Origin of the sequence: Alkaliflexus imshenetskii DSM 15055, assembly GCF_000517065.1 — a bacterium.
GTDB classification, from domain to species: Bacteria; Bacteroidota; Bacteroidia; order Bacteroidales; family Marinilabiliaceae; genus Alkaliflexus; species Alkaliflexus imshenetskii.
In genome coordinates, this window is record NZ_KI912105.1 from 983,334 (window position 1) to 1,041,004 (window position 57,671).

The following is a 57,671-nucleotide window of genomic DNA, read 5'->3' on the forward strand; positions in this document are numbered from 1 at the left end:
TTATGAGTCAGTTAGCTGTTGCTGATTGGTATGATGTGATGCTCTCAAACACAACCGCTGCTGATGCCATACTCGACAGAATGGTGCATACGGCTTATAGGTTTGAATTAAAAAGGGGATACAATGAGAAAACCTAAAAACTAATTTAATTTTGTATTTTCATGGCTAACTTATAAAAAAGTGAACGGATATGGCCGTTTTCCCTGGGTGGGTATGAACCGTTTTTTGCACGAGTTGGCACTAAAGTACGGTTCTGCAATTTTCTCTAGTTCCTGACGGATGACCTCCTGTGCTACACGGTCTAAAACAGTGGGGATACCCAATGCTCGTTTACGCCCGTCTTCTTTGTTGATAAGTACCTCACGAACTGGTACAGGCATATAACTGCCGCTCGACATACGGTTCCATAAGGGATACAGATATTTCCCCGGATGCCGTTCGATTTCGATAATATCAATATCATCGACACCGGCGCTGCCGCCATTGCTCTTTACCGCCTTAAAGGCGTCCCATACCTGTCGCTTACTTATCGGTTGCGACTTTTGTTTCTCCTTGAAAATCATTCTAAATAATCATTTCGATTATAAGTTGTAATACAATTTGAAACCGGACAGGTGGAGACCTTCGCTCCACTCCCATTACAGAAGCTTCAACGCTACTACGCTCCATCCGCCACTAGCTCTGCTGCATTGGTACTCGCGGCCTTTTCCTTCGCGTGGATTGTTGGCCTTCTCCCTTAACATCAGCTGAGTAGCTTCTCCTGTTCCGTAATCAAGCCCAGACTAAAGTTCACGCCATCTTTATGCCGATTGGCCAGACATCCTATAATGCAGGTAATTTGATATCCTTGTCGCAAGCACACGTCCGAACACCTGCTTTTGACCAATAGTGTAGTTATTCACGACACCTCTACGATGGTTCAATCGCTACTCATTCGTCTCCAGTAGTCTATACCTGATAAAGTCGGTCGTACAACTGACCCCTTTACCGTTTCCATGACGCTCAGTACCGTCCTCTTGAAAAGGCAGCACCTCATGGTGGTTTGGCAAATCCTCCTGCAAGGCCTTTGCCGAGAGACCATATCGAAGTAAAAACTCCAATACCCTCTCATCTTGATTGCAGTTATGTTACTCAAATTCAAAGAACATTTCTTAAATTGTATCCCTGAGTAACGACAGGACACACGCACGAACACACAACATCGTGTATAAGTAATGGCGGGGGTTGTAGCGTATTCAAGCGTTCTACCTCGCATCAAGTTCATCGTAGCTTGATAGGAAAGTGCCCCGTAATCCGCCACTACTCATACACGTAACCGTTGTGTGTAATGTAAGACATAGTCCCAAACATCTAATATTGAAAACTGAATGATACCAAAATTAAAATTAGTATTAGAATACAAACACTTTTTCGATTCTGAGCCACCTGAAAATAGACTGGATTTAATTAAACATATTCCCAAGTTGCAATTGCTATATGAAATTGCAGGATTAAATTATCGCTTAAAACCATACAATCAACTTAAATATGATTTCTCATTAGAAACACAAACTAAAGAGCTGGAATATTTCTGTCCAATAGATAAAGATTTGTATAAAAAATATGTGCAAATCGCATCAAAGTATACAAAGAGCAAGGACGAATATCCATTAATATTTAATCGAGCAGCAAATCTGTTTGCACTTGAAGAAATTCTAAACAATGATGGTTTTCTTCAAGAAGAAAAGTTCGATATGAAAAAGGTTGAAGTTTGGGATGGTATTTTTAAGTACCTTTTGGCTGTTAATGCAGAAGTTGTTAAAGTAAAACAACTGCCTCCTGAGGACACAACAATTGAGAATATTAGTGCATCTGCAATTGCCTTAAACGAATTGATGATTGAAGACAATCCTGTTTATATCCCATATAAAGGAATATGTCTTATTGAGTATTTATCCAAGCATCCTGTATATGGGAATGAATTGCAAAGGTATTTTAATGAAACCCTAAAAATTGACAAGGACAGATTTATATACAATTTGCTTTCTCTTTCAATGGCAAACAGTCAAAAGAAGAGTTTTACTGAATTTGTCTATAACACAAATGAACCTGATGCATTTTTAGATTTCTTGAGTAGTAATCAATTTAACAATAGGGATTTCATCAAACTACTAACCGTAAAGAAAACACCATTTTATAAAGATAGGGATACACGATATATTGTTCTGGATATTAATTTTTTAATTAATAAAAGTTATAATTTTTTCATTAATGATTTTTGGTTTGACTATTTGAAACCTCAAAAAGACGAAAAAGGAAAAGATAAATTCAGTTTTAAGCATTATCGAGCTGCTTTCGGATTGTTTTTTGAAGAATATGTTGGAGAAATAATAGAGAATAGTTTTCATCACCTAAAATATCCAAAACCTCTGCTATTTGATAACTTGAAGATTAAAGTTCCTGCTGGGCAAATAGAGGTTGCAGATATTTATGTTAGGCAGAATAAGAAAATCCTTGTTGGTCAAGTAAAATCAAGCTCAATTTATGACAATGAAAAGTATAGTGGCGAAATAAATACTTTGTACCGAAATAATAGAGAACAGTTTTATAAAGATTTTGGCGTAAACCAAACATATGATTCGATTAAAACAATTTTAGAAAATTCAGATTCTTTTGATTCAAAATTACCAGTAAACAAAAGGTTAGAATTTTATCCAATTATAGTTGTTAATGACAAAGTTTTTCAAACACCTCTAATTCCAAATCTACTACATCAAAGGTTTCAAGAACTCCTTGCAAATGATGATTATAAACCTCATAAAATACATCCATTAGTTGTTGCCCAAATATCAGATTTAGAATATCTAGAGAACACTTTGGCAAAAAAGAAAAAGACAATATGGGACATACTTAAATCTCATTATAAAAAAATTGACAAAACTTTAATGCCGCCACTTATACAGACAACTGACAGATTTATTAATCCTGGAATAGTAGCAGAAAGGTTAATGATAAAAATGAAAGAAATAATTAATACATATTCTGAAAGAAACCAATAAAACACTACACACAATATATAGGAATATGAGCGGTCGGCACGACCCAGCGATTATTCCAGGTTGAACGACATCCCGTCAGGACTACAACTGGTAGCTATGGACTTTTTGTCGGTTTTTGATGTTTTTGGCAAGAACGCCTATGCTGCGATCGTGCTGTTTTTAACCTTATCGGTTTAAGAGAAGAGTGGTCTTTGTGTTTCAAATGTTGAAAACCAGCTTCTTTTGGGCTTAAAACCCACCGTCAAGGCAATACGATGCCGAACCTCATGTGAATGAAGTTTTTAAAGGGAATGTTATGTTGGTTACTGCAACTTATCAAAAAGCATAGAAGGCAGATGCCCTGTGGGTGACCGAATCCTGGACAAGGTTCTGATGACAATCAGACGACCCGTTTTGCAATGCGGACATTTGGTTATGTCAAATCCTGTCAATCTTAAAATGCGCTCTGGAGCCGTTTCGGGCTTTTGTTTAGCTGTCATCTGGTCAATGTCAGGCTTTTCATCGGGCACAAATTGCAAATCCAGATGGAGTTTTGTGGTGTGATGATAAATACCGAACCGACGGATACGCACGTAACCATCTGGCATAACATGCAAAGAGAATCGACGCAGAAACTCTTCTCCTTTCAGGGATACCGGTTTTATTTGTGCGCGGTCGCGGTAGTCTTTAGCTACGAAAGTGACGTTTGTTGAGTCAACATTCAATATCCGCTGGTTGCTGATGGCAATGCGATGGGTGTATTGCCCCAGATACCTGATGACATGTTCGGCGCCAGCCATTGAGGGTTCGCAATAAACGACAGGTTTTTCTGATTGCGCTTACAGTAAACAATATTGGATTTCTCCTGCTTGAAACAATATTGGATTTCTCCTGCTTGATTTTCAGCTTGCACCTTTGCATCAGCTGTTTTACACCCAAAGAAGTTGTTCAACGCTGAATAATGTTGTGAAATACTTTGAGCTGCTAAGGCACCAATAGCTTTTGAGCATTACAACAACATCTTTAAAGGTAAATAGAGGACTTATAAAACTTTTGAGACAGCTCCTTAAACATGAACGCAACACAATAAAAGATTACATGTATCTTTAGGCTACAAAACACCTAATTATGTATTTAAAAATGCAGCTTAAATAATGCTTTAACTTGTAAACTTATTTTAGAACGAGACAGTTTATTGTGAGCGTTACCAAAATCAGCATTACCAATTGTTATAACGAAATTCAACAATGAGCATAAACAGAGACATACCTGAACTACTGAAAGCCGGAGTAATCACACCTGATTTGGCAGAAAGCATCCAGAGCTACTACAAAACAAAAAACAGAACATCTAATAACCGACTGTTTGTGGTTTTTGGGATTTTTGGTGCAATTTTGGTTGGACTCGGTATTATTTTGATTGTTGCGCATAACTGGGATGAACTTTCACGTACAACAAAAACACTCCTCTCATTTTTTCCTCTCATACTTGGACAGGCAATCTGTGGATTCTCAATTATATATAAACATGAAAAAGTTGCATGGAGGGAAAGTGGAGCCACATTTCTATTCTTTTCAGTTGGGGCAAGTATTTCACTTATAAGTCAGGTATACAATATCCCTGGCAGCCTTGGTTCGTTCTTGCTTACTTGGATGCTCCTGTCTCTTCCATTAATCTACGTGATGAAATCATCTTTCACCTCATTACTGTATTTGGTAGGAATTACATATTATGCGGCCGAAATAGGTTATTGGACTTATCCCTCATCCGAATCATACTTGTATTGGTTCTTACTTTTGCTTGCATTGCCTCATTATTTCCATCTGTACAATTTGAGGCCTAAAAGCAACTTTATGATTTTCCATAACTGGCTGATTCCTTTATCAGTAGCAATCATTCTGGGAACTGTGGCATATAGGACAACGGAACTGATGTTTATCGCCTACTTCAGTCTTTTTGGGTTATTTTATTCAATTGGTGAATCAGACATCTTCTCACAGCAAAAAACCAGAAACAATGGATTTAAAGTTATTGGCTCAATTGGGACAATAACACTGTTATTGTCAATGAGCTTTAGATGGTTTTGGGAAAGCCTCAGTAGTAAAGTTTTTCAATTTGAGGGGTTAATTATGGCACCTGAATTTCTCGCATCAACGCTCATAACATTAATGGCCGTTGGACTTCTTTTTATGAATGTAAAAAAGAGAACTCAGAAAAAAATAAGACCTTTGGCATTGGTTTTTATACTATACATCGCAATATTTATGATAGGTATACAATTCCCCATTGCAGATTTACTTATTAACATCACCATCTTTATTCTTGGGATGATGATTATGATGGAGGGTTCAAAAGAAGATCATATAGGAAAACTAAACTTCGGGCTACTTATAATTGCTGCATTAATAATTAGTCGTTTTTTTGACACAGATTTAAGCTTTATTTTCAGAGGGCTACTATTTATGTTAGTTGGTGCTGGATTCTTTACAGCTAATTATTTGATGCTAAAAAAAAGAAAGACAAATGAATAACAAAAAAATAGTGATATCTGTATTTTTATTGATTGCGCTAATACAACTATATGTGCCCTCTAGAATGATCTGGAGTAGAGAGGCAATTCTTAAAAGAGGGACAGAATATCGATTTAGAACGGCTCCTATAGACCCGACTGACCCATTCAGAGGGAAATACATAATCCTTAACTTTGAAGATAATACAACTCAAATTGAGAGCGGAAAAAACTGGGCTTCTGGAGAGCAAATTTATGTTTACTTGACGACAAACAATAACGGGTTTGCTGTAATAAAATCTGTATCTAAAGAGAAGCCAATAGATAATCAGCCATTTGTTAAAGCAAAAGTGAGTTTTGTTACAGGAAATGATTCTGGCAATTTGGTGATTGACTATCCATTTAACAGATTTTACATGGAAGAGTCAAAAGCTTACGAAGCTGAACTGCTTCATGCTGAATCACAACAAGATTCAAGCAAGATAACCTATGCCTTGGTTAGCATAAAAAATGGGAATGCCGTTTTAAAAGATGTCTTGATTGATGGGGTCTCTATAAGTGAGGCAGTCATAAAAAGCAGAGAAGAAATAAAAAAATAGGGGCATTTGCCAATAGCGATTACATAACATTGCTAAAATCGTCCCATAAACAATGGCTAAATTCAAAACAAACCAATTAAACTAAACTTCTTTTCTAACAACAAAAAAACGCAAACAAAATTTACTGGAAAAGAATGCGTTAGTTACACCGATAGCCTTCAGAGACTCAACGTTAAAGAAAAAAACCGGGTGCTGAAAATCAGTCACCCAGCATAATCTAAGATTTGGTTTGATTAACTTAATGTCACAATTATTCTCTATTTAGAAGCCACATCATCAGAAACGCTCTTCTCAGTGGTAGATTCGCGCAATCTGGCCATTTGTCGCTCAGCCTCTCTTAATCCCTTTTCGGCTTCGCGACGATATTCCCTACCCCTGGCATAACTTATTGTACCAGATTCAGATTCACGAATAGCGCGTCTCATTAAATCATCATAAGCACGCAGAGCATCACGATACTCAGCATCCAAGTCGCGGATGGCAAGACGCATTTGTGAAGCCTCTTCTCGTGACACTTCATTTAAGCTCTTTTCAAGCTCTTTGCGTTTAGCAGTATATGTTTTCTGATGCTCACGCATAACATCAGTGGCCTGACGAATTTCCTCAGTAGTACGTGCCATCAATGTATCACCAACAGCAATTAATGAATCGGCCACATTTAATCTGGCCTGATATCTTTGTTGAAGCTTAGCAGTATTCTCCAACTGATGAGCTAATCTTTTTTCGTTTGAATTTTTGTTGCTTTTTCCACTTCCCAAAACAACAGATGGTAAAATCAGGAATACGGAAACCAAAATAAAAGCAGACAATCCTTTAAAAGTAAGGATGTTTAGATAATTCTCAGGCTTAGATGTTTTTTTCATGACAATGGGAACATTTGTTAACGGATTTAAAAATAGTTAACAGGTTACACTTTTTAGCAACTTAATTCAGCCTATATGATAAACGCTATTTTTAATTTGACGAACAATGCAAAAATCCGGATAAAAGCAATCCGAACGCGCACCTTAAAAATGTAAATATCAACCAACTCCATAACCTAAGAATTGGAAAAGATGATGTAAAAACCATCGCACAAGCGGAAAAAATGAGAGAAATACTAACTTTATAGAAACTTAAACTCACTAAACAATGAAACATCTACTTTTACCGCTGATTTTAATTGTGCTCACTACTCAGAGCGCATGTAGCCAGGATATTCGTCTGCCAGAACCAGACAAAAAAGGAGGTATACCTTTGATGCAGGCACTAAATGAGCGACAAACAAGCCGCGAGTTTACAGATAAGGAACTCTCACTTCAGGATATTGCAGATTTATGTTGGGCTGCATGGGGATATAACCGTGATGACAAACGCACAGCTCCATCATCTATGAACAAACAAGAGATGGATCTTTATGTTTTCCTTAAAAGTGGAGCTTATCTTTACAATGCAAAAACGCACACATTAGAACTTGTAAAGAAAGGTGATTTGCGAGCACATTGTGGCAGTCAGGATTTTGTAGCTGGTGCGCCGCTCAATTTTATATATGTTGCAGATTTATCCAAAGCCGGGTTAAGTTCGCCTAACGAAATCACTGCCGAAAAACTCATCCCATCACATGCCAACAGCGGATTTATGGCACAAAATGTATATCTCACAGCTGCAAGTAAGGGTCTTGCTTGTGTCATAAGAGCCTGGATTGATGCAGATGAATTGCATCAGGTACTGGAGCTGAATGCCATGCAGAAGGCGCTGTACGGACAAACTGTAGGACATAAAAAATAGCCCATATTCTCAAACATACTCTCCCATAAGCTATAACCGGCCTCATAGCTTATGGGAGTTTGTGACTCATCCTTTTTGGGCAGCGTCAAAAGCTTTTAATAGGTCATCAATTAAATCCTTTGGGTTCTCCAATCCGATGCTAAGCCTTATTAACCGTTCGTTGATACCAAACGCGGCTCTATCCTCAGATGACACATCCACATGTGTCATTGTAGCCGGATGCTCAGCTAAACTCTCGGTTGAACCAAGACTCACAGCAAGCTTAAAATGCTGCAGGTTATCCAAAAACCGAAACGCCATTTTCTCATCACCATCAATCTCAAAAGAAAATACAGAGCCTGGCGAACCACACTGCCGCTTAAACAATTCATAATCCGACTGCTCCTTGCTCAAAAAACCTAGATAATGAATACACCTCACCATTGGATGATGCTTAATAAATGAGGCCACTACAAGGGCACTTTCAGCCTGATGCGCCATCCGTATTTTTAGGGTTTCGAGACTGCGAAGAATGAGCCACGACGAATTCGGATCGAGCATGGAACCTAAAAATGTGCGCATGGTTTTGAGCTGACCTATCAACTTGGAATTGCCAAGACATGCACCGGCTAAAAGATCTGAGTGACCACCAATAAATTTCGTGGCAGAATAGACCGAGATGTCAGCACCATGACTAAGAGGCTTTTGAAAAACTGGACCCAGAAATGTATTGTCGACAGCAAGAATTGGGCGCTCCCCTCCTACAGAAAAATGTTCAGCCAGTTGGCGGCACATCTGAATATCAATTAAAGAATTGGTAGGATTTCCGGGAATTTCTGTAAAAATCAGTCCCGGCAATGTTCCTGAGCTATGTTCGTTTACCATATTAACAATGTCATAAAACCCATCCGAAGATGAGAATCTCAACACCTGAATATTAAAACATGGCAAAACATGATTGAAAAAATGGTCGGTTCCACCATAAACAGGTGCACCATACAGAAGAAGACCTCCAGGTTTTAAAAAGGTGAAAACCAGAGAAGAGATAGCTGCCATACCGCTGGAAAACAATGCAGCATCATCGGCATTCTCCCAGGCAGCAAGTCGCTTTTCAGCCAGATCCAGATTGGGATTATTCACCCTACTGTATATCATTCCAAATTGCTCGTCTGGTCGCTTATCTCTAAGTCCATACGCAAGCTGAAAAAAAGCTTTCCCCTCCTCAGCTGTTCTAAAAGAGAAGGTAGATGTTTGGAAAATTGGACATTTTACAGCTCCCTGATGCGCTTCAGCATTATAGCCAAGAGACAGCATGAGAGTTTCAGGAGAAATTCGATTTTTAGTCATGGCAGCGGTTTTTATTAAAGTTAAAAAACCACTACCACATTATCCAGAAAATCAGCGATAGTTATCTATTTTCGCTTACTGTTGGGACTATCTGCCAACTCACCAGTGGTTTCAGCCCGTACGCTCTCCAATTCACGCTGGGCTATTTCAAGATTTTTTTCAGCATCTTTAAGTCTTCGTGATGCATCTTTGCGCATCGATCGGCCTTTATTCCAATCTTTTGATGCCTTATTGGCTTCACGAATATGCGCTTTTAGTTGTGCATCATCCTTTCGGAATGCATCTTTGAATTTAGAATCAAAGAGCTTTAATTCAGCCTTGGCGGCATTTACCTCCTCTTTTGACCTGGATTTTAACTTACGTTCAATCGACTTACGTTCCGATTTATACTCCTTTGCTTTAGCTTTCATTTCAGATGTAAGCGATTTTATCTGAGTTGAATGCTCGTCCCAGCCTTCAGAGCCTAGCGTATATAAAGAATCCGCAATGGCCAGACGGTCATTTAAACGTGTGACAACAAGCTGTGCCCGTTCCACATTCATTTCACTGCGATTGATTCGGGCAAGCTGCTTCTCTGTGAGATCCTGTGCATTTGCATTCATGAAAGAAAACGCAGCAAAAACAGAAAGCACTAAACCCTGAGAAAATCGATTACAACAAAGAAACTTAAGCGTAGAATTCAGGTTCATAGACAAAGGTTTTAATTTAGGATACTGAGTTCAAATAAAGTAAATTTTTCTTCATTAATTTACTATTTCTCTAATTTTTAGACATCTGGTTCATTGCATTCATCAAAAACATCTCACACTCTTTAAGTATGCGACTGATTTTCAAAACCTTACATTTTTTTTTGGCAAATTCTGCTAATACACTCAGAATCATTCACTACCATAAATAGTCAAACAATTATTTTGATAAACAAAAAAATAATTGAACGTCTATAACTAATCAATATGCGTAATCCGGGAAAACGACAGAATGAAAAACAGATAAGCATCTATTCATAACTTCAACTTGCTAAGGTGGAATTTCATCAGAACCCTTCTGTCGCTAGCATCAAAAAACATCAATTTTAATAAGCCACCAACAATCCGGCTAATTTGCCAATGAAATAGGATACACCTCTATCTACTGTAAATTGTTAGTTTATTTCATCTAAAACCTGTATGAGCCACTGAAATGTTAAAAAACACGTAAAAAAAATCCTACCTCTAGATGAAATTGATGAATAATCACTTAATTTTAGAGGGGAAACTAAATCAATAAACAACCGAGACTAATTTACTTTTGGCAGAGATAAATAAAAATACAATAGATTAGGAGTTCATTTAGAGTGAGAGACTTAATTTGAAAAAGATCAGCCCAAAATACAAATCAGTTTCACAGAATATTACATTTGAGAATACGAGGTTAACAGATACGAAGCAGTAATTTATGAAATTTAGAACAATGCGCTACAAATTCAGAATGGCACATTTGGAGGCAGCCTTTTGGTTTGTGGCTATTGTTGCACTTGCATTAACAAACCCGGTGAATGACCATGCATCCCTTTGTCCCGCAAAGGCTCTAAACATAGGGTTTTGTCCGGGCTGTGGTTTGGGCACATCTATTTCATGGCTGTTTCGTGGGCAGATATCAGAATCGTTTGCCAGTCATCCAATGGGTATTTTAGCTGTAATCATTCTCTCATTTCGCGTATTTAAACTACTTCAAAAAGATATCACTTTCAAACCTAAAAATTATGAACAGAATACTACAACAACTACCGGAAGCTGAGATGGACGAGGCCCAATTTCTCAGTGTATTGTTAAAAGACAAAAGCGAAAGCGAAGTCACAAATTTCATCAATATTTATCGCAGCCGCCGACGCGATCCACAAGTAATACTTCTTACTGCACTGGTTGGATTTTTGGGAGTTGCAGGCGTACATCGTTTCCTGATAAACCACATTGGCATGGGGGTTCTCTACTTTTTCACAGCTGGACTTTGTTTCATTGGAACCATTGTGGATCTGATAAATCACAAAAATCTGGCATTGGAATACAATCAGAAAGTAGCGTTGCAAGTTAAATCACTTTTTGAGTAATCAGAAAATAGCCGGTTCGATTACCGAGATGGTCTTTTCTCGATAATCATCATCTTAATTTTCAAAACAAACAACTCCGTAAAACCCATTCATAATGTTGGATTTTACGGAGTTTTTATCATTTGGGTTGATACATCTAATCCATGTAGCGCTCAATAGGTTCACATGCACATACCAAATTACGATCGCCATACGCATCATCTACGCGGGCAACGGTGAGCCAAAACTTGTTTTCACGCACCCAAGGCAGCGGGAAAGCAGCCTTTTCGCGGCCATACGGGTGATTCCATTCATCGGCAACCACCACATATTCGGGATGCGGCGCATTTTTAAGTACGTTATCCTCATTGTGAGCCAGCCCCTGCTCTACTTCGCGGATTTCAACCAGAATGGCGCGCATGGCATCCAAAAAGCGGTTAAGCTCAGATAGAGATTCGCTCTCAGTGGGCTCAATCATCAGCGTACCGTACACCGGAAACGAGAGAGTTGGAGCATGAAAACCATAATCCATTAGTCTCTTGGCGATATCGGCTTCTGTGATTCCTGTGGCCGCTTTAAGATGTCTGCATTCAACTATCAACTCATGCCCTACCCTGCCATTCTCACCACTATATAATATGCCATAACCCTCTTTAAGTTCATTAGCCAGATAGTTGGCATTAAGAATTGCGATTTTTGAAGCATACGTGAGTCCTTCACCGCCCATCATTTTAATGTAACCAAAAGTGATTGGTAAAACCCCGGCACTTCCCCAGGGCGCAGCAGCAACAGTCATTACAGCCGCACGCTTATTGTCGATTACCGGATGGCCTGGCAGAAAATCAACCAGATGAGAAGCCACGCCAATAGGCCCCACACCGGGACCACCGCCACCATGCGGAATGGCAAAAGTTTTATGAAGATTTAAGTGACAGACATCGGCACCTATAATTCCCGGGCTGGTTAATCCCACCTGTGCATTCATATTTGCACCATCCATATAAACTTGCCCGCCAAATTCGTGAATTATCTGGCACACTTCTTTAATCGAAGCCTCAAACACGCCGTGTGTGGAAGGGTAAGTAACCATGAGACATGCCAGATTATCAGCATGCAAAGAGGCTTTAGCGCGAAGATCATCTACATCGATATTCCCTCTGTCGTCACACTTAATAACAACTACTGATAAACCAGCCATTACAGCACTGGCAGGATTGGTGCCATGCGCCGAAGAAGGTATAAGTGCGATTTTGCGGTGTCCCTGATTACGACTTTCATGATAGGCACGAATCACCATCAGACCGGCATACTCGCCAGATGCGCCGGAATTAGGCTGCAGGCTCACATCAGCGAAACCCGTAATTTCAGCCAAATCGGCACGTAACTCCTTCATCATTTCATGATATCCGGCTGCCTGATCAAGCGGCACAAATGGGTGTAACCCGGCAAACTCAGGCCATGTTATGGGAAACATCTCCGTTGCAGCATTCAATTTCATGGTGCAGGAACCAAGCGAAATCATTGAATGGGCCAAGGAGATATCCTTTCGCTCGAGGCGCTTTATATAGCGCATCATCTCTGTTTCGGAATGATACATACGAAACACCTCCTGCTGCATAAAGTCAGACTGTCGCTTTAAACTATCGGGCACAACCGATAGTACATCAAAGTTCAGCTTCGGTGCATCTTTACCCACGCAATCAGCAATGAGTGCAACCAAATCTTGTAAATCAGAAATTTCTGTTGTTTCATCCAAACTAATACCAAACTCCGAAATGCCATGATATAAGAGATTTATCCCTCTGGCCAGAGCCAACTCGCGCAGTTTAACAGATGACACCCCCGAAGGCAGCTTAAACCTTAGAGTATCAAAATAGACGTTATTTTCAAGACTCATGCCCATGCCGGTGATGGCATTGGCCAGACATGCAGTATAACGATGAACTCTTTGTGCTATATTTTTAAGACCTTCCGAACCATGATAAATGGCATAGAACCCAGCCATTGTAGCCAGTAAGGCCTGAGCAGTACAAATATTTGAAGTAGCTTTTTCCCTTTTAATGTGCTGCTCACGCGTTTGGAGAGCCATACGCAGCGCACGACGACCATTTACATCCCTTGTAACCCCAATGATGCGCCCAGGAACATGGCGTTTAAATTCATCACGAGTAGCAAAAAATGCAGCATGAGGCCCTCCATAGGCCAGAGGTACGCCAAACCGCTGACTGGTACCAAACACAATGTCAGCGCCCCACTCACCGGGTGGCTTAAGGAGCGTAAGTGCCAGCAAGTCGGCAGCTACAGCGAGTTTACCTTCACCCTCGTGAATTTGATGAGCCAGTTTAATATAATCACACACCTCCCCTTTGGCATTTGGATATTGCAGTATTGCGCCAAAGTGCGTCTCAGGATTAAAAACCATCTGTTCGGCAGCAACATACTGTAGAGTTATGCCTAATCCACCGGCCCGTGTCTCAATTACAGCACGAGTTTGTGGCCAAATGGCTTCATCAACCAGACAAACAGAAACATTCTCTTTTATCTGCCTGCGATTACGCGTATTGAACATCAAAATGAGGGCTTCAGCAGCCGCAGAGGCTTCATCAAGCAGCGATGCATTGGCAATTTCCATGGCTGTAAGCTCAGTTACCACGGTCTGATAATTAAGCAAAGCCTCAAGTCTGCCTTGTGAAATCTCAGCCTGATAAGGAGTATAAGATGTGTACCAAACCGGGTTTTCCAACACATTCCGAATAATCACCGACGGTGTGTGCGTGTTGTAATACCCCAATCCGATGTAAGTTTTGTATATCTTATTTTTTGCTGCTATCTCCCTTATTCGTTTTAAAAAACCAGCCTCAGACAAGCCCTCGGAAATATTCAGCTTCCGATTCATGTAAATGCCATCGGGAATGGTCTGTGCAACAAGCTCATCGAGAGAACCAACGCCCAGCTTGCTGAGCATGTAACCGACCTCTTCATCGGATGGGCCAATATGGCGGCTAACAAACTGACTACCAGTCATCTTAATCCATGTTAAATTTAAAACTACCAGTTTATTTTATCCACATCAAGATAAAATAAATAGGTGAAACAACAGCCATTTGCCAAATGATTAATATCAGAATCCGAAACCAAACAACGACTTAAAGAAATGGGTTAGAGTTGCGCTCATTTCCGATTGTTGTTTGAGGACCATGCCCGGGAAAAACAGTCACATCATCAGGCAATACCATAAGTTTCTCATTTATGGTATCGATGAGCAAATGGTGGTTTCCACCTGGCAAGTCGCTGCGGCCCACACTCCCTTGAAACAGCACATCACCTGCAACAAGAATTTTGTGTTCGGCATTGTAAAAGAGAATGCCTCCAGGTGAATGGCCCGGAACGTGTATCACAGAGAGTGTTGTATTTCCGAATTTCACCAAATCACCCTCATTGAGGATTGTTTCGGGCATTGGCGGATTTGCATCCATATTCACACCAAACTGACGCGCGTAATCTTTTGTTTGAGAAATAAGAAACAGATCATCGGCATGCGCTTCCGGCTTTAATCCATAAGTATCAACCGCGTATTGCAAGCCAAACACATGGTCGAGGTGAAGGTGTGTTTGCAGAATTTTAACAGGCTTCAATCCCATGGTCTCGATGGCTTGCGACAACTGCTGTTTTTCGGCGTCGAAAAGCATGCCTGGATCCACAATGGCACATTCGCCGGTCTCATCGTATAGTAAATAAGTATTTTCCTGAAACGGATTAAAAACAAATGTTTTTACCTGAAGCATAATATATTACAGTTTAGTTATCTATTACATGACACATGACGGGTTAAAGAAAAGGTGGTTAAGTAAGCCAGTGAATTTAAGACTAACAGCATTTAAAACTATTTGTTCCACGCCACGCCCGAGAGCATAGGCACAAAAGCACATTCTCCGAACGCCTCTTTCTCAAACTCATCCTCACTGATACGTTTTATCCGCGTCATCGTCTGAACGCGCGCGCCCACCGGAACAACCATGTAGCCGCCAATTTTTATCTGAAGCAGAAGTTTTTGAGGAATTGCTGCTGCACCGGCAGTAACCACAATGCCATCGAAAGGCGCTAAATCAGGCAGACCTTCATATCCATCACCAAGATAAAAACGTACCCGTGAATATCCCAGGGAGGGGAGCAGACGCTTGCATTTATTATATAAATCGGGCTGGCGTTCGATGGAAAAAAGGTTTATTCCCATTTCGCACAGAACGGCGGCCTGGTAACCAGAGCCTGTGCCAACCTCGAGTACCCTGTCGCCAGCTTTAACATTCAGCAAAGTGGATTGCTGAGCCACGGTTGAGGGCTGAGATATGGTTTGCCCGGCACCAATTGGAAAAGCCATATCGCGGTAAGCAAACTTTACAAAAGAACTATCAAGGAACAGATGTCGTGGCACTTTACCGATTGCTTCCAGCACCTCAGCACTTGCAACGCCTTTCGCTTCAAGCTCCTTCACCAGCCTGGCACGCAACCCTTTATGCCGAAATGAATCATTTTCGAGAATCATGAGAGAATCAAACGTCTAACAGTTTAACATGTAACAACCCTTGATACGAATAATCAGGGATAGCAAATATCCTATTTTCTGTGCGAAAAGATACTAATAAATATATTGTAACGTTATATTTTTACAAAACAGGAAACATCAACAGGTCAATCTTAAATGTCACAAAAAAGCTTTAAAACTTATTTTCCCGGGTCACTTGCCATTGCCGCTGATTACATTATAGGCCTGGCACTCTTAATTAATGTACCATCGCTAATAGACAAGTCGGGTCTAAACAGCATCAGCCTTGCGCCATACATAAACTTCACTTATTTAATTCCTGCGGCACTTGTTTTTTTGTTTTCGATGTTTGGCAGTTATAAGCAGCATGGTCTGACCATTGGACATGTATCAACCCGGCGTCCAATTATTGCGCTTACAATGCTATTTATATCGTTGTTTATTATCATATCATACGCATCTAACGGGACCTACAGCCCGCCGAGGTATTTACTCAAACTGCTAGTTGTTACAGGAATTTTTTCAGTTCAGATATCTATTAGCCGACTCATTATCCATCTGCTGTTTACCAGTTTGTTAAAAAAAGGGGTATTCACTTACAATGTACTTATTGTGATGCACAATTTGCCCGAAGCACCATATCTGAAAGAGATTCTTAGATACATAGAAGTAAACAATCTTACTTTGACAGGCTACTGCGGAACAGAGAAATTCAAAATTGATAGCAACACCGACCAGATAGTTTACCTTGGCAAATATAAAGATGCACCCGAGGTGGTAAAAACCCACGACATTGATGAGGTGATAATTCTTAAACACTCGCAGAAGAGCAAACAAACTGAGAAAATTCTACTGGAAATTGACACCGCAAAGGTTCTGATAAGAATGGCTCCAGGCACCATTGAGCCCGTTTCGGGCAGGTTGGGCAACAGCCTGACAGAACTGCCCGTGGTAGCGATTCAACCGCGTAATATGAATTTCATATTCCGCATTGTTAAAAGAGTTTTCGATTTGTGTTGCGCCGTTATTGGTCTGCTCATGACAATTCTGATTTACCCTTACTTTGCTTACAGAATAAAAAAAGACTCTGAAGGCCCTGTATTATACAAACAAGAACGCATTGGCAAAAAGGGGCGTCCCTTCATGCTATACAAATTCAGAACGATGTATACCGATGCTGAAAAGAGTGGGCCGCAATTGGCAGAAAAAGATAATGATCCGCGCATCACTCCATTTGGGATATTTCTACGACGCAACCATTTGGATGAGCTGCCCCAGTTTTGGAACGTAATAAAAGGTGACATGTCATTGGTTGGGCCACGTCCGGAACGTGCTTATTACGCTAACCAACTGGCAAAAGAAGAACCCTATTACCATTTCATAACCCAGGTAAAACCGGGGCTTACATCTCTGGGGATGGTAAAATATGGCTATGCGCACAACCTGGAGCAGATGACAGAACGGATGGTTTATGACATTGCTTACATTAACAATCACTCCATCCTCACCGATTTGCAGATTATCGCCGGAACAATTGTCTATCTGCTCAAACGCATATTCTTCCGAAACATTCCGAAGGAGCAACGCAGTTCATCGTCTGTTGAAATGAGAACATCCGGAAAAGAGTCATGTCCTCAAATTTCACAGGAATAAACTCCTGTTGTAAAAACATCGTTGCGAATTCTGACACAGCAAAACAATGCTTAAACGCCGAGAAAATTGTGCATTGTTTAATGCAGAGTTAAAGACCATCTTTCACGAAAAAAATAAGGGATTACCAGATTATGTCAGCCCAACCGGAAATGATGTTCCGGATTGCTGACATAAAAGTGGTAATCCCTTAACAATAGGAATAGATTAAGATACTGAGGAACTAGTTATTTGATAAACTTATGATGCTCAATGACTCCACTCACCATTCTCAGTTTTAACATGTAAACGCCTTTGGGCAAATGACCAGTCTGAATATTGACTGCGGCAAGCCCGTCGCCGGCCTGATAGATTACTTCACGGCCATTCACATCAAAAATTTGAACTGTTTGGATACCTGCTGGCGCACTAACCGAGAGCTGGTTGCCCACCGGAATCGGATGCAGAACAGCTGTTATTCTGGCCTCGGGACGCTCATCGGTTGATGAAGCCGCCTGAAAACCCTTCATCTTTTTGGATGAATACATCACAAACTCACCAGGAGCCAATCCTATATGCGAATTCAGATTGTTTACAAAAACACTGTCGCCACGGAAATGGTTGTACCACCATCCGGTTCTGCTAAACCTGGGTGCAATGGAGCGTCCTTGAATGTCGAAGTTACCGACCAGTCTCACATCATTGTCTTCGTGATTCAAAGCCATAAACTTTACAGCACCGGCAACTTCCATCACATAATCATCCGTGGCAAACGCCGGTTCAGTTGTCTTAAGCTGAATCATGTTGGTATACAGATTTAGTAGCTGCGAGCGATCAGGATCCTGAAGATAATCCCATTTTGGTGGCTTTTTGCCCAAACGTCCGCCGTTATCAATACTTATGTCGAAGCCCAACTCCCCAAACTGCCAAATCATTTTTGGTCCGGGAATGGTAAACAAGAAAGCCGTAGCAGCCTGCTTACGCTTAAGCGCATCATTCAGATTGCGAACAGAGTACTCAGGTGTTTGCACACCCCAATTAAGCGCACGATACATTATTCGTTCCTCGTCGTGGCTCTCCATATAAGCCACCAGATTTGGTTCGTTCCAATTTCTACGTGTGTATGATGCCCATGAAAAATCAGACTTATTGCTCTCATGATAGCCCATAACAGCCTCGCTAAAAGAGTGGTTCATATTGCCCCACATCAAAATACCATAGTCGGCCAACACCTTCTCCTCTGAGTTATCGGCCAAATGCTCAAAAATAATGATGGCATCCTCCTTATAGGTTCTGATTTGATCCACCATGCGTTTCAGAATGGCGATACGACCGGCATCATACTCGCTGGCCCACGACGATGCAGGATACTCTTTATTGGTGAAACCCTTGGTAAAGTCGAAACGAAATCCGTCAATCTTGTATTCGTGAATCCAGTATGACATGATGCTGTCGATGAGCGCATGGGTATAAACGCTCTCGTGGTTAAACGGAAAACCCCATTGCAGTCCGGGATTCTTTATGTTGTTCTCACGGTTATACCATGGATTATTGTTTGCAGCTTTTCCACCTTCGAAATACATTTGCAGTAGTGGCGATTGACTAAATGAATGGTTCAACACCATATCCATAATCACAGCAATACCTCTTTCGTGACATGCATCAATAAAAGCCTTATAATCATTGGCAGTTCCATAGGCTTTATCGGTGGCAAAATAGAATGATGGATTATATCCCCAGCTATCGTTGCCTTCAAACTCATTAAAAGGCATAAGTTCGATGGCATTTACGCCAAGGCGCACAAAATAGTCGAGCGTATCGGTGATGGTTTTGATATCGCCATTGGCAGTGAAATCGCGGATAAGCACTTCATAAATCACCAAATCCTCGTTTGCAGCAGGTTTAAAATCTGCTACACGCCACTGATAAGCAGGCGGAGCCGCTTTGAATACCGAAGCCAGACCGCTGGTTTTATCAAACGGATAAGCTATCAGGTTGGGGTAGATTCTCTCCGGGATGTAGCGGTCGTTCCAGGGATCAAGCACTTTGTTGGTGTATGGGTCTGCCAAACGGAGCTCTCCATCGATGTAATACTGATACACATACTCTTTTGCGGGCTCCAGATTTTGGACAGTAAGCCAGAAGAACTCGCCATCCTTTTTCATCTGCGACTCGGGACGTGGTTCCCAGTTGTTAAAATCGCCCAGTACATACACAAACTCTTTAAAAGGAGCCTGTAAAACAAGTGTGACGCTGGTTTCGGAAGTATGATTCACACCCAGACGCAGACCTACGGGGCGAGTCTGAACCTGCGCTTGCTCCCGAATAAAAAAAGTAATCTCATCAGATTTGGTTTCAGTGCCATCGGAAACTTCTAAACGAATAACATGGCTTCCGGCACCAGGAGCTGAGATGGTGTGAGAGATAGATAGTGCATTTGATTCAGCAATAAGCTCTCCATTTAGGAAAAGCTTCATTTCTGAGCCCAACATGGCATATCCTGCAATATTGATATCTTCTCCAGGTAAAACCAATGCACCTGAAACAGGAGAAGCCAACAAAGCTGTTAATTCCTCTTCATATACATCGATAAAAATATCGCGTCCGCCATCGTCTTTACCTTCCAGCCACTGGCTCCCAACTTGCGTTGCACTTCGAAACACGAGTGCCATTTTGAGAATTTTCTCGTCGGCAGGTACGTTATAATAAGTTCGTATGTCGCTTGGAATGGTTAATTGATAAGTGTTTGCAGCCACGCGAGATAATTTTGCTTTTGCCACATTAACCCCCCAGTTGGACACAACATACTTCCAGTCAGAATCGCCGGTGCTTTTGCTAGTGATAACGCCGGTGTGGGCATACACATCGCCGGTGTAGTCCATCAAACCACGGGAGCCTCTATCGGCATGAAAAGTAATGGTGACAGGCGTTCCTTCGGTCACAAAAAAGGGATTGGGAACCACTACCTGAGCAGTAGCCCAACCCGACCAAAGGCATAACGCAAACAACAATGTAAAAAATCTCTTCATCTGAAATGATTTATAGTTTCTATATTATAAATACTACTTTCAAATCCTTATCAAAGAAGCGAACTCGAACGATGATTAAACTCAACATCCTGAATCATTCGTTTGTATGAGTTCCCAATAAAAATTTGAACGGAAAATGCAATCTTCTGTTCCATGCATCTTCAGAGTGGTCCTCACCCTCAAAAGCTAAAGTCCTCCAGTTTTCTTGCGAATACCCTTTTTCAATCATTACACTATCCACTTTTTCTTGCAATGGTGGATAAAGAGCATCCAGTCCTTGGGTACCAAAATCAAAATAAATACGATGATCTCCGGGCTTGGGCAGATGTGTTGACAAATAATCAACAAACGCATTAGGTATAGGGTTATCCTCCACGTGAAATATCCCAGGCCAATGTGTAGACAAACAAGCTGCCCCGGCAAACACTTCCGGATACTCGCAAAGTGCATAAAGCGAGATAAGAGCACCCATGCTTGAACCGGCAATAAAAGTATACTCCCTCTCTGGTTTGGTAGCAAACTGTCTGTCAATAACAGGTTTTAACTCACTGACAATAAACTTTAGGTACTCATCAGAATAAATTTGGTCTGCAGTAAAAACAGATTGAGTATTCATCCTGACAGCATTTATTACAACATCACGCTGGCTTTCAGAGAGCATTTGAAAAGGTTTCATGGGAAAATATTCGTTGTGACGCAACTCTCCTCCATTCCAAATCCCCACAACAATGCAGGGAATAACACTCTCCTCAATTAGCAATCTGCTGATGGTTTCATCCACTTCCCACTCTTGATGATTCCAGGTAGATGATGCATCAAACAGCATTTGTCCATCGTGCATATACAACACCGGATAACTCTCGTTGATGTTATAACCTGGTGGCAGCCAAACATCGACATGCCGGCTTATGATAAAATCAGACTTAAAACTCTTTAAACGTACAATTTTACCATCATGAACCAATGGCAAATCGCTACAACCTGTTAATGTGGCGATTAATAAATAAAAAATCCTAAACTTCAAGCCATCTTTCAGTGTTTTCATTTTAAATTTGATTATCAAAATGGTAAAAGGTTGCCCTACTCAGGGCAACCTTTCTTCAACAAACCTTTACAAGAATCAATACATAGTGATCCACTTTTCAGCCACATCAATTGTTATGGTGTAGGTTCCAGCTGGTCCTTTAAACCAGAGGTTTTCATCACCATCTTCACGATCAGGTTGAAGGGCATTTTCAAGATACAGTGCCGGAACTGTGGTGAAATATGGAAAATTATATCCATCGCCCCAGTCCTGTTGTTTCAGGAATCTGAATCTGTCAATGGCAAATTCAGTTGTTGCGCGATATCTGTTTGGCGCGATATTCTTCATAGGTAGCGCATCACCTGCACTCCAACCAACGCTTACAATTGCAGCTCCAACAAGATATACGTTTGTACCGTCGTCAGAATAAGGCAGGTCGAGTTCAATGGTTTTCTTATTAACATCTACAGTCACCACATAAGTGCCCGGAGTACCTCTGAACCATAAGTTTTCATCGCCATCTTCACGATCTGCCTGACGGGCATTTTCCAGATTACTGTTAACATATCCGGTAAAGAATGGGAAGTTGTATCCATCGCCCCAATCTTGCTGCTTAAGGAATCTGAACCTGTCGTTAACAAAGTCAACTGTTGCACGATATACACCAGGTGCAATGTTCTTCAATTCCTGAGCATCACCAGCGCTCCAGCCAACAGCAGGAACAGCAGCACCAACGATGTAAATTCGGGTTCCATCATCTACAGTACCATCTGATGGAGCAGGTGCAATGGTAATAGTTTTGGTTTCTATGTTAACGGTGATAACATATTCACCGGGTTCACCTTTGAACCAGAAGTTTTCATCACCATCTTCACGATCTGGCTGACGGGCATTCTCAAAATAATCGAGCGGTACAGAAGTAAAGAATGGGAAGTTCCATGAGATTGGACCCCAATCCAACTGACCAAAGAAACGGAAACGCTCGTTTGTGAAAGTAGTAGTAGCACGGTATGTATCAGGTGCAATATTAACCATTTCGATACCGTCACCGGCACTCCAACCTGAAGGTACAGCAGCACCAACCATATAGATACGGGTTCCATCATCCGTTGTACCATCAGATGCTATTTTGTAAGGAGTTACATAAATGCGAACCACATCAGAATACAATCTGATATTGGTATCATTAACAGATGTAACTACCCGCACATAAGCAGCCGCTTCAGCCATTGGCTCATATCCTAAAGCAAGAAGCGCCTTGTTAAGTTCTAAAACCGTTACTGAAAATGTGCCATTCGCACGACTTAAAGTACCGGGTAAAACTCTGGCAGCTGAGAAATCTGAGCTAGAAGCCGATAGCTCTACTCTATAATCGACAGCAACACTAGCAGAAAGCTCCGCCAAATCAAAGTCAAATACTATAAGTTCACTGGCATTGGCAGCCAGAAGTTCAAAATCATCATCGCTGGCAGGGCTTACCAATTCGGCAGGTATCGCCTCGTCCAGGTCGAGTACAATCTTCACTTCGTCTTCACAAGAGGCGAAGATGAAAAGACCCAATATTGCAATTAATAAGAATTTAATATTTTTCATAGTTGTCCGATTAATTGGTATAACCATCATTTTGAGTCAAGTTGGGATTGGCATCCAAATCGTTAGAAGGAATAGGATACAAATCTCTAAAGCTATCGGTAGCCCGGCCTTCTTTCACATTTCCCTTCCATGTCCAGATATAGGCTCCACCTGTGTGTTTGCCAAAACGAACAAGGTCGGTACGCCTATGAGCTTCCCAATACAACTCTCTACCGCGCTCATCGAGTATAAAATCCAATGTCATTTGTGCATCTGAAATCCGGTTGGTGGTATTACCAAAAGCACGGTCGCGCAATGCGTTGATATATCCCAGAGCAGTAGCTCTGTTACCACCCTGACCACCACGAACAACAGCCTCAGCATACATTAGGTAAGCATCTGCCAGGCGGAATACAGGAAAATCAGTGCTGGCAAAATCACCTTCGGCATTCGGCGCTTGCTCACCGGTAGAAGTAAAGTTGGTAAATTTATTCACACCAATACCATGGTTAAAGGTACCCACGTTATCAATCTCCCATCTCCAGTTTCCAGGATGGAACCAGAAATAAGCGCGCTTATCGGCACGTGCAGTAAATGCGGGATCTGCTTCGGTAAAATCACTTTCAGAAATACCAAACAGCTCTACAAAATTCTTGATGGTGCGGATACCACCCCATCCACTTACACCATTTGCAGGCATATTGGAACCACGAGACGCGTTCAGAATAAATGTCATCCCTCCATACTGTTGTGTATTGGTTGCATCAAAAGCAATTGGAAAGATAATCTCCGGGCTTGTATGATTATCAGCTGCAAACATTCTTCTGTAGTTTGGATCCAGCGCATATCCACCTTCATTGATTACCTTGTTCAAATACACTAACGCTTCTGTGTTCTTATTGGTGTTGATATATACACTTGCATTCAGGTAAAGCTTTGCAAGGAGCATCCAGGCAGAAGCTTGGTCAACACGGGCATACTCGTTTGTGTTTGCTGCTTTAAGCTTACCTTCAATATCTAACAACTCAGCTTCGATATAATCGAATAAGTCGGCTCTTGAAATCTGTTGCGGATAAAACGCACCTGGCAAATCATTTTCAGTAACAAAAGGCACGTTACCAAACATATCAATTGCATGCCAATATGAGAAAGCGCGCAAGAACCGTGCTTCAGCCTGATAATACTTCAAGTCTTCTAAAAACTGGCCGCTTGCGCTACCCATTGCTGAGTTGGTAACGCGTACATACTCATTTGCCAAAGAAATTGCATAGAATATTCTGGAATAGAGTGCAGAAATAAACACATCATTGGGAGCCCAGGTGTGCCAGTGGAAATTCTTAATTGTGGCATCATCCCACGCCATGATGGCTTCGTCGGTAGAAAGTTGCTGCAAACCCCAGTACTGACGCAGGTAGTTACCAAAGTTCTCATCAATACCTTCGATGTCGGGCATACCGCCGCCACCACCTTGTTGTCCGCTGATGGCATAAGTAGCATACACACGGGCAAGCGCCTGCTTGTACGACAGTTCATTTTTAAACACGTTGGTTGAAGTTGCCTCATTGGGATCAATGGGCTCCACATCCAAATCGTTGATGCACGAGGTGAATGCCATCATCACAGCCAGTGCAAATATTGAAAGGAATTTTATATGTTTCATACTTAATGTTTTTGCTTTGTGATTAATCGTATGCATTTCAAACGATTAGAAATTCAGGTTTACACCCAACATGAAAATTCTGGGTCTTGGGTAGATGTTGTTATCAATACCGCCATCAACTTCAGGATCCAGACCGGAATAATCGGTTATTACAAAAGCATTTTGAACCGTAGCCGACACACGACCATTAATTCTGTCACTCAGAATTTTATCAAATGAGTACCCAAGTGTAATATTGTCCATTCTGAAGAATGAACCATCTTCGAGGTAAACATTTGACCAATACTGTGCTGTATTGAAATTGGTTCTGGTAACGGCTTTAGGTATGTTAGATAGGTAACCAGACTGGTTATACACATTCTGATAAAGTGCACGGTTAGATGCATTGTTGTTGTACACATCGTTGCCAATACTCAAACGTCCTGCAAAAGAGAAGTCAAACTGCTTGTACTTCAATTCAGAAGAGATACCAATCAGGAAGTCAGGGGTTGGCGTGCCCATAAAGTATTTGTTGTCGTTGTTTCCGGCTACATTACCGCCCAATCCTGTTTTATCCTCATACAATCCTTCGATTGGCATACCATCGGTACCATAAATCTGGCGGAACAAATAGAATGTATTTGCAGCCTGACCCACACGGTTCCACATCACGTTGTTACCTACACCACCTGAAATACCACCAACTGGATATCCAAGACCAGCTCCTTCATTATCAAGTCTGGAAAGAGAGGTAATTTCGTTTTTGTTGGCAGAGAAGTTTGTTCCAATCACCCAGCTAATGTCCGGTGTAGAGATGGCGCGATAGTTCAAAGCCACTTCAACACCTTGGTTTTCCAATGAACCTACGTTGGTGGTTAGGAAGTTTGAGAAGTTGGTACCGGCAGCAATCGGGATACTGGCAATCAGGTCAACTGTTTCGCGGTGGTACACATCCACAGAACCGGTTAAACGGTTATTCATGAATCCAAAGTCTAAACCAATGTTATAAGTGGTAGTCTCTTCCCACTTCAGGTTGGCATCGTATGGGTTCGGACGCAGTGTGGAATAGTAAGTGTCACCAAACTGATAATAGGCACCTGGTTGGCTTTCACGATAAATGGGGATGTATGGGTAATAACTATCACCGATGTTCTGTTGTCCGGTAACACCATAACCCAAACGAAGCTTCAGCTCGCTAAGAAAATCTACGTTTTCAAGGAATGATTCCTCGTTAATTTTCCAGGCAAAAGCACCTGCAGGGAACATACCCCAACGATTGTCTTTTCCAAAACGTGAAGAACCGTCATAACGCAGAGTAGCCGTAAAAAGGTAACGATCCAATAGGGTATAGTTGGCACGGCCAAAGAAAGAAACGATGTAGTTTTCATTCTTATACGACGATCTGATTTCGCCAGGGTAAGCACCGTTTACCATTTCGTGCGGACGATTATGGCGTTTTCCTGAACGGTAGAAATGTTGCCATCCGTAACCAGCAGTAGCATCAATACGATGTATACCAATCTCCTTATTATAGTTGAAATAGAAATCCAACAGTTGATTTTTTCTGATGTCTGAATAGTTCTGAACATTTGAGGCAGGCTCACGACCGGCCCATGAAGCACGCAAGTCGGTGATATTGTGACCGTCACTTTCAGAGTATTCCATACCCAAATTCAGATTGGCTCTTAGATCAGGTAAGAATGGCATTGTATAGTCGAACTGCACATTACCAATGGCCGACTGCACATCTGACTGATTGTCGCGATAATCCAAACGAGCCAACGGGTTATGTGTGGCAATGTTAATTGGCGTTCCGTTTAACTGGTCAGCTTGATCTGGCTCAACCCATGCAAAGTAGCCTCCATAGCGTGTGTTGTTGTTACGAATAGGCTGCGTTGGGTCAAATTCAAATGCAGAATAGATAGCGTCGGTATTAGAAAAGTTGTTGTGAATGTCCATCCCTTTAAGGTTAACAGTCACTTTCAGGTTGTCATCAAAAAACGTTGGTGTAACGTTAAGCGAAAGTGTTGTTCTGCTCAGACCAGACTCTTTAAGAAGACCATTCTCGATGGTATGACCCACAGAAGCACGGTAAGGAACACCTGCATAACGTCCAAAAAAACTGAGGTTATGGTCGGTAGAAACTGAGTTCCTATATACTTGATCCTGCCAATCTGTATTGGCTTCACCAACACGCGACAGAGCCAGTACATCCATTCCATGGTTGGCAACTCTATCGGCAACCAAAGCCCGGAACTCATCGCCATCAAACATGTCGTGGTATTTAACAAGCTGCCCTACAGACATATTACCATTATAGCTAATATTTAGGCCATCACGTGTACCTTTTTTGGTAGTAATAATAATTACACCATTAGATGCTCTTGAACCGTAGATAGCAGTAGCAGAGGCATCTTTAAGCACAGTCATCGACTCAATATCATTTGGGTTGATGGTAGACAATACGTTGGATAAACCAGCGATACCACCGCCATCAATAGGGAAACCATCAATTACAATAAGTGGGTCGTTTGAGGCGCGCAGAGAAGAACCTCCACGGATACGGATAGTTGATCCTGCACCCGGAGCACCACCTTGTGATGTAATTACAACACCAGGAATCTTACCAGTGATAAGACCTTGAGGTGACGAGATGGCACCTTTATTAAAATTATCGGCACCAATAACGTTAACAGCACCTGTGGCATCTGACTTACGAATCTGGCCGTAACCAATTACCACTACCTCATCAACACCAATCACACTGGATCGCATTGTAACGTTATAAACAGATACACCTGCTTCAATAACACGTTCTTCGGTGTTGTATCCTATAAATGAATATTGGAGTACTTCTCCAACATTTACTCTTAAATTATAGGTACCATCGGCACTGGTAATAATACCGCGTGCAGTTCCTTTGACAAATACAGTAACTCCAGGCAGGCTCATACCGTCACCGGCATCGGTAACACGGCCTGAGATGGTCACTTCCTGGGCGAATGCTCCAAATGGGATTAGCCATCCCAAAAGAAGTAACAGGACTTTCTGTTTGTGCAACATCTTCTTCATAAAACAAGATTTAGTTAATGTTTATTAAAATAAGAATGGTTCGAATTGAATCATCGCACGTTTGCGAATAAAACCTGTAACTGGGGATTAGGCAGGCTTCTGCCACTAAATAATATCAATCTGAAGCCATCTTGGTTGTGACAAATATAAAGCAAACCTCATAGGTTGTAAACAATATTTAACAGGGTTTCGCAATTTTTCGCACGCCGTTTTTCGCAAACGTTTGCGGTTACGTTTGCGGTTACGATTGCATTAAAATTAGTATGCTGTATAACATGTTTTGAACAAACACTGCGTTTCGTACGAAAAATTTATGGTCATCGAAAACAATAAATTTAACAACGCCAAAAACACGCATCTTTCTTATTTTTAATCAACTAAAACATCTTAACTTAAACTAAAAACTAATAAAATATCACAAAACCACACACAATTAAGATTTATTGCTTACAATTTTAAAGTTTTTCACTAATTTTAAATTCCAAGGGAAAATCAATCACTTCCGCAAATTGCAGACTGAAACCGTTGCACTGCGTATTGTCACCTTAACATACCCCAAAAAAGTGACCTTAAAATTGCGAACCAAGCATAAAAAGCACATTGAATGATGCCTATCCATAAATCCGGCATAAAAATCTGACAGATGAAACCAGCACACATAACCATAAAAGATATTGCACGCATACTAGGCGTATCTCCTTCTACAGTTTCTCGAGCGTTAAAAGATCATCCGGACATTAGCGAAGAGACGCGTAACCTCGTTAAATCCTTTGCCGAAAAGGTGAAGTACCGTCCCAACGCACTGGCTCTAAGCCTTCGGAAGCAAAAAACCAATACCCTGGGTCTCATCATTCCGGAAATTGTCCACCACTTTTTCTCCTCAGTAATTAGTGGCATGGAAGATCTTGCTTATGGCGAAGGCTACCACATGATGATATGCCAAAGCAATGAAAACTACTACAGAGAAGTGATAAACACGCAAGCCCTGCTCGATCACCGGGTAGATGGATTACTTGTTTCAGTAAGTAAAACCACCCGTGACTATAAACACCTACACAATGCCATTGAGAATGGCATCCCTATTGTATTCTTTGACCGTATTTGCAATGAAATAGACTCGGACAGAGTAATAACCGACGATTTTGAAGGTGCGCGAATCGCTACCACACACCTGATAGAGTGTGGTGCGCGCAAAATACTCCATTTATCGGCTCCCCGGCATCTGTTAATAGGACTAAGAAGATACGAAGGCTACTGTCAGGCCTTGAAAAATCACAATATAGATATAGATGAAAAATTGGTTTTAAAATGTGATACACGCGAAGAGGTCATGACCATGCGCCAGCATCTGTTGTCGCTGGCACCCGAAATTGACGGCATTTTTGCAGTAAATGACAGTACTGCCATTGCAGCCATGCAGGTACTACAGGAGAATGGCTACAAAATACCTGATGACATCAGCGTGGTAGGATTTGGCGATGGCCCCATTGCCACTATCACCTCTCCCCCACTATCCACAGTTGAGCAAAAAGGCTATGAAATAGGACGTGAAGCGGTACGTCTGCTCATCCAACGCCTGGAAAACCCAACAGTACAACTGGGCTTTCAGACAAAAATTGTAACGCCCACATTGAAAAAAAGACAATCGACACGGTAAGCAATCATCTTCCGAAAACGATTGCAGAAAAACAGCTAACTAATTTACTACCTGAACGAAACTTTTTTATCACACATCCGCAAACGTTTGCAATGGGCATTTAAACCATTTTCACAAATATAAGGCTCAATTAATTATCACTTAAATCCTTTACCTTGAAATTGTAATATAATATATTTGCATTGTAACAGGGGATTATTCGCTTACTTCTACTACTAATAACATGACGTCACGGATGCGTTCTGCATTTCGATTTCTGCACGTTCATTCTGTATCCATTTTCGGAAAATTCAACTACAACATCAAATTAAACAATGGTATTCATGCAGCTTGTGTGATGCATCATTAAGGTAAAAATTGTGGTTGCTAATGGGATATGGCAAAACAGAATAGCCAAAAAACCAGAGCATACTGCAAATTGTTTAGTGAAGAGATTTTTTGTGAAACAAACCAGGCGGCCAATATACCTTTGAAGGAATGGGAACAAATGACCGCTCACAATAACTATAAAATAATGAAACAACTACCTCGTCTATCCATTGCACAGATATGGAACATGAGCATCGGATTCTTGGGTATCCAGTTCGGATTTGCCCTTCAAAATGCAAATGCGAGCCGAATTCTCCAAAATTTTGGCGCCGATGTGGAGCACCTTTCATGGTTCTGGCTGGCAGCCCCCGTTACCGGGATGATTGTTCAGCCAATAGTGGGACATTATAGTGACCGCACATGGACACGCCTCGGACGGCGACGTCCCTATTTTCTTTTCGGAGCCATCTTTGCTGCACTGGCACTTATTTTCATGCCAAACTCGGGCTCTCTGGCAATGTTCATCCCGCCCATGTTTATTGGTGCCGGAATGTTAATGATTATGGATGCCTCATTTAATGTATCCATGGAACCATTCCGTGCGCTTGTGGCTGACAAACTGCCCAATGAGCAGCGCACCATGGGCTTCTCTGTTCAAACAACACTGATTGGGATTGGCGCAGTTGTAGGCTCATGGCTTACCTATGTGCTGGCAGAGTGGTTTGGTGTTTCTAAAGTAGCTGAAGATGGCGGTGTACCTGACAACGTCATATTCTCCTTTTATGTGGGAGCAGTGGTATTGCTTGCCGCAATCATCTGGACTGTGGTAAGCACAAAAGAGTACTCTCCCAAAGAGTTGAAAGATTTTGGCGTATCAACCGAAGAGGAGAACACCAATGAAAAAGATGCAGGTTTCATGCAAATTTTCAAGGATTTTGCTGCAATGCCAAAAACCATGAAACAATTGGGACTTGTTCAATTCTTCTCATGGCTCGCCCTTTTTGGTATGTGGGTATTTACTGTGCCTGCCATTGCCCAACACGTATATGGCACCAGCGACCCGCAATCGGCAGCCTATAACGATGCAGGCAACTGGGTTGGAATGCTGTTTGGTATTTACAATGGTGTAGCCGCAATATTTGCCATTTCACTTCCATTTATCGCAAATAAAATAGGTCGTAAGAGCACACATGCCATTTCGCTCACAATAGGGGCTCTGGGCTTGCTCTCCATCTATTTCATAAACGACCCTATGATGTTGATATTGCCAATGATTGCAATCGGCATCGCATGGGCCAGCATCCTTTCAATGCCATACGCCATACTAGCAGGCTCACTGCCGGCAGCCAAATATGGCATATACATGGGTCTGTTCAATTTCTTCATCACCATGCCTCAAATTGTGAATGGCATCTTTGGTGGCCCAATTATCAAAAGACTATTTGATTCTCAGGCCATCTATGCTCTGATAATTGCCGGAGTAAGCCTTTTGATTGCCGCAATTTCGGTCGCATTTGTGGAAGACAAACATAAATAACGGAAGGTGCACAACAGTAGATTCTTTTAATTGAATCGACTTTGCAATATCATATTTCTCAACCGGAAATTTATAATACAATAATTAAAATGATAAAAGCCTGTTTATTCGACCTCGACGGCGTAATTGTTGATACAGCCAAATACCATTACATAGCCTGGCGTGAGTTGGCCAAAGAGATGGGATTTGATTTTACCGAAAACGACAACGAACGTCTGAAAGGTGTAAGCCGCATGGCATCGTTGGATATTTTACTGGAGATTGGCGGCATCGAACTCAACCAGGAAGAAAAAGAGAAGCTGGCCACACGAAAGAACGAACACTACCTCTCCTTTATCCTGAAAATGGAACCGGATGAGATATTGCCGGGTGCAAGAGCGTTTTTGGAAACGTGTCGCGAAAATGGCATTGCCACCGCACTTGGCTCTGCCAGTAAAAATGCCATGACAATATTAAACCGATTGGAACTCACCCATTTGTTTGACGCCATTGTGGATGGCAACAAAACAGCCAAGGCAAAGCCCGATCCGGAGGTGTTTTTAAAAGGCGCAGAAGAACTTGGCGTTGAGGCCAGTCAATGTGTTGTTTTTGAGGATGCCGAAGCCGGTGTGGAAGCTGCCCTGGCAGCAGGGATGAAATGTGTGGGCATTGGCTCACCAGACATCTTGTCCAAAGCTGACATTGTTATCAGCGGACTGGACCAGATGGATATACAAAAACTGACTAACCTTATTTAACCTTACAAAGATGAGACAGTATCTGAAGCATGATGAGTGGAGAATCATCGAAGAAGGCTTTACCCCCGAATATCAGAAAGCATCTGAAAGTATTTTCAGCCTGGGCAACGGAAAAATGGGGCAGCGGGCCAATTTTGAAGAAAAATACAGCGGCCCTACCCTGCAAGGTAGTTATATAGCCGGCGTTTACTATCCCGACAAAACCCGCGTAGGCTGGTGGAAAAACGGCTATCCTGAATATTTTGCAAAGGTGCTTAATTCACCAAACTGGATTGGCATCAATGTAGAAGTGGAAGGCGAACAACTTGACCTTTTTAAGTGCAAAACCGAAAACTTTGTGCGTACACTTGACATGAAAAAAGGTTTGTTATCGCGCGCGTTTACGGCCACACTCGACAATGGAAAGCAAATTAAAGTGGAAGCACACCGTTTCCTGAGCATTACCGACGCCGAATGCGGGTTTATCCGCTACTCTGTTACTCCGGTAAACTTTTCTGGTTCAATAACTTTTGAACCGTATATTGACGGAGATGTGGAAAACGAAGACTCCAACTACGACGAAAAGTTCTGGAATATTCTTGAAACCGGAAGCAAATCGGGTGAAGCCTACCTGCTATCACAAACCAAGAAGCTCGATTTCAGAGTGGCATTTGCTATGAGCTGGGAGGTAAACAGTAAAAAAACAAATGTTTCGTCGATACACAACAGCGTTTGGGCGGGCAACCGCATCAAGGTGAGTGCCGAGAAAGGTGAAACCATTGTTTTTGACAAATTTGTGGGCGTAACCAGCACACTCAATCATACGGCGCAACAACTGGTGAGTGTAGCCCAACAACGTGCCATACAAGCCAAAACAGCAGGGTTTGATAAAATGCTGAAAGCACACGTGGCACATTGGGACACCATTTGGGAGCACAGCGACATTAAAATTGAAGGAGATGTGGCAGCCCAACAAGCCATCCGTTTTAACATTTACCAACTCAACCAAACCTATACAGGTGAAGATGAGAGACTAAATGTGGGACCCAAAGGTTTCACCGGCGAAAAGTATGGAGGCACAACCTACTGGGATACAGAAGCTTATTGCATTCCATTCTTTTTAGCAACCGCACCACAGCACGTAACACGTAACTTACTGGTTTACCGATACAAACATCTTCAAAAAGCCATCGAGAATGCGGCAAAACTTGGTTTCACCAACGGTGCAGCACTTTACCCAATGGTAACCATCAACGGGGAAGAGTGTCACAACGAGTGGGAAATCACCTTTGAGGAGATTCACCGCAACGGAGCCATTGCATTTGCCATTCACAACTACATTCGCCATACAGGTGACGAAAAATACCTGGAAGAATATGGTTTGGAGGTGTTGATTGGTATCGCCAGATTTTGGGCACAACGTGCCACCTGGTCGGGTGAGAAAAAGCACTACGTGATTTTGGGCGTTACCGGCCCCAACGAGTACGAAAACAACATCAACAACAACTGGTACACCAATAAAATGGCCGTTTGGTGTATGCGCTATGCGGCCGAGGCAGTAGAGAAGGTGCAAAAGATGAATGCGACCAGATACAATGAGATTCTGGAAAAAACTGCACTAAAAGATGTTGTTGAGCCTGCCAAATGGGTTGAAATAGCAGACAAAATGTGGTTCCCGTACAACGAAGAACTGAAAGTTTTTATGCAACAGGACGGCTTTATGGACAAGGAACAGCTTATGGCTGCCGACCTTGACCCAACCATCCGCCCACTTAACCAGAACTGGTCATGGGATCGCATCCTTCGCTCCTGTTTCATCAAACAAGCTGATACGCTCCAAGGAATTTATGTATTTGAAGAGGAGTTTGACACTGAAACCATCCGCCGCAATTTCGACTTTTACGAGCCAAGAACGGTGCATGAGTCGTCACTCTCACCCTGCGTGCACACCGTGCTGGCAGCGCGCATCGGCAATCTGAAAAAAGCTTACGAGATGTATTTGCGCACCAGCCGATTGGATTTGGACGACTACAACAACGAGGTGCACGAAGGCCTGCATATCACCAGTATGGCCGGCACCTGGATGTCGATTGTAGAAGGTTTTGGCGGCAAACGTGTGAACGATGGTAACTTGCGCTTCAACCCCATCATTCCCAAAGAGTGGACTTCCTATGCATTCAGGGTGGTGTATCGTGGCGACTATCTGGAAATAAAAGTCTCGCAAAAAGAGGTGGAAATTATCTCACACGCCAGCAAAAATGTATCATTGCTTGTGTACAACGAAAAAATAGAGGTGAAACCAAATGCTTCAATTAAAGTGGCATTAAAACCCGAATTCTATGCTTAGAAACAAGAAAGTGACATCAATGTTGCTCATTGCACTGATGGTTATGGGCAACGTTTTTGCCGCCATGGCAAGAACAACGGAGAGAATTGAACCCTCATCGTGGTGGATTGGCTTTAAAGAGCCAACCGTGCAACTGATGGCGTATGGCAAAGACATTGCCACCCTGCGTCCTGAAGTAAATTATCCAGGCGTAACCATCGAGCGCATCATTGCGGTGGAAAACCCAAACTATCTGTTCATCGACCTGAGAATCGAAAAAAATGCAAAACCGGGTAACGTACAGATTCAGTTTAAGCAAGGCAACCGGGTACGTACTACCCGCACGCTTGAATTGCTCGAACGTGAGAAAGGCTCTGCCGAGCGCGAAGGCTTCAACCAAAGCGATGCCATCTACCTCATCATGCCCGACCGGTTTGCAAATGCCAACCCCGACAACGACATGATTCCAGGCATGCTTGAAAAACCCAATCGTGCTGAACCTTACGGCCGTCACGGTGGCGACCTGAAGGGAATTCATGAGAATCTGGATTTCATTAAAAACATGGGCTTTACAGCCATCTGGCTAAACCCGGTTCAGGAGAACGACCAGCCACAGGCTTCGTATCATGGCTATGCCATCACCGATTACTATAAAATCGACAGACGTCTGGGCTCAAACGAAGAGTATAAAAAGCTGGTGGACGCCTGCCGCGCACGTGGCATCAAAATGATTATGGACATGGTGTTTAACCACTGCGGCAGCAAGCACTGGTGGATGAACGACCTGCCCACGGCCGATTGGGTGCATCAATATCCCGAATTTACTCGTTCTAACTACCGTTTGAGTACCGTTTCTGACCCTTATGCCTCAAAGGCAGATCTCGACCTGACAGTGCGTGGTTGGTTTGACACCACCATGCCGGATATGAACCTGAAAAACGAACTTGTTGCGAACTACCTGATTCAAAACAGCATCTGGTGGATTGAATATGCAGGTTTACAGGGCATACGCATGGATACGTACCCCTATCCCGATAAAGACGCCATGGCTACCTGGATGAAGCGAATCAAAAAGGAGTATCCGGATTTTACCGTTGTGGGCGAGTCGTGGATTTCAAATCCAGCCAAACTGGTTTACTGGCAAAAGGATTTCCCCAATCAGGACGGATACAACTCCTACATGAAAAACCTGATGGACTTTCCGATGGCCGAAGCCCTTGGTCGCGCCTTTAACGAAGGTGAAGGCTGGGACAGCGGACTGCAACGCCTATATGATGTGCTGGCCGACGACCATCTGTACCGTTATCCGTTCCATCTGGTGGTATTTGCCGAAAACCACGACCTTGGCCGCATGATGCACTTTTATGATGGCGACATCAATAAAATGAAAATGGCCATTGCATTTATTGGCACTGTGCGCGGCATTCCGCAATGGTATTATGGCAGCGAAATTCTTATGGGTGGCGACGGTGGCCGCAGTCACGCAGCCATTCGTCAGAACTATCCGGGTGGATGGCCCGGTGACGAGGTAAATGCTTTTACCCGCGAAGGACGCACCGCCGAGCAAAATGATGTGTTTGACTATCTGACCAAAGTGCTGAACTACCGCAAAACCAGCGAAGTGCTGCATCATGGTAATACTCTGCACTTCATCCCTCAAAACGAAGTATATGTGTACTTCCGCTATTTTGAAGATGAAGCTGTAATGGTGATGTTGAATAACAATCCGGACAATAACACCACTTTGGAGATGTCGCGCTTCAACGAAATTTTGAAGCACTACTCGCGTGGCAAAGAAGTGGTAACCGGAAAACAGTACGACAAGCTCGACAAAATTACCGTACCTGCCAAGTCGGCTCTGATTATTGAACTAAGGTAGTCTTTGTTAGATGTTTAGATGTAAGATAGATAGATGTAAGATGGATAGATAAGGTACGGTAGTAAGCTAGATGTTAAGCAGCATTATGGTTTTATCTATCAATCGAAGAATCTAGCATCATCTGACTCGATAAAAAAACTCTTTTAAAACCTTTAGAAATCCCCAGTTTTTACCAGGTTTTAATCTCTTTCAGTTAAAAATCCCAATCAGCGGTGCTTCATACCGAACACCGCTGATTTTATCATGTCACAAAATCACAAAACATAAACGAATGAAGAAACAACTATTTGTAACTGCCTTGCTGGCGCTGGCATTTATTGCCTGCCAGACCGGCAGCCGCCAACCGGTTCAAACCGAAGGTGCCAACATAAGCATGGCCCCGGTGCCGACATGGAGCCACGACGCGGTTATTTATGAAGTAAACGTTCGCCAGTTCACACCGGAAGGAACATTTGAGGCTTTTGCAACCCATTTGCCCCGGTTAAAAGAGCTTGGCGTTGACATCCTCTGGTTCATGCCCATCCATCCCATTGGCGAAAAAGAGCGCAAAGGAACACTGGGTTCATACTATTCCATCAAGGACTATAAAGGCGTGAACCCCGAATTTGGAACATTCGAAGATTTTAAAGCCATTGTTGACAAAGCCCATGAACTGGGCATGAAGGTTTTCCTTGACTGGGTGGCAAACCACACAGCATGGGACCATCCCTGGATTGAGCAACATCCCGAATGGTACGACCGTGACTCCATTGGTAACATGTTTGCACCGTTCGACTGGAGCGACGTGGCCCAATTGGACTATGAAAACCACGAGATGCGTGCTGCCATGATTGATGCACTGGAATTTTGGGTACGCGATGCCAACATCGATGGATATCGTTGTGATGTGGCAGGTCTGGTTCCTTTTGACTTCTGGGAAGATGCCCGCAAAGCGCTGGACGCCATCAAACCGGTCTACATGCTTGCCGAAGACGAGTCGGAACTGGTGCTGCTCAACAATGCTTTCAACTCCAACTACGGCTGGTCGTTTCACCACATCATGAATGCCATCGCAAAAGGTGAGCAAAATGCCACCCACGCAGCAGAATACTTTACCAACCTCTACAACACCTATCCGCAGGGTGCCTACCCTATGCAGTTCATCACCAACCATGACGAGAACAGCTGGGCAGCTACCGAGTTCGAAAGAATGGGCGATGCAGTTAAAACTTTTGCTGCACTCACGTTTGTAGTGGAAGGTATGCCTTTAATCTATACCGGCCAGGAAGTTGGCATGGAAAAGATGCTCGAGTTTTTTGAAAAGGATGAAGTGAGCTGGGAAGACCCACGCGGCATGACCCCGTTTTACCAATCGCTTAACAGACTGAAAAAGAACAATACAGCATTGTGGAACGGCAATGCCGGTGGTAAAATGGAACTTATTGAAACAGATACCCCTGAAAAAGTGCTATTGTTTACGCGGCATCAAAACCAAAACAGTGTTATCGCACTTTTCAACCTATCGGCCGAAACCGTATCTGTTACTGCCCAAACAGGTTATGAAGGTTCATTTGCCGACTATTTCACAGGTGCAGAAGTTTCAATGCCATTTTCAGGACTTGAGCTTGCGCCATGGAGCTATAAAGTAATAGCCATCAACGAGTAACCATTCCTTCAAATGGTCGCGAAGGCTGCTCTGCCAATTGGTAGGGTGGCCTTTTTTGATTTTAACAGACTGTTATACTGCCGTTGTAACACATCAACTGCCTGAATATCTGCACACTGTGCGTTATGAAAAAAATCCCTATCTTTGAATCCCCTTCAGTAACCGGAATGCAACTTTGTTGTTTAGCATTTAGATGTCAGATTTTGATTCCAGTTTGAACTCAAAAGTTACTCTATACATCTAACATCAAGCCTAAGTTTTTAACATTTGCCATTCCCGGATAAACCTTTGTTCGTCGAACAAATCCAATCGGAAATCTGTCTATTAATAATCAGAAATCATAAAAACAGAGACAATGCAACAAAACAAAGGGATTCTTTTTAAGCATTTTTCGATGCTCGTGCTGTTGGCCGTGGTGGGTTGCTCCGCACCGGGAGTGAAAATTGAACCAATGGGTGAAAAACTTATTTCGGACATAGAAACATTGGCTTCGGATGAGTTTGAAGGTCGCGCACCGGCCTCTCCGGGAGGCATGAAAGCAGTTGAATTTATCAAATCAAGATTCATTGAAGCCGGCCTGAAACCGGCCAATAACGGCTCCTACCTTCAGGCGGTTCCGCTGGTGGAGGTCACAGGTTATGACATTTCACCGCTGACCATTTCGGGCAATGGGCAACAGTTCCAACTGAGCTATCTGGACGAGATGGTGGTGGGCAGCTATCGTATGCAAGAGAGCCTGTCGCTAAACAACAGCGAACTGGTTTTTGCAGGATATGGCATTGTGGCACCGGAATATGGCTGGAATGACTACGAAGGCCTCGATGTGCAAGGCAAAACAGTGGTTGTGATGGTTAACGACCCCGGCTTTGAAAACCCCGACGAGGAACTTTTCACGGGACGCGCCATGACCTATTATGGCCGTTGGACCTATAAATTTGAAGAAGCGGCTCGCCAGGGTGCTGCCGGTGCATTAATCATTCACCAAACCGAACCGGCCAGCTATGGCTGGAACGTGGTGCGCAACTCCTGGTCGGGCACACAGTATGGTGTGGTTTCCAATGGCGCCAACGAAAGATTGATGGTTGAAGGATGGCTGCATCTGGATGCCGCACAAAAGGTGTTTGAAGCAGCAGGCGTTGATTTTGAGCAGGCGCTTCAAAGGGCAGGAAACAAAGGCTTTGAACCCGTACATTTGGGACTGAATGCCTCCGTTTCGTTTAAAAACGAGTTTAAACATGCCGAATGTTACAATGTAATCGGGTACATTGAAGGCAGTAAATATCCTGACGAGACCTTTGTTTACATGGGACACTGGGACCATTTGGGAAAACTTGAAACCGAAGAAGGCGTTCAGATATACAACGGCGCGGTGGACAATGCCACTGGTGTTGCGGGTCTTATTGCCATTGCCGAGCAGTTCAAAAAAAGCGGTAAAACGCCGGAGCGCTCAGTGGTTTTCATGGCTGTTACTGCCGAAGAATCGGGCTTACTGGGGTCAAAATTCTATGCCGAAAACCCGATTTTTGCCGTGGAGACAACTGTGGGCGGTATCAACATGGACGCCTTAAACGTTTATGGTGCTACCAATGACATTGTGACGGTAGGTTACGGATTTTCTGAATTGGACAGCTATCTGAAACGCCATGCAGCAGCTCAGGGACGCATCGTTAAGCCAAATCCATATCCGGAACGCGGCTACTACTATCGCTCCGACCATTTCAACCTAGCCAAACAGGGCGTACCCATGATTTATGCCAAAGGCGGCTCTGACTATATTGGACAGGATGAGGCCTATCAAAAGATGGTACGTAACGACTACGCCCAGCGCTACCACCAGCCCACCGATGTGGTGCACGACCTATGGACGTATGAAGGCATCTGGCAGGATTTGTGGCTCTTCTACAACATCGGCAGTGAGTTGGCCAATAGCAATGAATTCCCCAACTGGTCGGCCGACAGCGAGTTCAGAGCCAAACGAGACTCTACCGAAGAGAAGCGCAGAAACTCCAGATAGATATTTGGAATCTTAGTTATCAAAAAAAGCATCGGCATTTGAAGTGTTAAACCTCAAAACCGATGCTTTTAAACAAACAGAAAAGTATCAAAAATCGACACGCCCCTGGGTCGAAACCCGGAACAGGGCATGGCGTCTTTTACATTAATTACTCTCGATAACCTGTCCCTCTTCTGTGTAGAGTGACACCGGACCATCCAGCAATACTGCTATCACAGTCATTTTTGGGTCCAGCACCGAATCGGGCACATCCACGTAGGCAATTCCCGGTACATGACTCCAATAAAGTTTTCCGATAATTTGGTGCGACAATTTGGTGCCGTTTCCTACCACCCAAATGCGGTTAATATTATTCTTCAGCCCTTTGATGGCCAGAGGTCCATTGGGTTTTCCATCCACAAGCAGATAAAGAATGGTCTTATCGGCCGACAAGAGTGAAGCACCGGCATAATGTGCTGAGGCAATGCCATCACCGGCCACATCAATCACCGGAGCGTGTTTCTCATACCAGCGCGCATCCTTGCTCATCTCTTCCACAACTTTTAGAGAGTGCGACACAGCAACCTCTCCCAACTCCAAAGGCTTGCTTAAATCAAGCGCAATAACTGTAACCATTGGGTCTATAACCGACTTAGGCACTTCTATCGTCAAATCACCGGATTTCCGGTCGGTTTTGTAAGTTAGTTTGGTATCGCACCCTACCACGCGTGCGCCCTTCACTTTTGAGCGAACACCACGGATTGTCAACGGGTGATTTGGTGCATGGTCGATGTACAGAAAAAGCGTTTTCTGGTCCTTGCTCACAGCCGACAATCCCGGAAAATGGCCTTCGGGCATTCCAGCGCGCGTGCCATAGATAGCCTCTGAGTGCTTCCCGGTCCAGCGGGCAAACTCCTTGAGTATAGCCAACTGCTCTTCAGGAATGGAGCCATCCTCTTTTGGTCCAATGTCCAAAAGCAAATTACCACCTTTACTGATGACATCCGCAAAGGTCCAAATCAGTTGAAAAGGCGTTTTATAGTTGTGGTCGTTGTGCTGGTAACCCCACGAATCGTTCATGGTGAGGCATAGCTCCCAGTAAGGATTCTCAGGAGAGACAACCGGCACACCCTGTTCAGGCGTTTCATAGTCGCCATATCCTTTCAGACGGCTGTTGATGATTACATTCTTGTTGTAACCCACCAACTTTTCGCGAAGTTGAGCCGCGCGCCACTCATCTGCCGAGTGCTCCCAGTCGCCATCAAACCAATAGAGGTCCGGATTGTATCTTGCCGATAATTCCCCCATCTGACCAAAGTAAAAGTCTACAAACCTACCCCAGCGTGCCGGGTCATTGGTGTACCGTACTTTTTCGCGCGTAAAAGCCGGATAATCAGGGTAAGACCAATCTATCAGCGAATAATAGAAACCCACTTTCAGCCCCTTATCGCGCATGCTGCCTACAAACGGCGCCAGCAAATCGCGCCCGGCAGGCGTGTGATCCACCACATTGTAATGGTCAAAATCACCTTTCCAAAGTGCCACCCCATCGTGATGTTTGGTGGTAATCACAGCATAACGCGCCCCTGCTTCACTAAAAAGTCTGGCCCACTCATCGGTATTGTACTGCGAAGCTGTGAAGCCATCCAACTGTTTCATGTAGTCCTTGTGCGAGATATAGCCGTTAAAAAACGACCATGATTCGTCAATGCCATCCACGGCATAAATGCCATAATGAATAAAAATACCCAATTTGGCATCTTTAAACCACTCCATGCGGCGGGCTTTCTCTGCTTCCGACTCCCCCGCAGCTACGGAGAAAAAAGCCATCATCAAAATAGCCGCCGATAAAAACAAATGCTTCATCATAACCAATTATTTATATTCTGTTTCATAAACACAATCTCCATCACCTAATTTCCAACACCCGCACTCCAGGTGCGTCCTTCCGCGTTAATAAACCATCTTCTGTCGCTTCCGGGTCTGTAAGCCATAATCTCGTAGGTGTGCCATCCGGTGCGCAATTCGGGCATAAACTGAAGTCCCTCCACATTAAAACCCACCTCAGCCAGTTCTTGTATGTCTGATGCATAGCGATGGTGCATGGCCCTGAAGCGCCGCATGGCGTAATATACATTCCGTAACTCCCACTTTACACGTTCATCGGGGCATATTTCGAAAGTTTCAGTGCCGCTACCTGCTGCTTTGCCCGAAAAAAATACAAAACCCCACATTTCGGGCCGGTGCATGTCTATGGCGCCTTGTGGCGACCACACCCAGTTCTCCTCGGGTCTTAGTCTGCCCGTTTCGGCAACAATCTGTCGCTGATACTCGCCATCAACCACATCCGTATGCCACTGCACACGGCTAAAATTCACACGCCAATTGCTTCCCGGCGCAGGCATCTGCCCCCGGCTGAATTCCCACATAGCCTTTAGCGGGATGGCAATCTCTACAAACCAGCGTCTGTCCACGTCATTCGCATTGTTCAGTGTGCCATCAATGTGTACGGCTGTTTTCAGACCGTTTATATCCCAATTATTCACTGGCGGTCCCCCATCTCTGTATGGCCGCACCAGCAAAAGGTCCCAAACCGTATTCAAGGCATTAATTTCCAATTCATAATAACCGTGGGTATCGCCATTGGGGTCAATAAACACCTCAAAATCGTTGTCATGAAATATCACCGCATCGCGCTGCGTAATTTTCGCCCAAATATGCGGCTCTTCCATCTCGGCAGCCACATAAAAGTAGTCATCGTCCCACAACATTTTGGCCCGCGTGCTAAATGGCGGATTGGGTCTCACATCGCCCTCTATGTCAATAAAATCTTGGGTCCACGGCACATTTTTCCAATCGGCCTCATTGGGCAACCCATCAATTGTGATAGGTCCGGTGGCGCGGTAACACGTATATGTTCGCGGACTAAAATCCACTCCCGAACCATCCTTCCAATAACGATTTCCATTGTCACCAAAAGCTGAAATCACCACTCCCGCAAAAAACAATATTAACCCGATTTTCATCATACATTAAAAGTTTGCCACAGCGCAATATCTAAATTTTCATAGAATAAAACAAACTTTTATAAATTTTTCTAAAAAGATAGATACAAAAAATAACATTTGGGCGTGCCCCGCCTGGGGGCGGGTCGGGCTTTCCGCTACAAGTCCTCGCTCGTCCCTCACTGCGGTCTTTTCGCTTCAATCCCTCACGCAGCATCAAGCAACAAAACCGCAGAGAAGCCGTCATCAACTGGCCTCCCTGCGGTTTTCAACAAACAAATAAACAGATTCGAAATACTATTCCACTTTGCTTTTGCCATCCATAATGTGCTGCACCAGGCTGTTGATATACACCTCAATGTTATCGTACCCCGTGCTCAAATCACGACCGTTGGCCTCATTTTTTGAAGGGTCCAAACCTTTTTCAACTTTCCAGTTGTCTGGCATTCCATCTCCCGAAGTATCAACAGGCGCTGCTATTGAGTTCAACACAGGCCACCCGCCCACATCGTGATGACTATCGATGATGCCATGGGTGCTACCTCTGGAACCCTGATGCGTATAAGTTCCGTTTTTAACCTCTTCAATCACACGCGCATCCACCGCATCGCGCACAAGCGAAGCCCCACCATATTGCACTATCAGGTCAAACGCCGCCTGCGGTGTATGCGTAGTCACATTGTTGTTGATGGGATGTGGCTCAACCATGCGCATGGCGGCTTTGTCCGCTTCGGAAACCGTTCCGTAGCTGTGGTGAAACTGGTTGTAAACCCCAAAAGTCCAATTGTCATTGGTAGCGCGTGTGCTGCCTTCCACAAAATTTCCATCAATAAAAAACTTACCCCAAATGTTATAGGTGGCACGGTTGGCATCACGCGTGTATTTGTCGATGGACATGATGCGCTCCCGGTGTCGCGAAGCCGGTCCCGGCTTATAATAGTTATTCACAATGTTGATGTTGCCCCCTTCGGCACCATACGCATTGTTGTTGCCCCAATTGTAAAGCACATTGTTGCGAAAATCCACCAGATTTGTAAGCGCGTAGGCATCGCCCTCGGCTTCACCAAATCGCGGCACGCGGCTGTCGTGGTGTGCCAGGAGGTTATGATGAAACGAAGCACGGCGGCCGCCCCAGATGGCTCCATAGCCGTGCGCACCTTTGTCGTGTGCCGAATTGCGCAAACTCTCCGAAATGATGCACCATTGCAGCGTAAAATCATCGTTCTGGTAAAAAGAGACGCACTCATCGGTGCTCCAGCTCATGGAACAGTGGTCGATGATGATATTTTTACGAAACCTGCCGCCTACAGCATCTGCTTCCACCCCGGCATCATCACCCAAACGAAAACGCAAAAAGCGAATGATGACATTGTCGGCATCTACATACACCTCGTTGTTAGCCAAGGTGATGCCATCTCCGGGCGCTGTTTGTCCGGCAATGGTTAAATCGCCATGGCGAATGGTCAGGCGCGTGAGCAACTGAATGGTACCCGACACCTCAAACACAATGATGCGCGGACCTGATTGCTGCACGGCTGCCCTAAAGCTGCCGGGGCCAAAATCATTGAGGTTGGTAACTTTCAGAACCCGTCCGCCCCGTCCGCCTGTAGTATATTTACCAAAACCTTCGGCACCGGGAAAAGCAAAGGCCTCCTCTTCAACCGGCTCGGGTCTGATGATGGGTTCCTCTACCTCATCATCCGGAATGGGCTCAATATCCACCTGCGATTCACTTTTTGTGCATGAGAGCATCATAAAAGCAATTACAATCAGAGAATTGATTACCATTTTATTATGAATCATAGACTTGGAATTTGTTAAACATCAGGTGCGCAATATGTAACTGCACACCTGATGTTTAAATTTTAAAAGTTATCTCCAACGCGGGTCACCCGATGTGGTGCGGCCAGGAAATGCCACATCCACAATGGTGAAATTGCCATTGGCCGGGTCGGCAAACACTTGAGCGGAACTTCTGATGTATGGTGCAATGGCACCAAAGGCGTACGCCTCATTCATTATAAAATCGCTAAGCGCATAACTGCCGAGTACACTCAAGGTACCATCCACATAAGGATTCACCGAACGGGCACTTTCATCCTCCTTATAATCGCCCACATAGTAGAACTTACCAAATATGGTGTTGCGAACAACCAATTGGTTGGGAATATTTGCGGCATTGTTGTCAAGGTTAAACAAATAACGCGCATGACGAATGGCATTGTAGAATGTGCAATTCTCAATCACATAAGAACTTCCGGGATTGTAAATGCCAACTACGTCGCCATTCACACCGCTGATGGTAGAATTGCTGATTACCACACTCTCCATGCGGAACGGCGCGTTACGAGTAGCACCATTCACCACACCAAAATCGCCAATATTGGCCACAATTGAATTGTTAATCTGCACCAATTGAACCTGAGTTGCATTGGCAGTATTCTGCATCCTGATTAGCCCACGGAACGTGTGTGCATAGCAGTTGTCGATGATTATCGTGTGCAGATTGGTCGTCTTGTTCTCATTCAGCAGATAATCAGCAGTGTTGCTCTTACCATGAATCTCCACATTGCGGATAATGAGGCTTTCGTTGTTGGCATGAAGTGTCATCGAAGTGGTTTCGATACGTGGCTTAACACCAGCCGGGTTACCCATTATCACCAGATTGCGGATGGCCGAACTGATTGTTGGTCGTTCAATGGCATAACTTGCACCGGCTTCGAGCACCAGAATCAGGTCGCTGCTGGCAGAAGTCATCAGTATATCACGCAAGTCATCGGTAGCCGAAATAAACTGATAGCCTTCGGGGTAAGCTCCAAAGGTGGTGTACATGTAACGTCCACGGCGGTTCTCGTCGCGGTAAATACCCACCACATAATAGGTATCAGGCTTTAGGTTATCAACTTTCTTGTAACCAGACTCTTTCTCGGCATCCGTCAGTTCAATGATAACCACATCATCACCCTGAGCCTGGAGTTGCAAATGTGTCACATTGCTGCCCGGAATCCAGTTCAATTCAAGATAGTTCGCGTTGGCTGCATCGCTGAAGCCGGGAATTACCTCTTCAAAAATCTGTTCTCCAAGCGTTACAAAAGTGAGCACATGATACTCCGACTCAGGGATCCCTTTACCACTAAGAGATTTGATGCGGGCCGAATAGCGCGTGTCGCTATACAGGTCCAACAGCGTAATAGAGTCACGGTCGGCTGCCAGTTCATAACTTACAGGATTAATAAACTCTAAGCTATCGCGTGACAGCTCCAGAATATAGTTTTCAGCCCCCCGTACTTTTTCCCACTCAAGGCGTACCGAAGTGGCCCTGATGGCTTCTGCACTGAACATTGGCGGCCTGAACATTCTTGAATAACTATCATCCACAGGGAAATCATAATCTTTACAGGATGAAAACCCCATAAGGATTACACCGGCAAACAGTGCTCCCTGAAATAACTTTATCAGACTATTATATTTCATAATACGTTTCATTTTTGATGGTTAAAAACCGAGGTGCTGTTGAATTTTACCCTGCGACTCACTGATAACGTTGAGCGGAATCGGGTACAGGTGACGGTTATACACGCCGGCATTGTTGTTTATCAACCCGGAACTGAATACCGACACACGCTCCATCCATGACTCCTTATTGGCATCGCTGGCATCAAACCAGTTTACCGATGAATATATCTCCTGAAGCGCTTCATCCAGAGAAATACCCATGTTGTCATAGAAGTTAATGGAAGCACGGTCGATGTTCTCGTTGTTATCCTCAAACTTATAAAAGATACGCTGCGGTAACTCGCCATGCAGGGGATGTTGTCTCAAAACAAACATTTGTGCCAGTGTTTCACGCTGCTCTTGTATTTTATCAACCAACAGATTCCATCTAATGAGGTCATACTTGCGGATGGCTTCTCCGCCAAACTCAAACATACGCTCGTCCACAATGGCATTGAAGAAAGCGGTTTCGCTGTTGAGAGACGCCACGTAGGCATCCACTTTGGCGGCCTGGTTGGCGGCAGAAAAAGCTCTGCGGCGCACCTGAGCCAAAGCATCTTTGGCTTCAGCAGTAGGGCCGCCATTCAAGGCGTTTTCAGTTTCGGCAAACATCAGCAGCACATCGGAATAACGCATCATTGCCCAGTTGATGCCATACCCCCGCTTGTTGCTGGCTGCAAGGTTTCCGGAGAGCCATTGGTCATTCATCCAGCGTTGGTCCCATTTCTGGAAGTTAAACGAGAGTGGGTTGCCCTGAAAAAACTCTTGCGGCACGGCACCATTGCCATAGGTATAGTAGGCCACTGTGATATCACGACGTACATCCTCCCTATCAAAAGCATAAAAGTAATACGCGCTGGTGTTTACCACGTTGGTGTTATTTCCATATCCATATTTTGGATTGTTATTGAAACGGATACCAATGGAATAGCCCATTTCACCATGCTGACCAAGACCAAAAGCCACTTCAAACAGATTCTCATTGAATGCTGCATCAAGCTGCAAAGCATTCAGATTTCGCCACACACTTGCATAGGAAGGATTGAGGCGATGAATACCTACTTCGATGATTTCACGGGTCTGCTCATTGGCAATCTCATAATAATGTCTCCAGTTGTCACCACGCTCGGTTGGAAATCCATCTTTGTTACGGATGGAATAGCCACCACGATAAAGCGCCGCACGGGCTGCCAGACCTTTGGCAAATCCTTTGGTGATGCGCTCAGAGGTATAACCAGACTGGTTTACCCATGGCAGATACTCAGCGGCTTCGAGCAAATCCTCGATGATGGCATCGTAAATCACATCTCTATCGGTAACAGGCAGATAGATATTTGAACCATCGGCTTTGGTCGACTCCTGCTTGAAAGGCACATCGCCAAAATGCTTAACAAGCTCAAAATAGGCAAGTGCTCTTAACGAAAGTGCCTCTCCAAGGTAGGCAGCCATCCGGTTGCGTGTGTCACGGTCGTTGCTGCTGAGCAGAGGACTTTCACGAATGCCTTCTATGGCAAGGTTGCTGCGCTCCACCATACGATAAAGCCACGTCCAGGTGTTGTTGAAATGACCATTTTCCGGTCTTCCAAAATAGTTGGAGTAACCACGGTTACCCGCATCGTTATAACTTGCTGCATCGGCTCCAACAAACTCTATGTCGGAGTTGGTAGCAAAGTTCAGCGGCAAACGGGCCGAGTAGGTATGATCTTCAGTCATGATGTTGTAGATTCCGACGATGGCATACTCGGTATAAGCCACTGTTGAGAACACCACATCATGTGTAAATTCTGAGGGTGAAGCCGTGTCGAGAAAGTCATCACAAGACATCCAGCTAAAACTCAGTGCAAATAGTAATATATATGCTAATCTTTTCATAATCAACTGCTTTTTAGAACGTTATATTTACCCCGCCAAGTATTGAGAAACTCTTGGGATAGGCAGAATAATCCACTCCGGGAGTCATTGGTATGGCACGTCTTGTATCCACTTCCGGATCGAAACCGGTATAATTGGTGAATGTGTGAAGGTTGTATCCACTTACATAAAACCTCAGCGTTTCGATATTTACCATCGAACTGATTGTTTTAGGCAGCGTATAACCTAGCGTGACAGTGTTAATTCGCAGGAATGATCCATCTTCAATAGCCCAAGAGTGAAGCGGCGTGGTGGTCATAATCGGATGCCAGATGGATGCATTGCCGTTTAGCTCCTGAAGTCGTTGCGGATTGGCGTTGGCACCGTAATAGATATTGTGGCCATTTGCAGGGTCAATTGTCAGGAAGCGCTGATCCATACTCATGAAATCCTGAATGTTCTGATATCGCCGCGTAAGCAGGAATGAGGAGAAGTCTATTTTGTTGGCATTGTACACATCGTTGCCGTATGACCAGTTCATAAACACCGAAAAGTCAAAACTCTTGTAACGTCCGGTGATGTTGAAACCTCCTGTGTGCAATGGGTTGGCATTCCCAATTATCTGACGGTCATGGGCATCAATAACGCCATCGGGCTCGCCATCCGGTCCACTTACATCCTTAAATTTCAAAGCGCCAGGGCCAAAATGCCGGCCTGCAGATGTCAGTGAAGCGTTGCCTGGCACACCATCTTTAAGCACCCATCCGCTCTGGTTGGTAGGATTTCCGTTTGCATCATGTACCCACACAAAATCAAAATCATCAAAAGAATACATCCCATCGGTCACATAACCATACATCTGACCCACGGGGCGTCCTTCCTGAATGATATAGTCCTCCTGTGGCTGAGCCGTGCCGTTCCAACCTGAACTGTAGAGTTTGAAATTTTCGTCACCATTACGGAATTTATCCACATTGTTGCGGTTAAACCCAATATTGAAACTTGCCGATAAAGAGAAGTCGCGTCGCTGAATGAGATGTCCGTCGAGACTCAGTTCTACACCTTTGTTGGATGTCTGCCCCACGTTCTGAAACTGCGTATTGTATCCCGATGCAGTGGCAAGGGGCGCCTCCACAAGTAAATCTTTGGTCGTGTTCCAATACACATCCACCATACCTGAGAGGCGGTTGTTGAAGAAACCAAAATCAAGACCTGCATTGCGCGTATAGGTGGTTTCCCATTTCAAATCGGGATTGTGAAGCGATGAACCCGGAACCAGATAAGAGTCTGGCGTTTCGTTGGAATAGTAAATTTTGCCACCGGTGGTGCGATAAGACATTTTCCAGAGACCATCACTGATACGGTTGTTACCTGCAGTACCGTAACTCACACGCAACTTAAGGTTAGATAACCAGTAAGCCTGGTTCTCAAGAAAATTCTCCTCAGACAAACGCCATGCAAAAGCAGCCGATGGGAAATATCCCCACTGATTGCCCTGCGCAAACTTGCTGGAACCATCGGCCCGGAAAGTAAGATTCAGCATGTACTTGTCATACAGACTGTAGTTGGCTCGGCCAAAAAATGAGGCCATGTTATTTTGCTCACTAATGCGCGACTGAATGGGCTGCGGCGTTCCGAGGTTGAACATGGCAAGTACATCGGCAGGCGTCATGTCAGATGGAAAATACTCTGCATAGGCAGTCAACGTGGTGTTTTCAGCCGATGTAACTTCCTGTCCAATCAGCAGATTTACAGTATGACCCGGCAACCAGTTGCGCTTGTTCAAGCTTAAAGTATTGGCATTTCTCCATGAGTAGCCATCGCGTGTGAAGATTTGTGCCACAGGCTGTCCGCCGCGATTCTTTGATTGTGAAGTAGAAGGACCCCAAACCTGGTCAGTCCTATCCTGGCGGAACTCATATCCCCACTCACTGCGAAACGACAAATCCTTCACAATTTCCCAGTTGAGAGCCGCACCAAAATTGTTGGCAAAACGTTTTTGGCGTCTGTAATCGTCCAGTGTTGATTGAACAGGGTCAAACAAGAGACTTTCGGTTTCGGGACTAATCATACCCAAATCATCTTCCAGCGTGCTGTCAAAACCCCGTAATCCCTGAGTAGGTGCATACTTCACAGAGTTTCTCAAGCGCGTGGTGGACCCTGAACCCGATGACACACCTGCGCCATCAATAACAGTATGGTTCATGCGGGTATTAAAATCGATGTTTACCCGGTCATTGAGTTTGCTGTTAAGTTTTAGATTGATGTTGTTACGTTCAAACCCGGAGCCAATCATGATGCTCTCCTCGTCGGCACGTGACAGACTCAGATTGTATCGGGTGTTGTCACCGCCACCGCTGATGCTGGCATTGTAGTTCTGAACAGTTGCGGTACGTCCAAACACCTCATCCTGCCAGTTGGTACCTCTTATGGATTTGTAAATCTCCAAATCGTCATACACACCGTAATATTTTGCAAAAGCTTCGGTCTGTCCCAATTCATATTGATACATCACATACTCGTAAGGATTAAGTACACCAAGCAAGTCGGTCACCTTACGAACGCCCATATAGGAGTTTACGTTTACAGTTACACGACCGGGCTGTCCGCTGCGGGTGGATACAATCACTACGCCGTTGGCACCGCGCGCGCCATAAATTGCAGTTGAAGAAGCATCTTTCAGCACGTCGATGGATTGGATGTCGCCGGGGGGAATGTCAGAAATGCTGTTAACAGGGAATCCATCCACAATAAACAGTGGCGAGTTGTCCTGGCTGATGGAACCTCCACCACGGATTCTGATTTTTATCTCGGCATCGGGCGAACCTTCAGTTGTTGTAACCGACACCCCTGCCATACGGCCTGTGATGGCTTCGGCAGCAGAAGCTACCGGAGCGTTGCGCAACACGGACTCGCTAACCGACGATACTGCACCGGTAAGGTCGCGACGCGTTGTGGTTCCGTATCCAATGGCTACAACCTCATCCAGAATTGTTGTTTCCGGCGAGAGAGCCACGTCGATACGTGCACGTCCTGAAACAGTCTCTTTGTGCAATTGGTAACCAATAAAGGAGTAAACCAGTGTGGCATTGCCATCGGCATTTAACTGATAGTTACCATCAATATCAGTAATGGTTCCCTGAGTTGTTCCCTCAATAATGACGTTCACGCCAGGAATGGGTTCGCGAGAACCGGCTTCTGTCACAGTACCCCTGACCGTCACCGACTGAGCCATAAGGGTATTTGTTCCCATCAGCAATAATAAGAGCGTAAAAAAACTCTTAAAATTCAATGCTGACTTCATTTTGCTATCAACACTTTTTTTGTTCATAAGCGCATACATTTATTTTTTCTGGTTAACAATTCTCATGACAGCCGACAAACGACTCCATGCTCCATGCTTAAAAAGTGTTGCTAAATTAGCCTGTACCCAGGCAACGGATGTGTAAAAACTGTTGTAAAGGCTGCACATATTGACATGTGGGATTTTAGCATCATTTACCCGATGCTGAATAACACAGAATACCAAATTGGGAAAACAGCGCCCAACAACCCTGATAAAACCACTTCAATGGTGCATAAACACTAAGAGGCAAGAAATTCAACCTACAAACATCTGCTACATCTCAAATAAATAAAAAGGCGATAAGAGCGGAGACGATTTCGAGATAAAAACAAGTTTAAAAAAATTAACTTCTCAGAGTAATGGTGCAATTCAACCGGCCAGCACAGCAAGCAAAAACTAATTTTTACACCCTAAAAGACCAGATTTTACACAGATGCGAACCAAATCTGCAATCAGGAGTATTTCAAAACCCGTAAATGCAAAAAACAATTAAAGTATCTAATACAGAAGGTGAAACCGTTATATTTGTAAATGTCCATTAAAGATTCAGATGTTTCTGAATAAGCAACACACTTAAATTCAACAACAAAACAACATTCACCCTCGCAATAGCTAAACTAAATAGATACAACATGCTTAGACGCTTTTTTTTTAAATCACTGCTCCTTCTAAAAACATTACTATTTATCATCTTAACAGGAGCCTGTAACCTTTCGTCCCAAACCAACACAACCAAGCATTGGGTTGGCACATGGGCCACAGCACCTCAACTGGTTGAGCCACACAACATGCCACCGGCACCCGGATTAACCAACAACTCGCTGAGGCAGGTGGTGAGAGTCTCAATAGGCGGTGACACCTTACGTTTGAAGCTCTCCAACGAGTTCAGCACATCGCCGGTGACCATTCACTCGGTTCAGATTGCCGCTTCTACAGGCGGACACACCATTGACATATCCACTAATAAGGAACTTACTTTTGATGGCGCATCAAACTTGACGATGGAACCAGGAGGCACAGTTATTTCTGACCCAGTTGCGTTTCACCTGAAGCCAAGGATGGATGTGGCCATCACGATTTATTATGGTGAAACATCCGAAACTGTCACCGGACATCCCGGGTCAAGAACTACATCGTATATCATACCTGGAAACGATACGCAGGTGACAGATTTTTCAGGTGCCATCACCGCAGAGCGTTGGTACAATATCAATCGCATTGATGTATTGGCTCCGGCGAGTGCTGCCAATGTTGCAATACTGGGTAATTCCATAACCGATGGGCGGGGTTCTAACACTGACAAACAGGACAGATGGCCCGACATTTTATCGGAAATCTTGCTTAAAAACAGTGAAACCGAGCAAATTGGTGTGCTAAACATGGGCATTGGAGGCAACGCGGTGCTGGCAGGCGGACTGGGCCCCACAGGTTTGAGCCGGTATGAACGTGACATACTCAACCAACCCGGGACAAAATGGGCTATCATCTATCATGGCGTAAACGACATAGGCGGCGTGAGAACCGAACAGGCAGCCATCGACAAAGCAGATGCACTTATTGAAGCATACAAAAAGATGATTTCAGAGGCTCGTGAAAGGAACATTACAGTTTTTGGAGCCACCATTCTGCCTTTCAAGGGCAATTCGTACTATAACGAACACAGCGAAAAATGCCGCGAAACTGTGAATGATTGGATTCGAAACAGCGGATGGTACGATGCAGTAATTGACTTTGACAAGGTTATGCAAAGCCCCGAAGACCCTGCCAAATTGGTATCAACCTTTCAAAATGACGGGCTGCATCCTGATGCTGAAGGTTATCTGAAGATGGGCAGTTCGGTGGATATCAACCTGTTTATCAACACAAAAAAGTAGAACTTTATCTTTACAAACCAACAAATTGCCGGCTTTGGTTCACTGTTTATAACAGAAGGCCAAAGCCGGTTCTTTTACTATGAGAACGACAAGTTCATTTCAATTCAAACTCCACCGAAATCACTATTTGAATTAATTATCCATCTCTTTTAATAAATACACTAACTAACACGCGGACGACTTCAGAAATCCAGAATTTTCAGAGTCTGCTTAACCTCGTGTTAATGAAACCTGCTTTTATAAACCGAAGGGGCTACGCCATACATCTGTTTAAAGCATTTACTGAAATAGCGTGAATCGTTCATGCCAACCATAAATGCAATCTGGGTCATGTTATGCTCGCCTATTTCGATGAGTTGAGCGGCACGTTTCAGTCGCATTTCGCGAATAAACTCAATGGGCGCCAATCCGGTAAGTGCTTTCAGCTTCTTAAAAAACACTGAGCGGCTCATGGCAAGCTCACTTACCAAATCATCCACCACCAAAGCGCTATTATCCATATTCTTCTCCATCAACACTTTAAGGTCGGTCATAAACTTCTCGTCGTGAGAGGTCACCTCCGGCACCGAAGGCGCTACTTCAAACTTGTTGTCGCCACCTTTTTGCTGATAAAACTCCTGCAACTTGCGACGTTGCTCCAAAAGGTTCTCGATGCGCAGTTTGAGGTGGGCAGGACTAAACGGTTTGGTAAGGTAATCATCGGCACCTTTTTGCAAACCACTTAACAGACTCTGCTCATTGGCATTGGCAGTAAGGATGATAAACGGAATATGCGAGGTATCGAAACACGCCCTTACATCGTGAAGCATCTCCATGCCATCTTTTATGGGCATCATCAGGTCACAGATAATCAGGTCGGGCAAAACCGAACGTGCCTTTTCAAAACCTTCGGCTCCATTCACAGCTTCAACCACGGTATAGTCCGATTTGAGCACACTCTTAACAAAACGACGCACCTCAGCATTGTCTTCCACAAGCAACAGAACTGGCTGTCCGGAAATCCCGGCTTCGTCATCAAAAGCCGCATCAGAATGTGGAAGTACCAGTTCTGTGGGTTTCTCCGGGCTAGCTACCTCATCAGAGGCATCAAGCACCTCTACATCCTCACCAAAATGAGACAATCCTTTATGGAATTGCAACACAAAGGTGGTTCCATTCACTCCAGATTGTTCCAGATAGACTTGGCCATTGTGCATATCCATGAACTCCTTGACCAATGAAAGCCCGATGCCTGAACTTGGAATCCCCTGCCTGCTACGTGCCGGAGATTTGCCAAAGCGTTCGAACAAGAGGCTTCTTTTATCATCTGGAATGCCTGAGCCATTGTCCGACACCCGTATGGATACCATTTCATCGGTAGCATCAATGGCTAATTTCACAAACCGGCCGTTATCTATGTACTTGAAAGCGTTGGATAACAGGTTGAATATGATTTTCTCAAGCTTATCGGCATCGGCCCAGATGCAAGCACCATCAGATTTGTCGTTGAGGGTAAACAGGATGTTGCCCTCCTGAGCTGTTAACCTGAAATGCGCCATCACATCTGAAACAAATTGTCCCACAGATATTTTCCCCACGCGCATTGTCATTTTTCGGTTGCTGATTTTCACGAAATCAAGTATCTGATTGATGAGACGAAGCATGCGCTTGCTGTTCTTCTCTACCATCGCCAAAGATTCACGCGCGGCATGCGGCAGCGACTTATCATTAAGCACCTGCTCGAGTGGCGCAGTAATCAGCGTAAGCGGCGTGCGTAACTCATGTGAGATATTGGTGAAAAAATCGAGCTTCATATCAGTAACCTGCTGGTCCACCACAATGCGGTGACGCAGGCGATAGATTGTAAACAGGATATAAACCGCAAGTCCACCAATGGCAAAGAAGATGATGAAGTAGAGCAAATAAGCCATCGGGGTAACCCAAAAAGAAGGTAATATGGAGATGACCAATTGCCGCTCATTGTCGACCCAAACACCATCGCTGTTGGTTGAGCGCACTCTTAAGGTATAATCACCAGCCGGAAGGTTGGTATAATTAACAGAACGGTAATGCTCAAGATATTGCCATTCGCGGTCAAACCCATCGAGCATCACAGCATATCGCACCGCTTCGGGATACTTCATATCGAGGGCAGCAAATCCAAAGGAGAGGATGTTCTGATTGTGTTTTAACCTGATTTGCTCCACCGCATCGATGTGCTTTTGCAAAACGCTGCCCTGACCGGGTCGCATACGCTTGTTCAGCAAACGGAATTCGGTGAAGATAATGGGCGGCACAAAGGTGCTTTCGCTGATGGCGTCGGGATGAAAATTGAGCACACCACGATTGGTTCCAATCCATATTCGTCCTTCACTGTCTTTAAAGGCCGGCCCTTCGGAAAAGCTCAGAACCTGCGCAAAATCGGTCTTGCTGAAGTTTCTGAAACTTTCGGCAGTGGTATCGAAGCGGCTCAGACCATTTTCGGTGGCAATCCATAGATGTCCGTTGGCGCCTTCGGTTATCGACAGCACCACATCGGCAGGCAGGCCGTGTTCTTTGGTGTAGGATTTAAATCGATACGCTTTGTCAGCCGGCGACGAAATCACTTTATTCAATCCTCCGCCAAAAGTGGCGATATAGACATCACCTCCGGGCACAACCAGAATGCTATGCACATCATTGTTGCTTAAGCAGCTTAAATCGCCGGGATTATAGGTGTAGTAATTAAAACTGATGCGCTCGGGCTCCACAAAATCAGAGTTGAAAACCACCAGCCCGTTGTTGGTACCCACCCATATATTATTATGCAAATCAGATGCAATATACCTCACACGCGAGCAGCTGTTGATGGGATAATTATTCAGATGGTTGCGATGGTTAATAAAGCGTACCCGGCCCTGTTCATCGGTTTCCACAAGATTTATTCCACCACCATAAGTGGCAAGCCACATGCGTCCGGACCCGTCTTTGTGAATATGGTACACTTCGTTGTGACTCAGGCTATACAAATCAGCCTCGTCGTACCTGTAACGGGTAAGTTGGTACCGCAGCTCTCCGCCTTGCTGAAAAGGTTGAGCACGTATTAACCCATCGCCTTTGGTTCCAAGCCAGACAATGCCATCATCGTCTTCAAACACACAATACACATTGGCATGCGACACCTGAATATTTTTATGAATCCGCCCATCGGCACCGAAATAACCAATCAGTTGGCGTGCTTTGTTAAACAGCGCCAACTTGCCCGACTTGGTCGACACCCACAGCCGGCTGCCCGAATCCTCCATGACAGCACGTACATCGTTGTCGTTTATCATAATGGGATTCTCAACGGGCATCAGAAAATCAAATGACCGGTCGACAAACACAAACTTCTCAAGCCCCTTGGCTCGGGTACACATCCATAAGTTGCCCTGCCGGTCGGAAAACATTGAGTGCAGCCGGTCAGAAAAGGTCATAAGCAACTCCTCCGAATCAAAAAACGGGCGTAACACATTTGCTTGCCTGTCGAGATAATACACGCCCCCGCCATGCGGATGGATCCACAACATGCCGTTCACATCTTCATGAATCATAAATGTGGGACCACCTACGCCATCCATCGTGCTGCTGCTCACCCGATGATTAACTACTGTGCGCGTATCAGACTTGTATTGTGTGAGATAACCAGAGTTTTGCTGAATCCAGACATCGCCATGCGTATCCAGATAGGTATCATAAGTTTCATATCCCTCAAAATGCGACTTCCCTCCGCGATTAAAATGGGTGAATGAATCGGTTTGGCTGTTGTAAACAAAAAAACCGTCATCCATGGTAGCCAGAAAATACGCCCCATTGCCAAGCCGGTGAATGGATGTAATTTCGGAAGTAGTGGGCACCTGAAGCAAGATGAATCGCCCGCCATGTTTTACGTATCGCCACACACGACCTCGGATTGAACCAAACCAGATGTCGTTGTCCATCTCACAAACGCTGTAAAATCCCTGACGGTTGTTTGCCAAATCACCTGTTTCACTGAAATAACCCGCCGGTCGCTCATTGGTATGCGCCAAAACAAATAAGCCATTGTTGGTAAGCAACCATTCATTGCCAACGTTATCTTCGTAAACCTTACGCACCACATTCCCATCAATCAGTCCATTTTTGCTCGAAAAGTAACGCGTTGTCACATGCTTGGTCAGCGAGTCGGTTTCGACACGATACGCTCCTTCATTCTCTGTTATCAACCAAATGATGCCCTTATTAAGTGATTCCAAACGAACGATGTTGTG

35 protein-coding genes and 1 pseudogene (1 of these 36 only partly in view) are annotated in these 57,671 nt (G+C 44.0%); 15 read left to right on the forward strand and 21 right to left on the reverse strand.

Annotation, left to right across the window (positions count from 1 at the left end; translation table 11 throughout):
- Positions 1-170: 170 nt before the first annotated feature.
- Both ALKIM_RS17580 and ALKIM_RS19800 read right to left on the reverse strand, forming a co-directional pair.
- Positions 171-563, reverse strand: coding sequence for an RNA-dependent RNA polymerase family protein (locus ALKIM_RS17580; RefSeq protein WP_052345350.1), 393 nt, complete (start codon positions 561-563; stop codon positions 171-173).
- Positions 564-926: 363 nt separating this feature from the next.
- Positions 927-1,100 (reverse strand): hypothetical protein, encoded by a 174-nt coding sequence (locus ALKIM_RS19800; RefSeq protein WP_157363697.1) that lies wholly within the window; start codon positions 1,098-1,100, stop codon positions 927-929.
- A 267-nt stretch (positions 1,101-1,367) separates the two neighbouring features.
- Between ALKIM_RS19800 and ALKIM_RS0104130 the strand changes: the two genes are divergently transcribed.
- A complete protein-coding gene (locus ALKIM_RS0104130; protein ID WP_026473538.1) occupies positions 1,368-3,038 on the forward strand; it encodes a hypothetical protein in 1,671 nt (556 codons plus the stop codon).
- Between the two features lie 302 nt (positions 3,039-3,340).
- Here the strand turns inward: ALKIM_RS0104130 and ALKIM_RS17585 are convergent.
- Positions 3,341-3,856: pseudogene (locus ALKIM_RS17585) on the reverse strand (transposase); the annotation flags it as partial.
- Between the two features lie 408 nt (positions 3,857-4,264).
- Here ALKIM_RS17585 and ALKIM_RS0104140 point away from each other — a divergent pair.
- Both ALKIM_RS0104140 and ALKIM_RS0104145 read left to right on the forward strand, forming a co-directional pair.
- Positions 4,265-5,548, forward strand: coding sequence for a DUF2157 domain-containing protein (locus ALKIM_RS0104140; RefSeq protein ID WP_026473540.1), 1,284 nt, complete (start codon positions 4,265-4,267; stop codon positions 5,546-5,548).
- Positions 5,541-6,125: a GDYXXLXY domain-containing protein gene (locus tag ALKIM_RS0104145; protein WP_026473541.1), complete on the forward strand. Its 585-nt coding sequence runs from the start codon at positions 5,541-5,543 to the stop codon at positions 6,123-6,125. The genes ALKIM_RS0104140 and ALKIM_RS0104145 overlap by 8 nt, the downstream gene beginning before the upstream one ends.
- A 257-nt stretch (positions 6,126-6,382) precedes the next feature.
- Here the strand turns inward: ALKIM_RS0104145 and ALKIM_RS0104150 are convergent, their stop codons facing one another.
- Complete coding sequence (locus ALKIM_RS0104150; protein ID WP_026473542.1) at positions 6,383-6,988, reverse strand: hypothetical protein; 606 nt, start codon at positions 6,986-6,988, stop codon at positions 6,383-6,385.
- Between the two features lie 268 nt (positions 6,989-7,256).
- Here ALKIM_RS0104150 and ALKIM_RS0104160 point away from each other — a divergent pair, with 268 nt between their 5' ends.
- Positions 7,257-7,892 carry a SagB/ThcOx family dehydrogenase gene (locus tag ALKIM_RS0104160; RefSeq protein ID WP_026473543.1) on the forward strand — a complete coding sequence of 212 codons (636 nt, stop codon included), beginning with the start codon at positions 7,257-7,259 and terminating at the stop codon, positions 7,890-7,892.
- Between the two features lie 66 nt (positions 7,893-7,958).
- Here ALKIM_RS0104160 and ALKIM_RS0104165 read toward each other — a convergent pair whose 3' ends face one another.
- Complete coding sequence (locus ALKIM_RS0104165) at positions 7,959-9,218, reverse strand: aminotransferase class I/II-fold pyridoxal phosphate-dependent enzyme (protein WP_026473544.1); 1,260 nt, start codon at positions 9,216-9,218, stop codon at positions 7,959-7,961.
- Between the two features lie 65 nt (positions 9,219-9,283).
- Positions 9,284-9,907 (reverse strand): hypothetical protein, encoded by a 624-nt coding sequence (locus tag ALKIM_RS0104170; RefSeq protein ID WP_044117737.1) that lies wholly within the window; start codon positions 9,905-9,907, stop codon positions 9,284-9,286.
- Positions 9,908-10,652: 745 nt separating this feature from the next.
- On the opposite strand from ALKIM_RS0104170, the gene ALKIM_RS17590 reads away from it, so the two are divergent.
- Both ALKIM_RS17590 and ALKIM_RS0104185 read left to right on the forward strand, forming a co-directional pair.
- Complete coding sequence (locus ALKIM_RS17590) at positions 10,653-10,994, forward strand: DUF2752 domain-containing protein (protein ID WP_235714373.1); 342 nt, start codon at positions 10,653-10,655, stop codon at positions 10,992-10,994.
- Entirely contained in the window at positions 10,960-11,304 is a 345-nt protein-coding gene (locus tag ALKIM_RS0104185; RefSeq protein WP_026473546.1) for a TM2 domain-containing protein, read from the forward strand. The genes ALKIM_RS17590 and ALKIM_RS0104185 overlap by 35 nt, the downstream gene beginning before the upstream one ends.
- Positions 11,305-11,440: 136 nt before the next feature.
- Here ALKIM_RS0104185 and gcvP read toward each other — a convergent pair whose 3' ends face one another.
- The 3 genes from gcvP to ALKIM_RS0104200 form a co-directional block, all read right to left on the reverse strand.
- Positions 11,441-14,308 (reverse strand): aminomethyl-transferring glycine dehydrogenase, encoded by a 2,868-nt coding sequence (gene gcvP / locus ALKIM_RS0104190; RefSeq protein WP_026473547.1) that lies wholly within the window; start codon positions 14,306-14,308, stop codon positions 11,441-11,443.
- A gap of 121 nt (positions 14,309-14,429) precedes the next feature.
- A complete protein-coding gene (locus tag ALKIM_RS0104195; protein WP_026473548.1) occupies positions 14,430-15,068 on the reverse strand; it encodes an MBL fold metallo-hydrolase in 639 nt (212 codons plus the stop codon).
- A 98-nt stretch (positions 15,069-15,166) separates the two neighbouring features.
- The gene (locus ALKIM_RS0104200; RefSeq protein ID WP_026473549.1) at positions 15,167-15,826 is read right to left on the reverse strand and encodes a protein-L-isoaspartate(D-aspartate) O-methyltransferase; all 660 of its coding nucleotides are present in this window, start codon (positions 15,824-15,826) and stop codon (positions 15,167-15,169) included.
- A 156-nt stretch (positions 15,827-15,982) separates the two neighbouring features.
- On the opposite strand from ALKIM_RS0104200, the gene ALKIM_RS19130 reads away from it, so the two are divergent.
- Positions 15,983-17,479, forward strand: coding sequence for a sugar transferase (locus ALKIM_RS19130; RefSeq protein WP_052345352.1), 1,497 nt, complete (start codon positions 15,983-15,985; stop codon positions 17,477-17,479).
- A gap of 224 nt (positions 17,480-17,703) precedes the next feature.
- Here the strand turns inward: ALKIM_RS19130 and ALKIM_RS0104210 are convergent, their stop codons facing one another.
- The 5 genes from ALKIM_RS0104210 to ALKIM_RS0104230 form a co-directional block, all read right to left on the reverse strand.
- Positions 17,704-20,484, reverse strand: coding sequence for an alpha-amylase family glycosyl hydrolase (locus ALKIM_RS0104210; RefSeq protein WP_026473550.1), 2,781 nt, complete (start codon positions 20,482-20,484; stop codon positions 17,704-17,706).
- A gap of 94 nt (positions 20,485-20,578) precedes the next feature.
- Positions 20,579-21,529, reverse strand: coding sequence for an alpha/beta hydrolase (locus ALKIM_RS0104215; protein ID WP_157363768.1), 951 nt, complete (start codon positions 21,527-21,529; stop codon positions 20,579-20,581).
- A gap of 75 nt (positions 21,530-21,604) precedes the next feature.
- Positions 21,605-23,101: a SusF/SusE family outer membrane protein gene (locus ALKIM_RS0104220; protein WP_026473552.1), complete on the reverse strand. Its 1,497-nt coding sequence runs from the start codon at positions 23,099-23,101 to the stop codon at positions 21,605-21,607.
- Between the two features lie 10 nt (positions 23,102-23,111).
- Positions 23,112-24,740 (reverse strand): RagB/SusD family nutrient uptake outer membrane protein, encoded by a 1,629-nt coding sequence (locus ALKIM_RS0104225; protein WP_026473553.1) that lies wholly within the window; start codon positions 24,738-24,740, stop codon positions 23,112-23,114.
- A 45-nt stretch (positions 24,741-24,785) separates the two neighbouring features.
- Entirely contained in the window at positions 24,786-27,791 is a 3,006-nt protein-coding gene (locus tag ALKIM_RS0104230; RefSeq protein WP_026473554.1) for a SusC/RagA family TonB-linked outer membrane protein, read from the reverse strand.
- Between the two features lie 643 nt (positions 27,792-28,434).
- On the opposite strand from ALKIM_RS0104230, the gene ALKIM_RS0104235 reads away from it, so the two are divergent.
- The 7 genes from ALKIM_RS0104235 to ALKIM_RS0104265 all read left to right on the forward strand — a co-directional run bounded on the left by ALKIM_RS0104235 (position 28,435) and on the right by ALKIM_RS0104265 (position 39,874).
- Positions 28,435-29,448 carry a LacI family DNA-binding transcriptional regulator gene (locus ALKIM_RS0104235; RefSeq protein ID WP_026473555.1) on the forward strand — a complete coding sequence of 338 codons (1,014 nt, stop codon included), beginning with the start codon at positions 28,435-28,437 and terminating at the stop codon, positions 29,446-29,448.
- 514 nt (positions 29,449-29,962) lie between these two features.
- Positions 29,963-31,294, forward strand: a complete 1,332-nt coding sequence (locus ALKIM_RS0104240) for an MFS transporter (RefSeq protein ID WP_026473556.1) — start codon at positions 29,963-29,965, stop codon at positions 31,292-31,294.
- A gap of 89 nt (positions 31,295-31,383) precedes the next feature.
- Positions 31,384-32,031: a beta-phosphoglucomutase gene (pgmB, locus tag ALKIM_RS0104245; RefSeq protein WP_026473557.1), complete on the forward strand. Its 648-nt coding sequence runs from the start codon at positions 31,384-31,386 to the stop codon at positions 32,029-32,031.
- A gap of 10 nt (positions 32,032-32,041) precedes the next feature.
- Positions 32,042-34,357: a family 65 glycosyl hydrolase domain-containing protein gene (locus ALKIM_RS0104250; protein ID WP_026473558.1), complete on the forward strand. Its 2,316-nt coding sequence runs from the start codon at positions 32,042-32,044 to the stop codon at positions 34,355-34,357.
- Positions 34,350-36,215, forward strand: coding sequence for a glycoside hydrolase family 13 protein (locus tag ALKIM_RS0104255; RefSeq protein ID WP_026473559.1), 1,866 nt, complete (start codon positions 34,350-34,352; stop codon positions 36,213-36,215). The genes ALKIM_RS0104250 and ALKIM_RS0104255 overlap by 8 nt, the downstream gene beginning before the upstream one ends.
- 271 nt (positions 36,216-36,486) lie before the next feature.
- Positions 36,487-37,860, forward strand: coding sequence for an alpha-amylase family glycosyl hydrolase (locus ALKIM_RS0104260; RefSeq protein ID WP_026473560.1), 1,374 nt, complete (start codon positions 36,487-36,489; stop codon positions 37,858-37,860).
- A gap of 355 nt (positions 37,861-38,215) precedes the next feature.
- Positions 38,216-39,874, forward strand: a complete 1,659-nt coding sequence (locus tag ALKIM_RS0104265; RefSeq protein ID WP_173400715.1) for a M28 family metallopeptidase — start codon at positions 38,216-38,218, stop codon at positions 39,872-39,874.
- A 144-nt stretch (positions 39,875-40,018) separates the two neighbouring features.
- Here ALKIM_RS0104265 and ALKIM_RS0104270 read toward each other — a convergent pair whose 3' ends face one another.
- The 6 genes from ALKIM_RS0104270 to ALKIM_RS0104295 all read right to left on the reverse strand — a co-directional run bounded on the left by ALKIM_RS0104270 (position 40,019) and on the right by ALKIM_RS0104295 (position 51,535).
- On the reverse strand, positions 40,019-41,722 hold the full coding sequence (locus ALKIM_RS0104270) for an alpha-L-fucosidase (RefSeq protein WP_218916662.1): 1,704 nt from the start codon (positions 41,720-41,722) through the stop codon (positions 40,019-40,021).
- A 44-nt stretch (positions 41,723-41,766) separates the two neighbouring features.
- Positions 41,767-42,882: a carbohydrate-binding family 9-like protein gene (locus ALKIM_RS0104275; protein WP_235714374.1), complete on the reverse strand. Its 1,116-nt coding sequence runs from the start codon at positions 42,880-42,882 to the stop codon at positions 41,767-41,769.
- A 273-nt stretch (positions 42,883-43,155) separates the two neighbouring features.
- A complete protein-coding gene (locus ALKIM_RS0104280) occupies positions 43,156-44,661 on the reverse strand; it encodes a pectate lyase family protein (protein WP_026473564.1) in 1,506 nt (501 codons plus the stop codon).
- 69 nt (positions 44,662-44,730) lie between these two features.
- Entirely contained in the window at positions 44,731-46,332 is a 1,602-nt protein-coding gene (locus ALKIM_RS0104285) for a DUF5123 domain-containing protein (RefSeq protein ID WP_162148795.1), read from the reverse strand.
- Between the two features lie 21 nt (positions 46,333-46,353).
- Positions 46,354-48,225, reverse strand: coding sequence for a RagB/SusD family nutrient uptake outer membrane protein (locus ALKIM_RS0104290; protein WP_026473566.1), 1,872 nt, complete (start codon positions 48,223-48,225; stop codon positions 46,354-46,356).
- Between the two features lie 13 nt (positions 48,226-48,238).
- The gene (locus ALKIM_RS0104295; RefSeq protein WP_026473567.1) at positions 48,239-51,535 is read right to left on the reverse strand and encodes a SusC/RagA family TonB-linked outer membrane protein; all 3,297 of its coding nucleotides are present in this window, start codon (positions 51,533-51,535) and stop codon (positions 48,239-48,241) included.
- 647 nt (positions 51,536-52,182) lie between these two features.
- On the opposite strand from ALKIM_RS0104295, the gene ALKIM_RS0104305 reads away from it, so the two are divergent.
- Positions 52,183-53,424, forward strand: a complete 1,242-nt coding sequence (locus tag ALKIM_RS0104305; protein WP_044117739.1) for an SGNH/GDSL hydrolase family protein — start codon at positions 52,183-52,185, stop codon at positions 53,422-53,424.
- A 221-nt stretch (positions 53,425-53,645) separates the two neighbouring features.
- On the opposite strand, the gene ALKIM_RS0104310 is transcribed toward ALKIM_RS0104305, so the two are convergent.
- Positions 53,646-57,671: the 3' portion of a hybrid sensor histidine kinase/response regulator transcription factor gene (locus ALKIM_RS0104310; RefSeq protein ID WP_235714375.1), read on the reverse strand. 357 nt of this gene lie beyond the right edge of the window; the window shows 4,026 of its 4,383 coding nt (coding positions 358-4,383); the start codon falls outside the window, past its right edge; it ends in the stop codon at positions 53,646-53,648.

Bases quoted from the DNA above. Each gene is read 5' to 3' on its own strand.
- ALKIM_RS0104260 (WP_026473560.1), top strand. From the start codon at position 36,487: ATGAAGAAACAACTATTTGTAACTGCCTTGCTGGCGCTGGCATTTATT.
- ALKIM_RS0104270 (WP_218916662.1), bottom strand. From the start codon at position 41,722: ATGATGAAGCATTTGTTTTTATCGGCGGCTATTTTGATGATGGCTTTT.
- ALKIM_RS0104265 (WP_173400715.1), top strand. From the start codon at position 38,216: ATGCAACAAAACAAAGGGATTCTTTTTAAGCATTTTTCGATGCTCGTG.
- ALKIM_RS0104305 (WP_044117739.1), top strand. From the start codon at position 52,183: ATGCTTAGACGCTTTTTTTTTAAATCACTGCTCCTTCTAAAAACATTA.
- ALKIM_RS19130 (WP_052345352.1), top strand. From the start codon at position 15,983: ATGTCACAAAAAAGCTTTAAAACTTATTTTCCCGGGTCACTTGCCATT.
- ALKIM_RS0104200 (WP_026473549.1), bottom strand. From the start codon at position 15,826: ATGATTCTCGAAAATGATTCATTTCGGCATAAAGGGTTGCGTGCCAGG.
- ALKIM_RS0104290 (WP_026473566.1), bottom strand. From the start codon at position 48,225: ATGAAAAGATTAGCATATATATTACTATTTGCACTGAGTTTTAGCTGG.
- ALKIM_RS17580 (WP_052345350.1), bottom strand. From the start codon at position 563: ATGATTTTCAAGGAGAAACAAAAGTCGCAACCGATAAGTAAGCGACAG.
- ALKIM_RS0104295 (WP_026473567.1), bottom strand. From the start codon at position 51,535: ATGAACAAAAAAAGTGTTGATAGCAAAATGAAGTCAGCATTGAATTTT.
- ALKIM_RS0104275 (WP_235714374.1), bottom strand. From the start codon at position 42,882: ATGATGAAAATCGGGTTAATATTGTTTTTTGCGGGAGTGGTGATTTCA.
- ALKIM_RS0104240 (WP_026473556.1), top strand. From the start codon at position 29,963: ATGAAACAACTACCTCGTCTATCCATTGCACAGATATGGAACATGAGC.
- ALKIM_RS0104140 (WP_026473540.1), top strand. From the start codon at position 4,265: ATGAGCATAAACAGAGACATACCTGAACTACTGAAAGCCGGAGTAATC.
- ALKIM_RS0104170 (WP_044117737.1), bottom strand. From the start codon at position 9,907: ATGAACCTGAATTCTACGCTTAAGTTTCTTTGTTGTAATCGATTTTCT.
- ALKIM_RS0104255 (WP_026473559.1), top strand. From the start codon at position 34,350: ATGCTTAGAAACAAGAAAGTGACATCAATGTTGCTCATTGCACTGATG.
- gcvP (WP_026473547.1), bottom strand. From the start codon at position 14,308: ATGACTGGTAGTCAGTTTGTTAGCCGCCATATTGGCCCATCCGATGAA.
- ALKIM_RS0104195 (WP_026473548.1), bottom strand. From the start codon at position 15,068: ATGCTTCAGGTAAAAACATTTGTTTTTAATCCGTTTCAGGAAAATACT.
- ALKIM_RS0104215 (WP_157363768.1), bottom strand. From the start codon at position 21,529: ATGAAAACACTGAAAGATGGCTTGAAGTTTAGGATTTTTTATTTATTA.
- ALKIM_RS0104165 (WP_026473544.1), bottom strand. From the start codon at position 9,218: ATGACTAAAAATCGAATTTCTCCTGAAACTCTCATGCTGTCTCTTGGC.
- ALKIM_RS0104280 (WP_026473564.1), bottom strand. From the start codon at position 44,661: ATGATTCATAATAAAATGGTAATCAATTCTCTGATTGTAATTGCTTTT.
- ALKIM_RS0104250 (WP_026473558.1), top strand. From the start codon at position 32,042: ATGAGACAGTATCTGAAGCATGATGAGTGGAGAATCATCGAAGAAGGC.
- ALKIM_RS0104150 (WP_026473542.1), bottom strand. From the start codon at position 6,988: ATGAAAAAAACATCTAAGCCTGAGAATTATCTAAACATCCTTACTTTT.
- ALKIM_RS0104145 (WP_026473541.1), top strand. From the start codon at position 5,541: ATGAATAACAAAAAAATAGTGATATCTGTATTTTTATTGATTGCGCTA.
- ALKIM_RS0104210 (WP_026473550.1), bottom strand. From the start codon at position 20,484: ATGAAGAGATTTTTTACATTGTTGTTTGCGTTATGCCTTTGGTCGGGT.
- ALKIM_RS0104185 (WP_026473546.1), top strand. From the start codon at position 10,960: ATGAACAGAATACTACAACAACTACCGGAAGCTGAGATGGACGAGGCC.
- ALKIM_RS17590 (WP_235714373.1), top strand. From the start codon at position 10,653: ATGAAATTTAGAACAATGCGCTACAAATTCAGAATGGCACATTTGGAG.
- ALKIM_RS0104130 (WP_026473538.1), top strand. From the start codon at position 1,368: ATGATACCAAAATTAAAATTAGTATTAGAATACAAACACTTTTTCGAT.
- ALKIM_RS0104230 (WP_026473554.1), bottom strand. From the start codon at position 27,791: ATGAAGAAGATGTTGCACAAACAGAAAGTCCTGTTACTTCTTTTGGGA.
- ALKIM_RS0104285 (WP_162148795.1), bottom strand. From the start codon at position 46,332: ATGAAATATAATAGTCTGATAAAGTTATTTCAGGGAGCACTGTTTGCC.
- pgmB (WP_026473557.1), top strand. From the start codon at position 31,384: ATGATAAAAGCCTGTTTATTCGACCTCGACGGCGTAATTGTTGATACA.
- ALKIM_RS0104225 (WP_026473553.1), bottom strand. From the start codon at position 24,740: ATGAAACATATAAAATTCCTTTCAATATTTGCACTGGCTGTGATGATG.
- ALKIM_RS0104160 (WP_026473543.1), top strand. From the start codon at position 7,257: ATGAAACATCTACTTTTACCGCTGATTTTAATTGTGCTCACTACTCAG.
- ALKIM_RS0104220 (WP_026473552.1), bottom strand. From the start codon at position 23,101: ATGAAAAATATTAAATTCTTATTAATTGCAATATTGGGTCTTTTCATC.
- ALKIM_RS0104235 (WP_026473555.1), top strand. From the start codon at position 28,435: ATGAAACCAGCACACATAACCATAAAAGATATTGCACGCATACTAGGC.